The organism is Mucilaginibacter flavidus (genome assembly GCF_024055575.1).
Taxonomy (GTDB): domain Bacteria; phylum Bacteroidota; class Bacteroidia; order Sphingobacteriales; family Sphingobacteriaceae; genus Mucilaginibacter; species Mucilaginibacter flavidus.
In genome coordinates this window covers 1-57671 of sequence record NZ_JAMXOE010000001.1, presented here as the reverse complement: position 1 = coordinate 57671, position 57671 = coordinate 1, and the positions used below count along the sequence as shown (strand labels likewise).

47 protein-coding genes and 1 tRNA gene (1 of these 48 running past the window's edge) are annotated in these 57671 nt (G+C 44.5%); 24 read left to right on the top strand and 24 right to left on the bottom strand.

The annotated features are described in order from the left end of the window. Together NAF19_RS00240 and NAF19_RS00235 are read right to left on the bottom strand one after the other, a co-directional pair. Positions 1 to 252: the 5' portion of a cupin domain-containing protein gene (locus tag NAF19_RS00240; protein ID WP_252787724.1), read on the bottom strand. It extends 249 nt beyond the left edge of the window; 252 of the gene's 501 nt are visible here — the first part of the coding sequence; it begins with the start codon at positions 250 to 252; the stop codon falls past the left edge of the window. Positions 253 to 336: 84 nt separating this feature from the next. Then, the gene (locus NAF19_RS00235) at positions 337 to 1422 is read right to left on the bottom strand and encodes a hypothetical protein (RefSeq protein WP_252787723.1); all 1086 of its coding nucleotides are present in this window, start codon (positions 1420 to 1422) and stop codon (positions 337 to 339) included. Between the two features lie 361 nt (positions 1423 to 1783). Between NAF19_RS00235 and NAF19_RS00230 the strand changes: the two genes are divergently transcribed. Next, complete coding sequence (locus NAF19_RS00230; protein WP_252787722.1) at positions 1784 to 2590, top strand: helix-turn-helix domain-containing protein; 807 nt, start codon at positions 1784 to 1786, stop codon at positions 2588 to 2590. 152 nt (positions 2591 to 2742) lie between these two features. Next, complete coding sequence (locus tag NAF19_RS00225; protein WP_252787721.1) at positions 2743 to 3702, top strand: nitrilase family protein; 960 nt, start codon at positions 2743 to 2745, stop codon at positions 3700 to 3702. Positions 3703 to 3760: 58 nt separating this feature from the next. Here the strand turns inward: NAF19_RS00225 and NAF19_RS00220 are convergent, their stop codons facing one another. Together NAF19_RS00220 and NAF19_RS00215 are read right to left on the bottom strand one after the other, a co-directional pair. Continuing rightward, the gene (locus NAF19_RS00220; protein ID WP_252787720.1) at positions 3761 to 4570 is read right to left on the bottom strand and encodes a nitrilase-related carbon-nitrogen hydrolase; all 810 of its coding nucleotides are present in this window, start codon (positions 4568 to 4570) and stop codon (positions 3761 to 3763) included. Between the two features lie 36 nt (positions 4571 to 4606). Further along, positions 4607 to 5221, bottom strand: a complete 615-nt coding sequence (locus tag NAF19_RS00215) for a hypothetical protein (RefSeq protein WP_252787719.1) — start codon at positions 5219 to 5221, stop codon at positions 4607 to 4609. A gap of 649 nt (positions 5222 to 5870) precedes the next feature. Between NAF19_RS00215 and NAF19_RS00210 the strand changes: the two genes are divergently transcribed. Continuing rightward, complete coding sequence (locus tag NAF19_RS00210) at positions 5871 to 7487, top strand: AAA family ATPase (RefSeq protein ID WP_252787718.1); 1617 nt, start codon at positions 5871 to 5873, stop codon at positions 7485 to 7487. Between the two features lie 193 nt (positions 7488 to 7680). Continuing rightward, complete coding sequence (locus NAF19_RS00205) at positions 7681 to 7998, top strand: hypothetical protein (RefSeq protein WP_252787717.1); 318 nt, start codon at positions 7681 to 7683, stop codon at positions 7996 to 7998. Positions 7999 to 8000: 2 nt separating this feature from the next. Here the strand turns inward: NAF19_RS00205 and NAF19_RS00200 are convergent, their stop codons facing one another. The 3 genes from NAF19_RS00200 to NAF19_RS00190 form a co-directional block, all read right to left on the bottom strand. Further along, on the bottom strand, positions 8001 to 10613 hold the full coding sequence (locus NAF19_RS00200; RefSeq protein ID WP_252787716.1) for an AAA family ATPase: 2613 nt from the start codon (positions 10611 to 10613) through the stop codon (positions 8001 to 8003). A 191-nt stretch (positions 10614 to 10804) separates the two neighbouring features. Further along, positions 10805 to 11041, bottom strand: a complete 237-nt coding sequence (locus NAF19_RS00195; protein WP_252787715.1) for a hypothetical protein — start codon at positions 11039 to 11041, stop codon at positions 10805 to 10807. Beyond that, complete coding sequence (locus NAF19_RS00190; protein WP_252788579.1) at positions 11038 to 11181, bottom strand: hypothetical protein; 144 nt, start codon at positions 11179 to 11181, stop codon at positions 11038 to 11040. Before NAF19_RS00190 ends, NAF19_RS00195 begins: the two co-directional genes overlap by 4 nt. Positions 11182 to 11909: 728 nt before the next feature. Here NAF19_RS00190 and NAF19_RS00185 point away from each other — a divergent pair. Next, entirely contained in the window at positions 11910 to 12113 is a 204-nt protein-coding gene (locus NAF19_RS00185) for a hypothetical protein (protein ID WP_252787714.1), read from the top strand. A gap of 509 nt (positions 12114 to 12622) precedes the next feature. Continuing rightward, positions 12623 to 14785, top strand: a complete 2163-nt coding sequence (locus NAF19_RS00180) for a beta-glucosidase family protein (RefSeq protein WP_252787713.1) — start codon at positions 12623 to 12625, stop codon at positions 14783 to 14785. Positions 14786 to 15064: 279 nt separating this feature from the next. On the opposite strand, the gene NAF19_RS00175 is transcribed toward NAF19_RS00180, so the two are convergent. The 6 genes from NAF19_RS00175 to NAF19_RS00150 form a co-directional block, all read right to left on the bottom strand. Beyond that, positions 15065 to 15667 carry an outer membrane beta-barrel protein gene (locus NAF19_RS00175; protein WP_252787712.1) on the bottom strand — a complete coding sequence of 201 codons (603 nt, stop codon included), beginning with the start codon at positions 15665 to 15667 and terminating at the stop codon, positions 15065 to 15067. Positions 15668 to 15702: 35 nt separating this feature from the next. Further along, positions 15703 to 16515, bottom strand: coding sequence for a sterol desaturase family protein (locus NAF19_RS00170; protein ID WP_252787711.1), 813 nt, complete (start codon positions 16513 to 16515; stop codon positions 15703 to 15705). A gap of 354 nt (positions 16516 to 16869) precedes the next feature. Further along, entirely contained in the window at positions 16870 to 17598 is a 729-nt protein-coding gene (locus tag NAF19_RS00165; protein ID WP_252787710.1) for an SDR family oxidoreductase, read from the bottom strand. Between the two features lie 141 nt (positions 17599 to 17739). Beyond that, entirely contained in the window at positions 17740 to 18990 is a 1251-nt protein-coding gene (locus NAF19_RS00160) for a DUF2130 domain-containing protein (RefSeq protein WP_252787709.1), read from the bottom strand. Between the two features lie 207 nt (positions 18991 to 19197). After that, a complete protein-coding gene (locus NAF19_RS00155) occupies positions 19198 to 19521 on the bottom strand; it encodes an ArsR/SmtB family transcription factor (protein WP_252787708.1) in 324 nt (107 codons plus the stop codon). Next, a complete protein-coding gene (locus NAF19_RS00150; RefSeq protein WP_252787707.1) occupies positions 19518 to 19955 on the bottom strand; it encodes an SRPBCC family protein in 438 nt (145 codons plus the stop codon). The genes NAF19_RS00155 and NAF19_RS00150 overlap by 4 nt, the downstream gene beginning before the upstream one ends. A 118-nt stretch (positions 19956 to 20073) precedes the next feature. Between NAF19_RS00150 and NAF19_RS00145 the strand changes: the two genes are divergently transcribed. The 7 genes from NAF19_RS00145 to NAF19_RS00115 all read left to right on the top strand — a co-directional run bounded on the left by NAF19_RS00145 (position 20074) and on the right by NAF19_RS00115 (position 30039). Further along, on the top strand, positions 20074 to 20664 hold the full coding sequence (locus NAF19_RS00145; protein ID WP_252787706.1) for a DUF6624 domain-containing protein: 591 nt from the start codon (positions 20074 to 20076) through the stop codon (positions 20662 to 20664). Between the two features lie 296 nt (positions 20665 to 20960). Beyond that, the gene (locus NAF19_RS00140) at positions 20961 to 21245 is read left to right on the top strand and encodes a hypothetical protein (protein WP_252787705.1); all 285 of its coding nucleotides are present in this window, start codon (positions 20961 to 20963) and stop codon (positions 21243 to 21245) included. Positions 21246 to 21399: 154 nt separating this feature from the next. Next, the gene (locus NAF19_RS00135; protein WP_252787704.1) at positions 21400 to 23253 is read left to right on the top strand and encodes a glycoside hydrolase family 13 protein; all 1854 of its coding nucleotides are present in this window, start codon (positions 21400 to 21402) and stop codon (positions 23251 to 23253) included. A 271-nt stretch (positions 23254 to 23524) separates the two neighbouring features. After that, positions 23525 to 24175, top strand: a complete 651-nt coding sequence (gene pgmB, locus NAF19_RS00130) for a beta-phosphoglucomutase (RefSeq protein WP_252787703.1) — start codon at positions 23525 to 23527, stop codon at positions 24173 to 24175. Between the two features lie 200 nt (positions 24176 to 24375). After that, a complete protein-coding gene (locus tag NAF19_RS00125; RefSeq protein ID WP_252787702.1) occupies positions 24376 to 26685 on the top strand; it encodes a glycoside hydrolase family 65 protein in 2310 nt (769 codons plus the stop codon). 113 nt (positions 26686 to 26798) lie between these two features. Then, positions 26799 to 28520, top strand: coding sequence for an alpha-amylase family glycosyl hydrolase (locus tag NAF19_RS00120; RefSeq protein ID WP_252787701.1), 1722 nt, complete (start codon positions 26799 to 26801; stop codon positions 28518 to 28520). A gap of 151 nt (positions 28521 to 28671) precedes the next feature. Beyond that, the gene (locus NAF19_RS00115; RefSeq protein WP_252787700.1) at positions 28672 to 30039 is read left to right on the top strand and encodes an MFS transporter; all 1368 of its coding nucleotides are present in this window, start codon (positions 28672 to 28674) and stop codon (positions 30037 to 30039) included. Positions 30040 to 30187: 148 nt separating this feature from the next. Here the strand turns inward: NAF19_RS00115 and NAF19_RS00110 are convergent, their stop codons facing one another. Further along, positions 30188 to 31819, bottom strand: coding sequence for a hypothetical protein (locus NAF19_RS00110; RefSeq protein WP_252787699.1), 1632 nt, complete (start codon positions 31817 to 31819; stop codon positions 30188 to 30190). A gap of 695 nt (positions 31820 to 32514) precedes the next feature. On the opposite strand from NAF19_RS00110, the gene NAF19_RS00105 reads away from it, so the two are divergent. The 5 genes from NAF19_RS00105 (at position 32515) to NAF19_RS00085 (ending at position 38199) form a co-directional block, all read left to right on the top strand. Continuing rightward, positions 32515 to 34971, top strand: coding sequence for a glycoside hydrolase family 31 protein (locus tag NAF19_RS00105; RefSeq protein WP_252787698.1), 2457 nt, complete (start codon positions 32515 to 32517; stop codon positions 34969 to 34971). A gap of 208 nt (positions 34972 to 35179) precedes the next feature. Next, the gene (gene glgB / locus NAF19_RS00100; RefSeq protein WP_252787697.1) at positions 35180 to 37327 is read left to right on the top strand and encodes a 1,4-alpha-glucan branching protein GlgB; all 2148 of its coding nucleotides are present in this window, start codon (positions 35180 to 35182) and stop codon (positions 37325 to 37327) included. A 96-nt stretch (positions 37328 to 37423) separates the two neighbouring features. Continuing rightward, positions 37424 to 37639: a hypothetical protein gene (locus tag NAF19_RS00095; RefSeq protein ID WP_252787696.1), complete on the top strand. Its 216-nt coding sequence runs from the start codon at positions 37424 to 37426 to the stop codon at positions 37637 to 37639. Between the two features lie 10 nt (positions 37640 to 37649). Continuing rightward, on the top strand, positions 37650 to 37859 hold the full coding sequence (locus NAF19_RS00090) for a hypothetical protein (protein ID WP_252787695.1): 210 nt from the start codon (positions 37650 to 37652) through the stop codon (positions 37857 to 37859). 148 nt (positions 37860 to 38007) lie between these two features. Beyond that, positions 38008 to 38199 (top strand): hypothetical protein, encoded by a 192-nt coding sequence (locus tag NAF19_RS00085; RefSeq protein WP_252787694.1) that lies wholly within the window; start codon positions 38008 to 38010, stop codon positions 38197 to 38199. A gap of 44 nt (positions 38200 to 38243) precedes the next feature. On the opposite strand, the gene NAF19_RS00080 is transcribed toward NAF19_RS00085, so the two are convergent. Continuing rightward, positions 38244 to 40712 carry a glycosyl hydrolase family 95 catalytic domain-containing protein gene (locus NAF19_RS00080; protein ID WP_252787693.1) on the bottom strand — a complete coding sequence of 823 codons (2469 nt, stop codon included), beginning with the start codon at positions 40710 to 40712 and terminating at the stop codon, positions 38244 to 38246. A gap of 193 nt (positions 40713 to 40905) precedes the next feature. Here NAF19_RS00080 and NAF19_RS00075 point away from each other — a divergent pair, with 193 nt between their 5' ends. Beyond that, positions 40906 to 41919: a proline iminopeptidase-family hydrolase gene (locus NAF19_RS00075; RefSeq protein ID WP_252787692.1), complete on the top strand. Its 1014-nt coding sequence runs from the start codon at positions 40906 to 40908 to the stop codon at positions 41917 to 41919. Positions 41920 to 41930: 11 nt separating this feature from the next. Here the strand turns inward: NAF19_RS00075 and NAF19_RS00070 are convergent, their stop codons facing one another. Further along, a complete protein-coding gene (locus NAF19_RS00070) occupies positions 41931 to 42428 on the bottom strand; it encodes a gamma-glutamylcyclotransferase family protein (RefSeq protein WP_252787691.1) in 498 nt (165 codons plus the stop codon). Positions 42429 to 42648: 220 nt separating this feature from the next. On the opposite strand from NAF19_RS00070, the gene NAF19_RS00065 reads away from it, so the two are divergent. Next, positions 42649 to 44742 carry an NHL repeat-containing protein gene (locus tag NAF19_RS00065; RefSeq protein ID WP_252787690.1) on the top strand — a complete coding sequence of 698 codons (2094 nt, stop codon included), beginning with the start codon at positions 42649 to 42651 and terminating at the stop codon, positions 44740 to 44742. Between the two features lie 94 nt (positions 44743 to 44836). Here NAF19_RS00065 and gap read toward each other — a convergent pair whose 3' ends face one another. Genes gap through pfkA form a run of 3 tightly spaced genes read right to left on the bottom strand, consistent with a single transcriptional unit; the run spans position 44837 to position 47710 of the window. Continuing rightward, positions 44837 to 45832 carry a type I glyceraldehyde-3-phosphate dehydrogenase gene (gene gap, locus NAF19_RS00060; protein ID WP_252787689.1) on the bottom strand — a complete coding sequence of 332 codons (996 nt, stop codon included), beginning with the start codon at positions 45830 to 45832 and terminating at the stop codon, positions 44837 to 44839. 33 nt (positions 45833 to 45865) lie between these two features. Further along, positions 45866 to 46714, bottom strand: a complete 849-nt coding sequence (locus tag NAF19_RS00055) for a hypothetical protein (protein WP_252787688.1) — start codon at positions 46712 to 46714, stop codon at positions 45866 to 45868. A 9-nt stretch (positions 46715 to 46723) separates the two neighbouring features. Then, positions 46724 to 47710 carry a 6-phosphofructokinase gene (gene pfkA / locus NAF19_RS00050; RefSeq protein ID WP_252787687.1) on the bottom strand — a complete coding sequence of 329 codons (987 nt, stop codon included), beginning with the start codon at positions 47708 to 47710 and terminating at the stop codon, positions 46724 to 46726. A 124-nt stretch (positions 47711 to 47834) separates the two neighbouring features. On the opposite strand from pfkA, the gene NAF19_RS00045 reads away from it, so the two are divergent. Continuing rightward, a complete protein-coding gene (locus NAF19_RS00045) occupies positions 47835 to 48530 on the top strand; it encodes an NUDIX hydrolase (protein WP_252787686.1) in 696 nt (231 codons plus the stop codon). A gap of 123 nt (positions 48531 to 48653) precedes the next feature. Here NAF19_RS00045 and NAF19_RS00040 read toward each other — a convergent pair whose 3' ends face one another. Next, positions 48654 to 49511 carry an N-acetylglucosamine kinase gene (locus NAF19_RS00040; RefSeq protein WP_252787685.1) on the bottom strand — a complete coding sequence of 286 codons (858 nt, stop codon included), beginning with the start codon at positions 49509 to 49511 and terminating at the stop codon, positions 48654 to 48656. A gap of 446 nt (positions 49512 to 49957) precedes the next feature. On the opposite strand from NAF19_RS00040, the gene NAF19_RS00035 reads away from it, so the two are divergent. The 3 genes from NAF19_RS00035 to NAF19_RS00025 all read left to right on the top strand — a co-directional run bounded on the left by NAF19_RS00035 (position 49958) and on the right by NAF19_RS00025 (position 52340). Further along, positions 49958 to 50031: transfer RNA gene (locus tag NAF19_RS00035), tRNA-Arg, on the top strand. Positions 50032 to 50417: 386 nt separating this feature from the next. Beyond that, positions 50418 to 50966, top strand: coding sequence for a hypothetical protein (locus tag NAF19_RS00030; RefSeq protein WP_252787684.1), 549 nt, complete (start codon positions 50418 to 50420; stop codon positions 50964 to 50966). A gap of 123 nt (positions 50967 to 51089) precedes the next feature. Further along, positions 51090 to 52340: an ATP-binding protein gene (locus NAF19_RS00025; protein ID WP_252787683.1), complete on the top strand. Its 1251-nt coding sequence runs from the start codon at positions 51090 to 51092 to the stop codon at positions 52338 to 52340. Between the two features lie 18 nt (positions 52341 to 52358). Here the strand turns inward: NAF19_RS00025 and NAF19_RS00020 are convergent, their stop codons facing one another. The 4 genes from NAF19_RS00020 to NAF19_RS00005 all read right to left on the bottom strand — a co-directional run. Then, positions 52359 to 52925, bottom strand: a complete 567-nt coding sequence (locus tag NAF19_RS00020; RefSeq protein ID WP_252787682.1) for a hypothetical protein — start codon at positions 52923 to 52925, stop codon at positions 52359 to 52361. Positions 52926 to 52976: 51 nt separating this feature from the next. Next, positions 52977 to 54590 carry an AGE family epimerase/isomerase gene (locus tag NAF19_RS00015; protein WP_252787681.1) on the bottom strand — a complete coding sequence of 538 codons (1614 nt, stop codon included), beginning with the start codon at positions 54588 to 54590 and terminating at the stop codon, positions 52977 to 52979. A gap of 3 nt (positions 54591 to 54593) precedes the next feature. Continuing rightward, positions 54594 to 57095, bottom strand: coding sequence for a glycoside hydrolase family 9 protein (locus NAF19_RS00010; RefSeq protein WP_252787680.1), 2502 nt, complete (start codon positions 57093 to 57095; stop codon positions 54594 to 54596). Positions 57096 to 57464: 369 nt separating this feature from the next. Next, a partial coding sequence (locus NAF19_RS00005; protein WP_252787679.1) for a hypothetical protein occupies positions 57465 to 57671 on the bottom strand: 207 nt, incomplete at its 5' end.

The following is a 57671-nucleotide window of genomic DNA, read 5'->3' as shown; positions in this document are numbered from 1 at the left end:
CTTTTTCGCAATATAAGTACCCGCTTGTGATTTTACCTCAACTTCGCCGTCAATCACATAAAACGATTCATCGAAACCTGCATGGGCGTGAGGGCCGGGGCCTCCATTGGGTGGCACCAGCATATCAATAACGGCAAAGGCGCCGTTTGTTTGTTTACCGCTTATCAAAATGCGGTAATTATCGCCAACTACCGACAGTGTTTGCCCGTCGGTTGGGTTAATGGTAATGGGAGGGGCTTTTAAGGGTTCCATAATTTGTTCAGTTAGTTCAAGGCAACTGTCAATTTTCGGACCAGTAATAGCAACAGTAAGGTCGCCGATGTTTGTGGGGGTCCGTCAAACAGTGATGCCGGGTTTTAAACGCTGTTTTTTGATGGCAAATGGCGGTCGTAAGAGCCAGCTTTTATTGTTTTGCTTACGGGCTACCAGCCAATAAAAAAAGAAGGCGGCGGCCGCTCCGGCCAATAGCTCGGTGCCCCAGAGTGGCAGCGTACCCCGCAGGTTGATCAGTAAGCCTTCGCTGCCGGATTTGCCAAAGCCAAGTAAAGCTGGTATACGGAACCAATAGTAACACGATACACCCGCGGCGGCAAAAAAATTCACCAGTTTTTTTTCGAATTTCCGGTTTATAATGGCGTTTGAGATTAAAAAAACAGTGAGTGTAAACGCTAAGCCAATAAGCGGCATTTTATAGACCGCCACAAATAGAATATTTAAACCTGCTTTTTGTTCATCATGCACCTGGAACCATCCCCATATAAAGCCCGGCAGCCCACCCGTAATTAAAAACATGCTTAGTCGTTGGTAAATGGTTTTGCCTGACGACACGGGGTGAGTGGTAACCGTAGAATCGGGACAGGGAACTACGCAGTTCATGCAGTTGGTACAGTGTGCATTGGGCACCGCCATTAGCACATTACCGCCATATAACTTTTCAACGGGATGTATAGGACAGAGGCCGGAGCACCATACACTTTTCCATTCGTAAAATAGCCCGGATACAATGCCTACCAAAACCAATGTCATAATCAACGAGGCCGTGGCAACGCCGCTGGTGTTAAAAATGGCATGCCGCAATGGCACAATAGCAAATAATGCAATTACCCCCAACAGATTTAAAATCCCTGATTGTTTTGCAGTTAACTTTTTGCCTTTTGATAACCCCATATGCCGGGGTAACAGGTTTGTAGTTGCCAGTGGGCAAATGTTACGCCACAGGCCGGTAAATACCACCAGCAAAGCGGGTGCTACGGGTATAAGTATGTTCCAAAATAACAAAAGACCGATCCGCGGATAAAAAAGCAGGCAGTATAAAATGCAGGCACCAACTAACCAAACACTGATTTGGGCAACACGCCAGGCAAATAATGAGCGAACAGATAAACGGTAACCTTTTTTTGGATTAACTATAGTTTGGGACATAAAAAACAGTAACGGCGGCCAAAGTATAAGTTTAGATTAAGGTATAAAATGACGAACATCACATACCGGCAAGTGGCCTTTTGTTTTCCAAAATGTTTGCTCGTTTGCTTTATTAAATTATACCAGTATTATTTGCCGGGCGGCTGGTTCAATTGTCGGTTTCTTCCAATGCGGGTGGTTGTTTAGTTAATAGTTTTGCAGATATTTAACGCCGGGCAAATGCCGTGCAACTATGTTAACCAAAGTTTTGGGCTTTTATAAACAAGCTTACCGGGGGCTCTCGCAACTTTTTTTCTTGGCTCTTTAATCTTGGCTCTTGACTCTGAAAAATTGACTATCTTTATAAAGCAAACCGCGCCATATGCAATTGCCACCGACAGCAGCACTGTCATCCATCGTAAAGCACTATTTAATTTTAGAGAGCGACCGGAACATTCATTCAAACTACCGTTTGTTTTCGGATGGTAACCCCGGCATTGTATTTCATTATAAAAATCAGTTTAAGCAGCTTTATCATAATGATGTAGCGCAACAAACGCAGCCACGCAGTTTTGTATATGGGCAAATAACCCATTATTACGATTTGCAGGCGACTGGTAGCCTGGGTATGGTGGTAGTGGTTTTGCATCCATACAGTATCAACGCATTATTTAAGGTATCGGCAGATGAGTTGAATAACAGCACCATCAACCTTATTGATTTTTATGGTAGCGAGGTGCACGAGATTGAAGCTCAAATACAGAGCGCCAAATGCAGCCATGAAATAATCGCCGTTATTGAAAAATTCCTTTTGAAAAAAATGACTGCTGCATACCCTACCGAAGCAGCCTTTAACCAGGCCATCAGCCTGATTTATCAGCACAAGGGCATTGTAACAGTTGAGGGCTTGTTGAAAATAATCCCCGTTACCGAGCGGCAACTGCAGCGCAAATTCAAACATTATATTGGTATCAACCCCAAAAAGTTTGCGGACGTTATTAAACTGCAGCATTTTTTAAAGCTGCTTAAAAACCACCCACCCGACGACAAACTGGCAGCTATTGTTTACGACAGCGGCTATTACGACCAGGCGCATCTAAATAACTGGTTTAAAAAAAGCTCAGGCGTTACGCCATTACAATACCGCAGCAACAGCAATTTGCTCGCTATTAATTTTATGCAGATGTAGGGGAGGAGTCTTAAGTCGGGAGTCTTAAGTCAAAAGTGAATATTCGACTTAGGACTTTCGACTAAAGACTTTCGACTTTTTTCAAAACGTCGGTTTCTTCCAAGTATCCCCACGTCGCAATGGGTAGTTTTGACTAACATTAAACAAAACACATGGAAATCATCAAAATTGCTACCGCCCAGTTTGAGCATAAAAGCGGCGACAAAATCTATAACCTTTCAGTTATTAAGAGGCTGGCCCGGCAGGCAAGCGCGGCGGGGGCAAACGTTATTGCCTTTCACGAATGCTGCATAACGGGTTACACCTTCGCACGAGGACTTTCAAAAGCCCAAATGCTGGAGCTTGCGGAAGAACTGACCGACAGCCCCAGTGTTGAAGCACTGCGGCAAATTGCGGCCGAATTTGATATTACCATATTGGCGGGCCTCTTCGAAAAGGATGCTGAGGGTAACCTGTACAAACCCTACATATGCGTTGATAAAACCGGACTGGCGGCAAGCCACCGCAAGCTGCATCCGTTTATAAATACACACCTGGTTCCAGGCGACAGCTATACAGTTTTTGATTTGTACGGATGGAAATGTGGCATACTGATTTGCTACGATAACAACGTGATCGAAAACGTAAGGGCAACGGCACTGCTTGGCGCCGATATTATTTTTATGCCCCATGTTACCATGTGCACACCATCAACCCGGCCGGGTGCTGGTTTTGTTGATGCCAGATTGTGGAAAGACAAGGAAGCTAATGCCCAGATTCTGCGCGCCGAATTTGATGGCCCCAAAGGTCGCGAATGGTTAATGAAATGGTTGCCCGCGCGCGCTTACGACAATGCGATATACGCCATATTTGCCAATGCCATCGGTATGGACCACGATCAACTGAAAAACGGCTGCTCCATGATTATCGACCCATTTGGTGAAATTATGGCCGAATGCCGCACCATGGACAATAGTTTTGTTATAGCCGAAATAACCGCTGATAAATTAACCCGGGCCGGGGGCTACCGCTATAGAAAAGCCCGCAGGCCCGATTTGTATAAGGACATTATTGGTAAAGCGCATAAAAGCGAGCAGAAGGTAGTTTGGCTGGATATGGGGAAGGAAGGATAGGGCCACAGCCTGCGGCTGTATTATAGTCTCAAATATGGTTAAAGGGTATTTTATCACATCAACCCAAATAATACTCCGGCCTGCGATCGTTCAACAAATCGTTATAAGCGTTAAAAAATTTGTCCCTGGTTAGTAAAGGATCTATTTCGAGACTTGTTACACGCTGTTCAGTTTTGTCAGCCTGTTCAATGGGTTCGCCGGTGAAGTTATAAACTACCGAGCCGCCGGTAAAGGTTAATGATTGTGTGCTGCCGTCGTTCATCTGCCGGGTTTCGGTGCCGCAGCGGTTGGCAACGGCTACATAAACTTTATTTTCCAAAGCCCGCGCAGCCATACCAATTCCCCACACATTCGACACCAGGTTCGACGGACAGGCTATGATATCCGCGCCCAGCAGGGCCAGACTGCGGGCAGCTTCGGGGTACCGCCAGTCGTTGCAGACCATCACGCCCACTTTACAATCCTTTAGCGGGTGGTCGACGATAAAAAATCCCGAATTACCTTCGCTAAAACATACCTTTTCGCGGAAGAACAGGTGGGTTTTACGGTACACCTTCAGTTCCCCGCCGGGCAAAGCAATCAATGCCGAATTGTACACGTTTTCGCCATCCCGCTCGGCAAAGCCGGCTATCACCATAGCTTTATGTTCGTTAGCCAGTTGTTTAAAAAAAGCAATGCTTTCGCCATCCAGCCTTTCGGCAGCGGCCAGTGCTTCTGCCTGGTTTAAAAAGGAGTAACCCGTAGTGCAAAGCTCGGGCAGGAGGATGATATCTGTTTCAACACCCTGCAGCAAACCGGCTATGTGCTGCAGGTTTTTAGCGGGGGCGCCAAATTCGGGGGTAAATTGCACAAGGCTGATCTTTAGCATAGGGGTTAATTAAATGGAATGTAAAAGTATTATTTTCTACCCATCATTAACAACCTTGCGCCGCTTCCATATCCTAAAGTTTAGCGTAAATGTTTTCTTTTGTATAAGCGTGCGCCAGTCGATAAACAAAACCGCGCCCAAAAAAAGCAGCCAAACAATCAAACTCGCAATCGATTTCCACGAAACGGTATCGAACATTGTATTGATGTGCTCCGAGGCATACTTACCTAAATTTACGGTAATAGCGTCGCTGGTGAATTTGCCCACAAAAAATGCCGGGATAATATACAGCGGGCGGATTTTTGCAATGCCGCCCGCCAGGAACAGCGGTGTTGTGGGCAGGGGCAATAAGGAATAAGCAACAATACCCATTTGCCCTTTCCAGCCCTTTTCCTTCATTTTTTCACCAAGGAACTGGATGTCCTCATTCTTTGATTTTTTAAAGATGCCACCAGCCAGCAGCGGGATATAAAGCGTAAGTACATACCTGCCTAAAATTGAACCCGCAACGCCAATTATAATAACCGTCCAGATGTTTAACCCATACATTATTTGGAAAAAGATCATAATAGTGAAAGCGGGCGGGAACGGAATGGCCACCACATCAAATATAAACGACCCCAAAAAAACCAAAGCGTACTGCCACCACATATTTATTAATTTTCGATAACCGGGTTAATAACGGAAATTGGAACCGTTTTTTAACGAAGGTACAACCACGGGCGGATTAGTTAAGTGACGGGCATCATTTAAGCCGTTGAGGTACGTCACAAAATAAACTTTAATGATTTTAACCGTCCGCGTGGGGGTAAAATAGCCGGATAACCACCCGCCATGCGTTCCATTTTTCCGCAGAACGGGATGGAACACCATGAAACATGCTGATTATCAGTTAATTGATATTTTATCAAAATGTAAGTATCTGATAACCAATTGTTATGTAATTTTGCGTTTTGGGATGTGTTGCTGTAATTTGTTTATAATCAGGGTGTTCCGCTTTTTTGAGTTGACAGAAATTGCGCCTTTGTTGGTGTTTTCACCATTCTAACCCTGTCTTGTCGGTGACAACACAAACAAGGGCGAACATTTAACCACAAAGACACTGAGAAAAAAACGCCGAGGTCACTGAGCCGTTAAATTCATTTTCTTACCGCCTTCTTTTCCATCTCTGTGCGCTCTGTGCATCCTCCGTATCTCCTATGGTTAAATTTCACGCCTACAAATCGCCCCAAGTACTGACAAAACAGTGTCAGCACTTTAACCAAAACAACCCCTTAAATTTGTTGTAATCACTATCCCCATGCAAACCAACCCACTATCCGAACGCCCGCCCATCATTGAACAATTGCGCGCCGAAGGCCGCGGACTGCCGTACCGCCCCGCCAGGAGAAAATCACGCCCCGAACCCGCGCGACCCAGTCCCGACGACATTCGCCGCATGTTTACCATCGAAAACGGCAACCGCTGGCTGGAACTCGCCCGGCGCGAACCCGAAGCCAAAATGCTGCTGGGCGAGCTTTGGCACCAGGGCGAATTGTGTATGCTGTTCGCCGATACCAACATCGGCAAATCCATCCTGGCTGTGCAGATCGGCGAAAGCATTGCCCGTGGACAAAGCATTGCACCTTTCACCTGCCAGGCGCCGCCCGCCCGTGTGCTCTACATCGATTTCGAGCTAAGCAAAGCCCAGTTCGGCTTGCGTTACAGCCGGGGCGAAGAAGACTATAAATTTTCGGATAATTTTTTCCGTGCCCAGTATAATTTCATCCCCGACCCGCCGCCCAATGTCAACGAAAACGAGCTGCTCATTGCCGCAATCGAATATAAAGTAAACCAGGCGAAGGCCACCGTGCTGATAATCGACAATATTACCTGCCTGCGTGGCGGCACTGAAAATTCGGCGGTGGCGCTTGCGTTGATGAAAAGCCTCAAAGCGTTAAAAACCGAACACAACCTGTCCATACTCGTACTGGCGCATACCCCAAAACGCCGGAACGCCACCCAACCCATCAGCGCAGACGACCTGCACGGCAGCAAGCTGCTCATCAACTTTGCCGACAGCGCCTTCGCCATCGGCAAAAGCACCGCCGACACTGATCTTTGCTACCTCAAGCAAATCAAACAGCGCAATACCCGCCAACGCTACGGCCACGACAATGTAGCCCTGTGCAGCATCCAAAAGCCCGGCACGTTTTTGCATTTTGAGTTTGAAGGCTACAGCCCCGAACGCCACCACCTGCTCACCCGCACCGCCGCAGACCGCCAACACCTGGCCAATAAAATAGCCGCCCTCGCCGCCGACGGCCACAGCCAGCGCGAAATAAGCGACCAGTTGGGCGTAGGCCTGGCTACGGTAAACCGGCTGCTTCGATATTCCAATCCATTGTTGACCAATGACGTAGAAAAAGCGGCCACCCTGTGCGATTCCCTCCCAGGGGAGGGCAGGGAGGGGTTTTCGCAGCCAGGAATTATATATGAAGAAAGGCCTGCTGCGGAGTACACAACCACACAAGACATACAACCAGCACTAATGACCAACGACCAAAAAAAATATCCGGATGAAAAAGCGGCAGCCCCGTGCGATTCCCTCCCGGGGGAGGGTAGGGAGGGGTTTCCGGAGCCGGGGATTACGTATGAACAAGGGCCTTATGGGGAGCACACAACCGCGCAGGTTATACAGTCCCCGCCAATAATTAGTCACGTATTGACCAATGACCAAGAAAAGCCACCCCCACATTTAAAGCTCAACCCCGATTGGGACCGCAAAACATCTACAATTGATAAAATGCTCAGCCCAGAACTGGTGGCTCAAATATTAGGGACGACGGCGCGCGACAATCGCATCCGGCAAAAAGGGAGTGATAACTTTAACGAACCAAATGTGCCGGCGAATACCAAAACAAATGATGGCGGTTAATAATGCAATAAGTGTTATGCACGGTGGAAACTATTAGCAGCGGGAGGCTTAATGGAGACAAAGTCTCCAGGCATAGTCGTCCTTAGTTTGGAAACTACGGACAGCGGGAGAAAAGTTATTTACTAATTTATTTAGTAAATAATTGTAAATGCTAATTTATTTAGTATTTTTGAATTGATTAAAAATATATTGAATGAATACTTTTAATATAAAAACAGTGATAAAAGGGCTCGAAACCGATGTTGTAGTTAAAGAGCCACTTAAATGGGACATGCCAGAATTTCTAATTTCTTTTAAAAACCGATTTGTAGAAGATAGCTTTTTTATAAGGCTCGATAACGGTTTGTGGCAAAATGCAGTTTCGAAAGAGCCGCAAGCCCTTAATACTATTAACAATAATTCGAGCCACAGTTTAGAACCACTAGAGGTAGAAGCAATAGGTCTTGAAATTGCAAAATGTTGGATCGAAAGATTATATAACTGCCTTGATATTTTCGAACGATTATTTTAGAACTACTTTGAAGGTTTGGCTGTGACTTTGGCCCTTATTGCATTATACCGCTGAATTTCCTCATTTAAATTATCAAGTTCTGGCTTTTGATAAGGATAACCGTCACTATGCGAATGACCCTCCATATATTTACAACAATTATAGAAACCAGTTGAAATTTCGTCTCTGACAGTGACGTCAAAGTTTACATTTTTTAAAGTGTCAACACTTACTCTTTCATTAAATCGCTGAACAACGTTTTTAAAAAGGCCATTAATTACCAGCACCTCATAGCACGTTCTCAAACTAGTAAAACCATCCCTAATATGCGATTCTCTATCTTTCGCGGTACAATCTATCTTTTTAGCGGATTGGTAGTGATTTAAAGGAATGTTGTTGTTTCTATATTCTTTTTCATATGACGGTGCATTTTCTAGGGATATATAACCTGGCTTACCATCACGTTTTTCAATCCAGTGGCAAAGATGCTTTTTACCACCATCCTCACAACTAGTAATTAACTGAGAGACGAAAACCAGATCGTGTGTGAAAACTATCACTTGCCGCGACAACGATTCTTCAATCAATCGTTCTGATATCTTGCCTTTTCTTTTTTCATCCAGGGAGTTTACAGGATCATCAAAAATAATGCCTCTATTAACCCCTGATAAAATCGTTTCAGATAAAAAATCAGCAAGCGATATGACTTTCTGCTCACCTTCACTTAATACCTCCGAAGGTTGTTTCCCTTTTATAAATAATTGCCGATATGAAGTTCCGGCTGAAGCGGTGTGGTTGATACTTATTCCAAAATCTCCGTTTAGCTTGATACACTCTTCGTTAAATTTATCGATATAAGCTTGATTAAAATACATTCCAGATAGCTCTTTTTCTTTGTTAGTTATATCTCGTTTGGCAATTTTACTCTTTGCTTTTTGCGCTTTACTAACCCAATCCATTTCTGAAATTGTTGTTTGAATTGTCGAAATATGATCGTTTAATTTTTCTTTATGATTAAAGAATGTTATCCTTTGCTGAAGTTCTAAAATGTCTTTGGAAACATCCGACTTTTGTAAACTTAGTATTCGTTGGTCCAGATCATTAATAATGTCATCTAATATGGTCGTATCTAACTGAACTTCTTTTAAATACGATATCGTCTTTGTATTTAACGCGGCAATCAACGCACCACGCAATTTTACTTGATTTTGAAGCAATTCAACAATAGTTTTGAGTTCAGACGATTTATTTTCTAATAGCCACTTATGTAGAATATTAGAGTCGGGCAATAGATTTAACTCTAAGTTGTGCAACATAGTTTTTGATTGGTCTAACGCATTTTGCGCCTCTTTGCTATCTTGCTCCGCTTTGCTTTTGATAAATGACCAATACGCAGAAATTAATGTAATTGCTTCAGGCGACAAAGGTTGCTGGCACAACAAACAGATATCAGTTTGCTGGGGATAGGATGTATTCTCTTGTTGCAATCGCGCAAAGTTATCTGCCGCAATTATGAAGTTTTTCCACTCCAAGCCCCCTACATCTTTTATTAAATTTGATTTAAATTGATCGATATTGTTATTTGCAGCGAGTTGTTCCTTAGCTATGCAATCATTTATTTTTTCTCCGGCTTTAGTTATTTGATCATTAGTGAAATAGCGATTAACATTATTAAATGAGGCTTTTAGATTCACAAGTAACGATTTGTAGTGACCTAAATCTTGTATTTCTTTGTCTTTTTTTAAAGCAATTAATCGGGCTTTTTTTTCCTCAAGAATGATCCTTCCATCTTTGTCGTCGGTCGTGAAAGGGATGTAAGATTTAAAATGTTCAATTTTTGACTTGGAGGACAGTTGAGTGATAATATTTTTTATCTCAGAATCTCCGTCAAAGAAAACCGACACGTCCGGGAATTTAGAATGTTGGCCTATGTCCTCATGTATTAACTCCTCTAACCTTTTGTACCCTTCAATAAGTTCAGCAAAAAAAGACAAACCTGATGGACGAAATTCAAATTGATTTTTAAGGTCTAAATGAGCGTGAACCGCTTTTTCATCAAATACCGAAAATTGCTTAAATTCAGAGTTAGAACAATCGCCAGGGTAGTCTAGCACATAGTTTTGTTCATTTGACAAAAAGTTGAACTTGGCTTTTTTGTCAAGCACAGTAGATTCATGGACATTTGGTAAAATCGTTTTATCGCCTTTAGTTATAAATACATTATTCAATAAACGAATATAACCAGACTTCCCGGATCCATTAGAGCCATAAATTATTGTAAGATTGGGGCAAAATTCAAGCGTTTGATCGGAAACAAGCGCGTTAATTCCCTCTACGCCGAAAAGTTTAAGTAATTGAAGATCATTCTTATAAAGACCCGAGTTGCTCTTGCAAATTATGCTTATTTGGGGTCTTTCAGTTTTTTCAAGTAACCCTGAATCCTCTAATAGAAAGCCATAGGCTACTTGATAATCTGCCTCCGAAACTGAGTCGCCCGACAATATTTTTTCCGACAAATATTGAGCCCAATATGGTAGTTCTGAAGTGAAATCTAAAATATCAGTTTCAAGAGTTCTAATTTTAAGTTGTGTTTCGTTGGTTTTACTAGAATCTTCTTCATTATTTTCGATATCCATAATATGACAAGTAAGGTTTATAAAGCTACTTTAATTTATTGTGATTATTTGAGATATTTTTTTAGGTAACTAGGCTATGCAGCGAAAACCAAAACCCCCTGCTCCCGCTAGCGTTTTTCTTTTTTACGCTGCCGCCCCGATTTATCGGGGTGGCCCGCTGACAAGTAACAAAGCGACAGGTAGCAAACTATTTAATCAATTATCACCTTTACCAATCCCTTTATCCCGCAATAATCACGCGCGCTACTGTATAAATATTCAAAGTCGTTTTCAACAAAGCCGGCTTCTACAGGCTTATTATGCGTATAATCAACTTTTTGCTGAAAAACCGCTTCGGTCCATAATTCAATCGACTGGTTGTGTTGCTGCCAAAACTGATTTTTTGAATTGTTTGAGTTAGCTACCCCTGCTTTTTTAAAGGAATTCAACAGCCATTCGCGCCGGCTTTCCTGTTGATTTTCTTCAATAAGTTTATCAGCTTTCGTGATCTATATGATTTAAACCCGCCGATCAAATCTTCCGGTTTTTCGGTTGCCGACCGGAAAACTAAATGAATATGGCTGGGCATTATGCACCAGGCATATATTTCCATTCCCTTTTTATCTACGCATTGGTTCAGGCTTTCAACTATGCAATCAAATTATAACCTGCGCACAAACACATCAACCCAAAATACGGTGGCAAAACTTACAAAATATATCCCCTCCGGGTTAGGGAATTTATAGTTACGGCTCAGGCTTTAAAGCTACAAATTCTGTGTCATAAAAATAGTCCGCTTTGATTGTAAAGCGGGCTACCCGGATGATGTTAAGAACGCTGGCTACCTGTCAGCGGGCCACAAGCGAGGACGCTTGCGGCAGCGAAGAGGCGGCTCCCACGCTGTCGGGGCTGCATGATAGCTGCGACTGATTAAATTTATAAAGAAACAGGCCGGCGCTATGACCCTGCCCTCCCGATAGCTATAAAGGAAACGGGCGGCGCATCAGCGACCGGCTTACTATGTACAACCGCACAGGGAAACCGCTTTTACCTCGCATTTTCCGCGCAGGCCTGCGACCTGCGCTAATGAATTACGCCCCTTTGGGGCTTTTGAGATTGTTCTTCAATTTAAACGCTAGTTATTTTAAAAGTAATTTGAGTCCGATGTCGCGTAAACAACGATAATCACCCAGCCCCAAAGGGTGGCATCCGTCAGCGCAGGTCGCAGGCCTGCAGCAAAAGCGATTTCTGTGGCAGAACGCGTCGCCCTTTGCACATTTGCTGCTTTTCCGCTATCTTTAGCGAAACCCTATCCGGATGGCATTATTTATATGGCTTTTTTTTGTGCGATTTTGTGCTTACCAGGGCCGTAAAAGGGTTATTGGTGGGTTTGATGGTATGGTGGCGGGCGCCCTGCTCGGTATATTGGGCCTTTTTATCATATTATCTTCGCGCCGGCTGGATGATAAGTATGCCGATGCTGCGCTGATGGAGAAATATAAGATTATAAAAGCGGGATAGTCCGCCGTCCACCCCAAAAAAAACCGCCCCGCTTTTCTATCTTACTTATTGACTTACAGTTGTTTTGTGGTTTCCCGTCAGCAGATAAGCTTCGGGCGAAATCCCAAAACGCTGCCGGCCTGTACGTTGGGCAGGGCATAGGAAATTTTTGCATTGCAGGGTAGACGCTGGAAAGGGTAGCCCGGCAAAACGCGAAGCCTCTTGAGCGCCAATAAAAAACCAATAAAAATTGCGAAAAAAGTAACAGCCTCCGCGGCAATTGAGCGGGGGCAACGCTAAGTTCTAAGAAGAAATTAAACTTCGAAGCTACCCGTACGTCATCACATTTTTTTTGAGAATCCGTGATGGATACTCAGCATTATCGGCTACCATTCTCAAATCCGTTAAATCGTGTAAATGCCGGTACTATTTTAACAATACCCCGGTAGTTGTTAATTTAGTCGTATATTGAGTTTACTTTACACTTATCGGGGCTTGTGGCCCGCGATTCAACCAATTATCCACCACCCATGAAAATTAAAATTTTCGCCAGCTTAACCATCGTCGCATTTATGCTGACGTTTACCAAAGCCCATGCACAAACCCAAAGCAGCCAGGCGCTCGAGGCCAAAATATCCGGCATCATTAAAAAACTCACGCTCGAAGAAAAGATAAGCATGCTGCATGCCAACAGCATTTTCGGCACGGCTGGCGTACCGCGACTAGGCATACCGGGTTTAATGACGGATGATGGTCCGCTTGGTGTGCGCGAAGATTTAAAGGAAGGCTGGGCCTCGGCCAACTTAACTACTGATTCGGCGACGTTTTTCCCGAATGGGTCGGCACTTGCGGCTACCTGGAACCCGGGGCTGGCTTACCGCTACGGGCATGATATGGGCGAAGAGGCCCGCTGGCGCAAAAAATGGATTATGCTGGTACCGGCATTTAACATTGCCCGTACCCCGCTTTGCGGGCGTACGTATGAGTATTATTCGGAGGACCCATTTTTGAATTCGAGATTGGCGGTGCAGGCGGTTAACGGGATACAGGGCCAGGGTATAGCCGCTTGTGTAAAACATTTTGCCGCAAACAACCAGGAAGTGGAACGCGGGCGGGTAAGCGTTGAACTGGATGAACGCACTTTGCGCGAAATTTACCTGCCTGCTTTTAAAGCGGCAGTAACCGAGGCAAATGCATGGACGATAATGTCGGCCTATAACAAAATACGGGGCGTTTACTGTTCGGAAAACCCTTATTTGCTCAACACTATTTTAAAAGACGAGTGGAAATTTAAAGGGATAGTGATAAGCGATTGGGGCGGCACGCACAGCACAGTAAATGCCGCCAATAACGGTTTGGATTTAGAAATGGGCAGCGGCGGCAACTATAGTAAATACTTTTTTGCCCAGCCACTGCTCGATTCGGTAAAGGCCGGCAAGGTAAGCATGGCGGTTATTGATGAAAAAATACACCGCATTTTGTGGGTAATGTACCATACGGTAATGGCTACCAACCCACCCGCAGGGAAAATAAATACCCCGGAACACAGCAAAACGGCTTACGATATTGCGGCAGAGTCGATAGTGTTATTAAAAAACGAACAGCATTTGCTACCCCTGAATACCGGTAACCTGAAAAGTGTTGCTATAATTGGCGACAATGCTACGGAAATGTTTCACCTGGGTGGTTTTGGGGCAGGGGTAAAGGCAAGGTACGAGGTTACTGCCCTGGCCGGGTTGCAAAACAGGCTGGGTAAGGCAGTCGCCATTAACTACGCGCAAGGCTACTCCGGCGTTTATAAGCCGCAGCGCCGCGATACCAGCAACAAATATAACAAGCCCGATACGGCGTTAATTGCGCAGGCTGTTGCTGCAGCTAAAAAGTCGGATATGGCTATAGTGTTCGTCGGTGGCAACCGCGAATGGGAAAGCGAAGCCCGCGACCGCAAGGATTTAACCCTGCCTTTTGGCGAACAGCAACTGGTTGATGCTGTAACTGCGGTTAATGCCAATACCATTGTAGTGGTAGTCGCCGGTGCGCCTTATGACCTTGGTAAAATAAAAAAGAACAACAGCACCGTGGTATGGTCGTGGTATAACGGGTCGGAAAATGGTAATGCCCTGGCCGATGTGCTGCTGGGCAAAGTAAATCCATCGGGCAGGCTGCCGTTTACCTTTCCGAACGAACTGAAAGATTCGCCCGCGCACGCCCTAAACGCCTACCCAGGCACCGACCTGAAAGTAGAATACAAGGAAGGGATTTTAGTGGGCTACCGCTGGTTCGATACTAAAAAAATCGAGCCGATGTATTGTTTCGGGTACGGCCTGTCGTACACCAATTATAGATATGCAGCCTTGCATACCGGCAAAACAAGCTACACCAAAGCCGAAAACATTACAGCAACTATAAAAGTAACCAACACCGGCAAATACGCGGGTAAGGAAACCGTGCAGCTGTACATCAGCAAACCAAACTCAGCTGTTGAGCGTGCAGACAAAGAGTTGAAAGCATTTAAAAAGGTCAACATTCCCGCCGGCCAAACCGCCAGCGTAACCCTGAGCATCCCGGTTAAGGATCTGGCTTATTTTGATAACAAGACCAATAAATGGGTGGTTGAACCGGGTAAGTATATGTTACTTGCCGGGGCGTCGTCAAGAGATATTAAGGGTACGGCGAGTGTGGTGGTGAAGTAAGTGAGTGGTGAGTAGTAAGCAGTGAGTAGGCAGTAGCGGGTGGTGTGTTAGAAGAACTGAGTTAAATATAAGAACATGATCGATTAAGTTGCGGGTGAAACCACAATAATTGGTGGTCGCCTCACCCTGCCCTCTCCAAAGGAGAGGCTCTGAAAAGTAAATTTCGAAGAGCGAAGTTTAAGTCCTCTCCTTTGGAGAGGATTATTACATGAGGGCTGCGCCGTTTAGGTGAGGCGACGATAAAAACTGTGGTCTACCAATCCTTATATCGAACTCAACTTAGAAAAGCGTGGTGGTGAAACCAATGCTAAAGGTTAGGTTTCCTGCCGATGAGGTGTAGCGGTGCTGGATAAGGTTTGGATAATAAGCAGGTTCGGCTACCAGTGCGAAATGCGGTGCAAGGTAATATTCAAAACCACCGGCCAGTTTAAATGCTGCCTGTGTTTTGCTTACCTGTTTTATCGTGTAACCCGTGGTGCTGCCTGATACCATGTCGTAGTTGCGTTGCTCCAGGCCTGTTTGCGCCAAAAGATACAAGCCAATTCCCTTTATTTTTTTGCGGTAACCGGCGCCCACTACAAAATAATTAACATGCAGCGTGCCGCTTTGTACGTTGGTTTGCTGGTAAGGGCCGCCATCGCTTATATAACTGCTGCTTATGCCGTCGTAATTAAAGCGGAAGAATACGGGGTTATTGTCGGGCCGGTATTCCATTGCCGTGTTTAGCACAAAGCCACGCTTGTAATGCTGGTGCTGGTCCGTAAGGTGTATATTAACGCCTATCATCCCCGGAAAATAAAAGCGCGAAGAAGCGCTTTCAGTCTGCGAAAATGCAGCCGCAGCATAAAAAAACAAGAAAATAAAAAGGCTGTATCTGTACAATTGTTATTTATTAAGATTAGCCCGACGCCGTAAACCTACTTTCGCACCAGCTTTTGAAACGGGATTTTTAAAATATTTACAAAGCGGCCGGTAACAACCGGGTCAGTATGGGTATCAATTCCAAAATGGGTTTCTTCGGCGGGTAGTTCCTGGTAGGTACCAAACAGGCGGTCCCAAATGGATAGCACATCGCCATAATTACAGTCGGTATAAGGCAGCTGGTAGTGGTGGTGCACATGGTGCAGGTTGGGGGTAATAAATATGGCGCCAACTACCATGTTCAGTTTGCGGGGCAGCCTGAATTCGGTATGCGCCAATACATTAAAAAAGCTTTGAAAGGCTTGCCGTATCATCAGCAACGCTATACCCGGACCCAGCAAAAACACCCAAAGCATTAAAAAGCAGGTGCGGATGCAGGTTTCAATAGGGTGCTCGCGCAGGGTTGTCGAAACGTCAACCTTTAAATCGCTGTGATGCACCAGGTGAAACCGCCACAAAATATCAAACTTGTGCATGATAACATGGTACGTATATTCGCCAAGGTCCATCAATAAAAACAGGCTGATGTAGTATACCCATTTGTTAAGATGATAGGGTATAAAGTAAATGAGGCCCCAATGGTTGGCGTTTGTCCACTTTAAAATCAGGATGATAAAAATGGTGAGCAAAAGTTGCAGCGGCAGGGCGGTAAAAATAAAGGATGCATTTAGAAACGTATGCGGAGCCTTTGATTTCGGCTTTGTTGCACCAATAATACATTCAGCTACCCACAAAGAAGTGATTATCAAGGCGTAAAAAAGTACTTGCGATAAATCCTCGTGCTGTTGTATAAAGGTACGGACAATCATGTATTAACAGGGGTGTAAATTAGTCCTTAAAATTAAATATTAATTCTGTATTATTTTTGAAGTAGAGTAATATTAAATTTATACAAAGCTATTGAGGGACTGTCAGGATAGGGGGAGCTGCGCAGGTTTAGGGCTGTGTGGTGGTAAAGAGTAGTCAGTAAATTAACGGGTATCTTCATTGCGAGGAACGATCCGCCAGCTGGCGGACTGCACATGCAAATCAAAGGAACAAAAACGTTGTGGCGACCTAAATGCCGCATTTTGGTCACCAAAGAAATCAAGGTCCATGATTGTCCTTAGCAGTCCGCCAGCTGGCGGATCGTTCCTCGCAACGACGGAAGTGGAGGGTGTTGGTTACTGCTCCGGATTCAATCTGTTAAAAGCACTCAATACCTCTTCAGGTCCCGCGTTGGCAATGATGGCGCCGAAGCCGAAGCCTATTTCGGTTTTGCCTTCAGCCAGTTGCGCAAAAACTGAATCGATAAATTCACTTACCGGTTGCGCAAAATTGTGCAGGCCTTTGCCGCCAAGGTCGGTGTTCAGTGCGGGTGGGATTAGTTCAATTACTTCAATATTTTTGGCTTTTAGCAGGTGCCTGGCTGATAGCGTAAAAGAATGGAAAAATGCCTTGGTTGCACTGTAAACCGGCACTTTTGTAAACGGCACAAATGCCAGGCCCGATGTAACATTAATAATGGTGGTTAGCGATTTTAAGCCGGCAAAAAGCCCTGTCAAATGTACAGGTGCCGCTATGTTGGTTGTTATCTCGGTTTGCGCCCGGTCGAAAAAGGTGTCGTCGGTAATGTTCATCCAGTTTTGCATGCCGGCATTATTTACCAGTACATTCGTGTCAGGGTGATTTTCAGCTACCCAGTTGTAAAGTTCAACGCGGTCTGCCTCAACAGCTAAATCGCAAACTTTGGTAATCAATCCGGAGTGTTTAGCCGCAACTTCTTTTAAAACGTCTTCGCGCCGGCCGCACACAATTACAGTATTGCCTTCGCTGATAAACCTTTCGGTGAGCCCCAACCCGATGCCGCTTGCACCGCCTGTTATTAATATTTTATTGTTCGATAATTTCATGATTGTTTATTTTGTTGGGAACAAAGATGGGGTGAAAATGGCGCAGGAAGTTTGCGAAAGTCAATCAGATAATTGCAAAAATCAAATAAAACTATTTTTGTCATTCTTCACAACGTTCAGAATGACAAAAATAGTTTGGGTCTATTCTAACAACAACGCATCCTCATCATCTGTCAAACTCAATTGTATCACATCGCTGCCGGCGATACCCTCTATCGAGCCTTGTATATGGGCGGCATTAAGCAGTACTTTTTCCAACTGCTTTTCGCGGGCTTTCCAGAGTTTTTCCATGGCGTCGCGTTCTTTTTGAATGCTCATGCGCATGCTCAGAAAACCTTCGCGTATGGCCTTCCATTGTTCGCTGAACTCGCTGCTGATGAGGTAATCATACAGCAGGTGCATTTTGTCACCCTTGTTGTCCTGCGATTTGGCCAGGTTGCTCAGCTTCAGAATACCGTCGCGCAGGATGTAGGCTACAGCCCGCACTTCGTCGAAAGAACAAATCCAAACGCCATCGCGTTCGCCAAAGCAGTCCATGCCTTTGGGGTAGCACTGGCTCACAATAACGGCTACATCAACGCCTATGCTGCGCATGTCCTTTTTTAATTTTTCAATCCAGTCGGCCCCGAAATCCTTTGTGCGTTTGCTTTCATAAATAATCCGGCCGCACTCCTGTCCAAACTGGTTGCGCACGGTTTGCACGCAATCAGCGCCACGCACACCTTTGCCCACTTCGCTTATTACGTCGAAGGGGAAATTAACGCGTAGCAAGTCTTCAAGTATAAGCTCCTGCACCTCGCCCTGTAGCTGCATTGAGCCTTGTTCGGCTTTACGCTTCATTTCCTCGGCCAGTTTTTTCTGGTCGTCAAGCTGTTTCTCCAACTCTTTAACTTTTAGCTGGTAGTCGGTATCTTTCAGGTTAAACTTTTCGCTTTCCTGTTTGCGTATTTGTTCGGTAAGCTCGTTGCGCTGCTCCTGCAATTTGCGCTGCAGGGCCAGTTCAAGCTCGGCCTCTTTATCCGCCAGGGCTTTTTCTTTCTGCAAAAATTCCAGTTCCTTCTGGCGACCAAGCTTTAGCTTTTCGTCTTTCTCGGCAACGCTGCTTTGCAGCATCAGCATTTGGTTTTCAAAATCGGTAGCGATGGATTTGCGCAGACTTTGCTCTACCTGCTGCTGCAATAGTTTTTTCTCGTCGGCAAGGCGCTGTTCAAATTGCTGTACCTGCAGTTTTTCGCGGTTTACAAAATCATTTTCCTTTTTGCGGTACTCCTCTTCCTTCTGATGCGTGTACTCCTGCATCTTCACCCGAAGTTCCTTTTTGTACTCCTCGGCCATCACTTCCTCAATCGGGAACCCGAACCCGCAGCTGGGGCATTTAACTTCTGTCGCCATAGTTTTAAATAGGCGTTAAAGATAGGAAAAGTTCATGGTTGATGGTTCATAGCTTATGGTAGAAGGTGGGAAATTAGTAGCAGTAGCCGTGGTAAGTGGCACTAAATAGATGAGACTGCTACTGCTACTTACCACTGCAACTAATTCCCATCCGGCATGAACCATTACCCTTCAACTTAGTTACACCTTTTCCAAATGGTTGAGTTATTAATGGGCTTTTGCGTGTTCGTTTAACAGGTTCTCCAGGTTTTGGAGCTTGTTTCTCCAGAACTTATCGAAATAGCCGAGCCATTCCTTTACACTATTAAAACCATCAGGACTTAGTTCGCAATAACGTTCGCGGCCCTGGTTGTTTATGATGATCAGCCCGGCATCGTACAAAACCTTAACGTGTTTTGATACTGCTGGTCGACTCATATCAAAATTGCCGGCAAGTCCGTTTATAGTTTGCTTGTCTTTAGTAAGCAGCATCAAAATCTCGCGACGGCTGGGGTCGGCAATCGCCTGGAAGGGGTCTAACGTTGTTCTCATTTCATTTCATTTAAAACCTGGGCCATGCGGCCGGGAATATGTTTGCGCCAGCCGCTGCCCATAAATATACTCGTAATATAGTTTTTAAACCCTTTAAAGCCCTTGTGTTCCAATAACAATTCTGTGCCATCTTCCCGCGGGGTAAGGGTCCATGTTAATATGGTATCGAGGGATAAATTATCCGGCGCAGATCCGCCTTTCCAGGTGTAAACCAGTTTTTTACCGGGTACAATCTCCGTTACCTCGCAATAAACAATACCATCGAAGCCCATTTTGGGAATTGGTTTGGTGTGGAAGTTAAATTTATGGCCCACTACGGGTTTAAAATCGTTTTTCATCAGCCACTGGCTAATCAGCTCGGGCGTGGTAAGGCACTCCCAAACTTTTTCAGCAGGGTGCGGAAAATGCCATTTAATAACAAGGTCTCGCTGCATAAACGCGTAACTTATGGGTTACGCAAATATATAAGTAACGTTTGGGTTACACAAATAAATTTATAATATTCTTTTCTTCAGTTTAAAAACTATATTTTTAGTTTTCAATCAAGTCAAAATGAAAATATCAACCTTCATTATTTTATCCTGCATTTTCATCGCTGCAAAATCGTCCGCCCAAACAGCTAAGCATGATACCCTGCTCATCCAAAAAATAGATTCAATGTTTAAGAACGACCAGTTTTGGCGAAAAGAAGAGGCTAAGCTTGCGAAGCAGCAGCCATCCGCTTACAGCGAAGAAACCATTCAAAAAAAATGGGCCGAAGCCGACAGTCTCAACCAAATAAAAGCAAAGGCTATTATAAAAAAATACGGCTATCCCGGTTTTAGCCTGGTAGGAGAGTGGTCGATAGATTTTTGGGCAATAGTTGATCATTGCGACGATGATATCTCTTTCCAGGAGCAAGTTTTGGCTTTAATGAAAATTGAGGTAGCGAAGAATAATGCCGGCAAGGAAGAGTATGCCTTGCTAACCGATAGGGTTTTGGTAAACAAAAAGCAAAGGCAGATCTACGGCACGCAGGTACGCACCAATCCTAAAACCCATAAAGCAACGCCTTTTCCGCTAAAATATCCTAAACAGGTTAACGCATTGAGGAAAAAGATGGGAATGGAGCCATTGGAGGTTTATTTGAAGAGGTTTGAATGATGGGCGTGATTGACCCTTGCAGTTTCGCGCAGGCAGTTGACCTGCGCTGATATATTGAAGCCTTTCAGGCTTAGGAATCCAATTGAAAGTATTCCTCCTGACCCTGAATGGGTCAAACTTGCCAGCGCAGGGCACCGCCCTGCGTGAACAAAACGACAGTTCCGCAACCTACAGAAGTGTAGGGGCTTATAGCATAAGCCCTCGCCACCACGCTGATGATCATTTATTTATAATCCCAGTATTACCGGGGCGCATTCGATACGCCGCTACGAAATTATTGCTTAAATTTGTTTATCATGAAACGGAATCATCATCTAAAAGACCTCGTTGAAAACATCAGGAAAACTGAGGAAATGATATTGTTGCATAAAACCAATAGCAGTCTGCCGATAATTGTAAACCAGTACGAAGCAATTAAAGCAAAACAGGTGTCCGAACTCATTGATGGCCTTGCCATGCCCCCTTATCAAACTATCGAAAGTATATCAGTAATAAAACATCTGCTAAACAAATTCTATCCCGATATCCCCGAAGGCTTGGTCAAGCAAAAAGAATTGAAAGAATTAGAAGATACGATTTAACTTATACTAAAATTACATTGCTATTCACAGCAAAATCCCTCTCCCAAACTAAATTTCAATTTTCCATACAACGAATCAATTTTATTTTAAATTTGAAACGCGGCTGCCCGAAAAATTCGTCGGCCCCTCCAATTATAGTCTGGTTAATCCTGGTATGAAAAAAGTATTGTTTTTTACGGCTTGCTGCCTGTGTATGGCAATGGGCTCATTTGCGCAAGTTCCTGCGCTGGAACGCGTAGAACCCATGTTTTGGTGGGTTGGGATGCAGAATCCTAATGTTCAATTGATAGTGCATGGCAACAACATTGCCGCCCGCAAAGTGGAGCTAAACTACCCCGGTGTAAAGCTGGTTGCGGTGCATAAAGTTGAAAATCCTAATTACTTATTCCTCGATTTACGCGTTTCTTCGGGTACTACACCGGGAACGTTCCCGATAAAGTTTCTTAAAGCCGGTGAAAAGCCGTTAATTTATAGTTATGCGCTGAAGGCCCGCGACCATTCGCCCAACCGCGCGCAAGGTGTTACCACCAAAGATTTAATGTACCTGATAATGCCCGACCGCTTTGCAAACGGCGACCTGGCAAACGACTCGTTTAATAATATGCGCGAGCAGGGCATCCACCGCGATTCGATGTTCAGCCGCCATGGCGGGGACTTGCAGGGGATTATTAATCACCTTGATTATTTGAAAGACCTTGGCGTTACCTCAATATGGCTTACCCCGGCTATTGAAAATGATGAACCTCATGCGTCATACCACGGCTATGCGGTTACCGACCATTATAAAATTGACGCCCGTTATGGCACCAATGCATTGTATAAACAATTTGTAGATAAATGCCACGCCATGGGCATGAAGGTGGTGATGGATCTGGTGCACAACCACGCCGGAACCGAAGGCTACACCATTTTGGATATGCCAATGAAAAGCTGGGTGCACCAATGGCCCAAATATACAAGGTCGAACTTTAAATATGAGGCTGTGATGGACCCCCACGCATCGGCGATTGACCGTAAACTGATGCTTGACGGCTGGTTTGACCACCGTATGGCGGATATGAACCAAAACAACCCTTACGTTCAAAACTTCCTGACCCAAAACCATATCTGGTGGATTGAATACGCCGGTGTTGATGGACTGAGGCTTGATACTTACCCGTACAACGACCCAGCCTACATGGCTAAATGGGCGCTTGATGTGAAAGCTGAATTTCCGAAGATGACAATATTCGGCGAGGTACTCACGCCGCTACCTTACACGCAGGCCTACTTCACCGAGGGGAACACCATTAACCGTGGCTTTGATACCCACCTGCCTGCAATAACCGATGGCGCTGTTAAAGATGCCATTTATGAGGCGTTGAATGGCCACGACGGCTGGGATAACGGCGTTACCCACCTGTACACCACCATCGCGCAGGATTTTATGTACCAGGACGTTACCCGTAACACCATATTTTTAGATAACCACGATATGAGCCGTGCGCTATCAATGGTGGGCGAAGACATTAATAAATACAAATCGGCGATGGCTATGCTGATGACGCTGCGCGGTGTGCCGCAAATGTATTATGGTGATGAGATCCTGATGAAAAATTACTCAAACCCCGACGGCCTGGTGCGTGAGGATTTCCCCGGCGGATGGAATGGTGATAAAAACAATAAGTTTACTGCTGATGGCCGCAACGACAAGGAAAACGATGCCTTTAACTATGTGCGCAAACTGGCCAACTATCGTAAAAACACCCCTGTTTTACACAACGGTAAAATGATGCAATACCTGCCGGAGTATGGCATATACGTGTACTTCAGGTACGATGCCAAAAAAACGGTAATGGTGGTTTACAACAGCAATGATAAAGAAGTAACCACCCCAACCGCCCGTTACGACGAACGGATAAAAAATGTAAAAACTGCAAAAAACGTTATCACCGGCGAAAGTTTGGATTTGTCGAAGCTCACTGTCGGCCCAAAATCGACTTTGGTTTTGGAGCTGGGGGATAAATAAGCAGGATGGGTTCGCCTCACCTAAACGGCGCAGCCCTCATGTAATAATCCTCTCCAAAGGAGAGGACTTAGCTGCGCTCTTTTTGAACCCTCTCCTTTGGAGAGGGCAGGGTGAGGCGAGTGATACATAATAAAATGAGCCTAAGTAATTTAGGATTTAACAATTGAACGATGATTTTTGAACCGTTAATTAGGGAATTCGTAAAAATAGTTGTCGCCGCAAAATGTGTAAGTAACTATGCCCTAATTAATTAAATTTGCCAACTAAAAAAATGAGTACTATTAAAGCCTGCATATTTGACCTCGACGGTGTGATAGTTGATACGGCTGTTTATCATTATAAAGCCTGGAAACGCCTGGCCGATCAGATTGGCCTTAACTTCACCGAACATGACAATGAATTGCTGAAAGGCGTTAGCCGCGTACGTTCGCTGGAGATAATATTGGAACTTAACCACGTTACCAAAACCGCTGAAGAACAAACCGAACTGGCTACGCAGAAAAATAACTGGTATGTCGACATGATAAACCAGATGACACCCGCCGAAATATTGCCGGGCGCCAAAGAATTTTTAGAGGCTTGCCGCGCTGCCGGGATAAAAACGGCACTGGGCTCGGCCAGTAAAAATTCATCAACCATACTTGCTAAAATAAACATGGCGCATTTGTTTGATGCCATTGTTGATGGCAACCACGTAAGCAAAGCTAAACCTGATCCTGAAGTATTTTTAAAAGGCGCCGAGGCACTTGGGGTAAGCTCCGCGGAATGTGTTGTGTTTGAAGATGCCATTGCAGGCGTTGAAGCAGCTATAAACGGCGGCATGAAGGTAGTGGGTATTGGTGAACCAGCCGTACTGAATAAGGCTAATATAGTGCTGAGTGGGCTGGATAAGATGAGTTTGGAATTGTTGCACAGGTTGTAAAACATTTAAAAAACTCGAATTATAACAAACTTGAGTTATAAAAAACTTTGTCATTGCGAGGAGGTACGACGAAGCAACCTCGTCGCCGCCATACAGGGCGAAGATACATGATGAATAAGCAAGGCGACGAGATTGCTTCGTTCCTCGCAAAGACAAGCTTGAATAAAGATTTTGACTGAAATACATTATTACAATAAAGAATGAAGGACTACATTGCAGTTGATGAGTGGAAGATCATAGAAGAAGGTTTTAACCCGCATCATAATAAAATATCTGAAAGTATTTTTAGCCTGGGCAATGGCCGCATGGGCCAGCGGGCAAACTTCGAGGAAGCCTATAGCGGCGAAACGCTGCAGGGTAATTATGTTGCAGGTGTTTATTACCCCGATAAAACCCGCGTGGGCTGGTGGAAAAATGGCTATCCCGAATACTTTGCCAAAGTACTCAACGCTGCCAACTGGATAGGTATCGACATCAACATTGATGGCGAAACTTTGGATTTGGCTAAATGCGAAGTACTGCAATTCCGTCGCGAGCTGAACATGCAGGCGGGCTATCTAAAAAGAAATTTCACTGCAAAAACAACCGGTGGTAAAATTGTTGAAGTTGAGGCTATCCGTTTTTGCAGCATGGCCGACGATGAGGCCGGTGCGATAAAATATACCATCACTCCTCAAAACTTCAGCGGGCATTTAACCATTACCACTTTCATTGATGGTGATGTTATAAACAAAGATTCCAACTACGACGAGAAGTTCTGGGACGAAATAAAAAAAGAAAGCTGGAACGACGGCGGTTTTATCCAATTGCGTACCAAAAAAACAGGTTTCGAAGTAGCAACCGGTATGCTTATCAGGGTTTTCCAGGGCGATGAAGCCGTGAAATTGAATACCCAGGCAGTCACCAAAGAAAAATACATAGCTGCGAAATTTAAATTACAGGCAACCGAAGGGCAAAGCATCAGCATTATAAAATATGCTGCAAACTTGTCGTCGCAAAACTATGCGGCGGCTGATTTGCCTGCCAAATTAAAAGATACTTTATCGCGTATCACCACCAAAGGCTTTGATACTATGCTGGCCGAACAGGCCGCAGCCTGGGCCGAAAAATGGAAAATGAACGATATCATTATCGAGGGCGATGCCTCTGCACAGCAGGCCATCCGCTTTAATATTTTCCAGCTTAACCAAACCTATACTGGCGAGGATGACCGCTTGAACATCGGCCCCAAAGGTTTTACCGGCGAAAAATACGGTGGCTCAACCTATTGGGATACCGAGGCTTATTGTGTCCCTTTTTACCTGTCGACAGCCGACCAAAAGGTAACCAAAAACCTGTTGCTTTACCGCTACAAACAACTGGGTAAAGCCATTGATAATGCAAAACTGCTTGGTTTTACCAACGGGGCCGCGCTGTACCCTATGGTTACCATGGATGGCACCGAATGCCATAACGAGTGGGAAATAACATTTGAAGAAATACACCGCAATGGCGCTATCGCCTATGCCATATTCAATTATGTTAGGTACACTGCCGATGACGCTTATTTAGCCGATTATGGTTTGGAAGTGCTGATAGCAATTACAAGGTTCTGGTCGCAAAGGGTTAATTGGTCGGGCGAGCGCCAGCAATATGTGATGCTGGGCGTAACCGGGCCAAACGAGTACGAAAACAACGTAAATAACAACTGGTATACCAGCACGCTGGCTGCCTGGTGCATGAAATATACCATTGAGGTTGTTGAAAAAGTTAAGGCAACTGAACCAGAAAAATATGCGGCGCTAGTTAGCAAAATCAACTTTAACGAAGACGAGGAAACCACCCGTTTTGCGGATATCATTGCAAAAATGTACTATCCGTACGACGAAAAGCAGCAGGTGTTTTTACAGCAGGACGGATACCTTGATAAAGAACAGATATTAGTAAAAGATTTGCCTGCTGCCGACCGCCCCATCAACCAAAAATGGAGTTGGGACCGGATACTGCGCTCATGCTACATTAAGCAAGCCGATGTTTTGCAGGGTATCTACTTTTTTGAGGGCGATTATGATTTGGAAACCATCCGCCGCAATTTCGATTTTTATGAGCCGCGTACAGTTCATGAATCATCGCTATCGCCTTGTGTGCATGCTATTTTAGCTGCAAAATTGGGTGACGAAGAACGCGCCTACGAGTTTTATTTACGCACTGCGCGTTTGGATTTGGACGATTACAACAACGATACTGAAGACGGTTGCCATATCACCTCGATGGCCGGCACCTGGATGGCCGTAGTTGAAGGTTTTGGCGGTATGCGCGTGAAGGATGGCAAGCTGTCGTTCCAGCCGTTTTTGCCGGGTAAATGGAAATCGTTCTCTTTCCATATCGGTTTCCGCGGCGCGGTGCTGAATATTAAGGTGAGCAAGGACGGTGTACAGATAAAGAACCTGTCGGGTAACTCTACTTCTGTACTAATCCACGATAAAGAGCAGGTGGTAAAGGCAAATGACGAATTATTGATTGAGGCATAAATGATGAATTTATGCTGAATGCCAAACCCACGAATTTTGTAGCTGTAATTTTGGTATTATTGATGCCATTAAGCACAATTTCGCAGGTAAGGCAAAAGGCGCGAACAAAAAAAATGGAACAACCATCAGCCAATAATAAACTTATAATATACCAAATGCTGCCCCGCTTATTTGGCAACACCAAAACAGTGAACAAGCCGAACGGCTCGATTGTAGAAAATGGGGTTGGTAAGCTGAACGATATTAACGACAAGGCCCTGCAGGAAATAAAAAAGATGGGCTTTACGCATGTTTGGTTTACTGGTGTGATAGAGCATGCAACCATGACGGATTATTCCGCCTTCGGCATTAAGGCTGATGACCCGGACATTGTAAAAGGCCGTGCCGGCTCACCATATGCCATAAAGGATTACTACGATATCGATCCTGATTTGGCCGTCGACGTTAAAAACCGCGTGCGCGAATATGAGGCCCTGATTAAACGCACTCATGCAAATGGTCTGAAAGTAATTATGGATTGCGTTCCCAACCACGTGGCCCGCACCTATGGCTCAGACGTAAAGCCGGCAGGGGTGAGGGATTTTGGACAGGACGATGATACAACGCAAGCTTTTAGTGCTAAGAACGATTTTTACTATATGCCAAACCAGCACTTGGAGGTTCCCGGTGGCTACAATCCGGGAGGCGATGAGTTTAAGAGCCCGCTAAAAGATGGCAAATTTGACGAGCATCCCGCAAAAGCAACTGGCAACGATGTGTTTTCGGCCTCTCCCTCGATAAACGATTGGTTTGAAACCATGAAGTTAAACTATGGGGTTGATTACCAAAATAACCGTACCCCGCACTTCGACCCGATACCCCAGCTTTGGAACAAGATGTATGATATCCTGAATTTCTGGGCCGCTAAGGGCGTCGATGGTTTCCGTTGCGATATGGTGGAAATGGTGCCCTTCGAGTTTTGGGGCTGGGTAATTCCGAAGCTAAAGGCAGAACACCCAGGGCTTGTTTTTATCGGCGAAGCTTATAACAGCACACTTTACAGCAAATATATCAACACCGGAAAGTTCGACTACTTATATGATAAAGTTGGCCTTTACGAGGCCATCCGTCGCTTAACGTGCGACCAACCAAATGCCACTACCTGGGATATTAACCAAGTTTGGCATAACGACAGCAATGGCATCGACGAGCACATGCTACGCTTTATGGAAAACCACGACGAGCAGCGCATAGCCTCGCGCGATTTTGCCGGCAATCCATGGTATGCAGTACCTGGCATGGTGGTAACCGCAACTTTAGCTACCGGACCCGTTATGGTTTACAGCGGCCAGGAAGTTGGTGAACCCGGTGCCGGGGCAGAAGGTTTTGGCGGTGATGACGGTCGCACCACTATATTTGATTATTGGGGAGTGCCCGAACACCAGAAGTGGGTTAACAACGGCAAATTCGATGGCGGACAATTATCCGAAGAGCAAAAAAGCCTGCGTAACTTTTACAGCAATTTATTAAATGTGGTGCATAATAATGAAGCGTTAAACTCAGGTAGTTTTTATGAATTGATGGTAGCCAATGAGCACCAACCGGGCTTTAACACAAAGCTTTACATTTTTGCCCGGTATACCGCCAAACAACGTATATTAGTAATTGCCAATTTTAACCGTTCAGAACAAAATATTATTGTAAAACTCCCCGATGACTTGCGCCATAAGCTGCAGATAAACACATCGGTGGAATTTACCGATATTTTAAGCGGGGCAAAATTTTTCAGCCACGACATAAATGATGGAGTAACAATTAAGCTTCCTGCCGCAAGCGGGATGCTGCTGGAGTTTTAGTTGGTTCACTAGTTCATTTGTTCACTGGTTCATTGGTGAAAAGTTTGACAGGCCTGCATAACGGTTGTCAAAGCAGACCAATGAACTAATGAACCACTGAACCAATGAACAAAACAGACCAATGAATAATAAAATGAACCTAATATAAATTATGGCAACACGCGGCATTTTGCAAAAACCAAAAATGAGTTTTTGGCAGATATTTAACATGAGCTTCGGCTTTTTGGGTATACAGTTTGGCTTTGCCCTGCAAACCGGGAACGCCAGCCGCATACTGCAAACCTTCGGCGCCGATGTGGAGCATTTGTCGTGGTTTTGGCTGGCCGCGCCTATTACAGGCATGATAGTGCAGCCGATCATCGGTCATTACAGCGACCGCACCTGGAACCGTCTCGGTCGCCGTCGTCCATACTTTTTAACCGGTGCTATTCTATCCGGTCTTGCCTTGTTTTTTATGCCGAATTCGTCGATGTTGGCTGCCATCATTCCGCCGATTGTGGTTGGTGCAGGTATGCTGATGATAATGGATGCATCGTTTAACGTGGCGATGGAACCTTTCCGCGCATTGGTTGCGGATAACCTGCCCGATAGCCAGCATGATTCAGGCTTTTCAATGCAAACCTGTTTGATAGGTGTAGGCGCCGTTATTGGGTCATGGCTACCATATGTTTTTGCCAACTGGCTGGGTATTGCCAAAACTGCCGCGCCGGGGCATGTGCCTGACAACCTGTTGTTTTCGTTTTATGTTGGCGGGCTTGTTTTGATAGCCAGTATTGTGTGGACGGTAGTTAAAACAAAAGAGTATCCGCCCGAAGAGTACGCGAAGTTTCATGAGCCTGAACCAAAAGATACTGTGAAAAAAGGCGGTATAGCCGAGATTATATCCGATTTGGCCAATATGCCTAAAACTATGAAACAACTTGGCGTAGTTCAGTTTTTCTCCTGGTTTGCCTTGTTTTCCATGTGGGTGTTTACCACACCAGCTATTGCCGATCACGTTTACCATATCCCAGCTGGCGATACATCGTCGGTTGCGTATAACAATGCAGGTAACTGGGTAGGAGTGTTGTTTGGTATTTACAATGCTACCTCGGCCATATACGCATTGTTGCTGCCCCGGATTGTACGCAAATCGAGCCGTAAAAAAACACATGCTTTCTCGTTAACCATGGGTGGTATCGGTTTGATATCAATCTTTTTTATTCAAAACGATTACCTGCTTATTTTACCGATGATAGGTATCGGCCTGGCATGGGGAAGCATCCTGGCGATGCCTTATGCAATCCTTTCCAGTTCAATCCCCGCCAAAAAAATCGGGGTGTATATGGGGATATTCAATTTCTTTATCACCTTCCCGCAAATTGTTAACGGTATAATAGGTGGCCCCATAGTAAAGCATTTTTACAACGGGCATGCTATTTATGCATTGGTAATAGCCGGTGTATTTATGTTTTTGGCGGCATTATCTGTACTGCGGGTTGAGGATGGAAGGGATATACAGATTATTGAAACTGCGTAAATATTTGCTCTTTCGATTTTACGCCCTCGCCAAAATATAAAAAAGGGTTTCAAACCTCAACGGAATGAAACCCTTATATTCAGGATTTGAACAATTTCAACCCTTAGTATTGCGAAGGAATACTACGAACGGGCCGAATCAGATTTACTTATTTACCTTTTACCCGCAAATTATCTTTCACAACCAGTATCTGGAGGAAGCCAATAGACTTCGCAGGAACACGCCCTGTTTTTGGATAATGAGCAGTAAGCTGAACAAGGAAAGTATCACCAGCCTTGGCATTTGCAGGTACTACACCCGAAACTTTAAAGCCGGTTGCAGTTTTGTCAGCAAACCTCAATAAATAGCCTTCACCCTTCCTGTCTTCTATTTCGCCCTTCGAAACCAGCTTAACCACAGGTTTAAGGTCGACTGAAGGTAGCTTTTTCCTGAGCACCGGGATGAGATAAGGCGGCGTTTTGGAATAAATGCGCCGGTGTTCCTTAATTACTTCAAAGGCTTTTTCATTGCGTGCAAAATCAGCAGCTGCATGTTGCACGTTGAATTGGATCCCAATCTGCGCTTCTCCGTAATGTTGGATATCGCCCAAAGCAATTTCGAAATTCCATTCAGCGCCGGGGCTTACACTAATTGTGTTGGTGTTTCTCCATGCCGAACAGTTGTGACCAACAGGCAGCGGGTTCGGTATGTTAACCGAATCTGCTGACGAGGTCGGATCGAACTGGCAGGGAGAATCGTCAGTATCAATACTAACCACCGCACAGGTATGGCCGCCTGTATTAATAAACGGCAATGACGATATAACAGTTGCAGAACTGGTAGCAGGAATAATAACTGTTTGCGTATCAAGCATTGCACCTGATGTGCCAACGCCGCCGGGGATGTTCCAGAACGTTACTTTGGTGCTTACCTCGTAAGCTGAATCATTATGTACTACCGCAGCAAACCCATAGTGTACACCGGATACTACCGAAGAACTTCCGATTGGCAAAAGTGTACCCAACGAAGTGGGGCTGAATGGTGTAAACAGCAGGATATCAGGGCTCTCATAGCCGCCGGTGATATATACTGATGCACGGTCTTTATAAAATGCAAACGCAGCTATATCCGAAGGGGTTGAAGCGTTTACGCCTAAGTTGAGGCTACTGCCGCTTATTACCGGGTTGCCCGCCGGGCCTTCCAGCTTTACCCATTTATCAAACACCGCCGTGCTGTTTACAACTGTTGGCGTGTTAATGGGATGGGCAGCTGCCACAAGCGTTTCCGCGTGCGGTTCAACAGGTAAGGAGCCGTAAACGTTAACGTTTGAAGTTAAAGAATTATCAGGCGCTATGCTGGTAATAAAGAAATTGTCAAGGAAAGCACCTGTTGTTTCATTGAAGGCGTCAAGGTAAATGCCCGGACCGCCGCCGCCAGGGCCGCCGCCGCCATGAACAATGTATACCACTAATATATTGATAACCGCGTTGCCTACAACCAGCGGGGCAAGCGGGGCCGAGCCTGGCAGGTGAGCAATGTCGGTTGATGTCTCGCCTGCGCCAACGCAGCCTGAAACATTCATAAAACCAAAATTATAGGTATGCCCGGCGAAGCTATGACTGGCCGGAGGAACATCAGGAGTGAATGTGCTGCCGGTAGCAAGCACATTGGTTGATGGTACCAAAATCCCGGGTACGGGCAGGTATTTTGATGATGTGGCAGGGTTTCTGTTCTGCCTGGTTTCGGGGCCGCCAACATTTAGCGGCTCGTAATACACATACTGGTAAATTGCGCTTGGCATGGTGATGTTTTTTAATGTTTTTCGCCTACTCTATTTTCCATTTTCGGCCAACTGGAAGCTTACTCTTTTATTTGTATTGCTGCAGACAATTGCAAAAAGGATTTTTAGCTCTTCCTCCGTTATTAATTTTTTTGAAATCGGTTTATTTTCAGGTAGATGACCCTAAGTTGAATTTTGATTTACTTAAAATAGAGCTTAAAGTTTATGACTTTGGTTAGGTGTCAATTTATAATCAATACTCAAAGGTATCGCAGGATATCAAAAAATGATGGCGTATAAACACTGAATTTTGCCCGTGTTTTTACGCGATGTTTGATGCGTTGGGCTACCCTACGCCATTTCTGAACCGGGATTTTTCACAACTGGAATTTATTTTTAATCGGCGTTCAAGAATGCTTCGCAGTTAAACAGATTAGGGATTTTCGGGATGTTGCATACATAGCATAGAAAGGATTTCTCATCCTCTAAAGTCAAATCCGCTAATCCCAAAATCCGCTTGCTCCCGGTTCAGTCTCTTCAACGGAAAAAATCCACAATTTAACCAACTTAAAAATTATCAAATTCGTAAAAATATACTCAAATCTTAAAAAACTGATATTGGCACGGTTAATGGTTTTATAAAAAAACGTATAATTGTATATTGCGTACAACTAACACATTGTACATATTTGAGGGATAGAGACTAAAAATTTTTAATGGAAGAAAATATACTGAACCAGGAGCTGTTAGCTACCAGATTAATTGAAGAAGAGGAAGAGGAGTTTCATCACCTTAATAATCCTGCCGATGGCATTAAACCCATCATCAAAAAATATCTTGGTGTGCCCACCCATGCCGATCAGCAGGGTAATAAGTTTTATTTTAGCGACAGTGATGCAAAAGTTGAAGTTACTGTTGTAAGCGACGAAATTATAAGGGTAAGGCTGGCGCCTCACGGCGTTTTTTTAGAAGAATTTTCATACGCGGTACCAAAACTGGAGCAAAAAGCCATCGTTTTTGCCTTACATGAAGACGCCAGCGAATTCCGGGTTTCAACAAGCCTTGTAACCTGCCATATACGTAAAGAAGACTTTTTTATATCATTTTCAGACAACCAGGGCCACATAACCAGTTCTGATGCTGTGCCGATGCACTGGGAAGAGAATGTGCAATTTGGCGGGTACTATGTTTATTGTACTAAAACCTGCGCCGAGCAGGAAAGTTTCTTCGGACTGGGTGATAAGCCTACCGAACTTAACCTGCGCGGAAAGCGTCTTAAAAACTGGAATACTGACGCTTATTCGTTTGCATGGAACCAGGATCCGCTTTACCGCAGCATCCCCTTTTACATCAGCGTAAACGAAGGTATTGCTCACGGTATTTTCTTTGACAATACATTTAAAGCTCATTTTGACTTCGGAGCGGAAGATGCTACCAAAACAAGTTTTTGGGCTGATGGTGGCGAGCTCCAATATTATTATATCCACGGTCCGCACATGATGGACGTAGTGAAAAGCTACCATTATTTGACCGGTACGCACCCTATGCCGCCGCTTTGGGCTCTGGGCTACCACCAATGCCGCTGGAGTTATTATCCCGAGGCAAAGGTTAAAAAGATTGCCAATGGTTTCCGCGAAAATAAAATCCCATGCGATGGTATTTACCTCGACATTGATTATATGGACGGGTACCGATGCTTTACCTGGAACCGCAAGTATTTTCCCGATCCTAAAAAAATGATTAAGGAACTTGCCGCCGATGGCTTTAAAACGGTGGTGATTATTGATCCGGGTATCCGCGTAGATGACAATTATTCGGTATTTAAAGAAGGCAAAGAGAACAAGTATTTCTGCCGCCGTTGCGACGATTACTTTATGGAAGGCCATGTTTGGCCGGGCCGTTGCCAATTTCCTGACTATACCAACCCCGAGGTGCGCGAATGGTGGGGAGGTTTGTTCGATGAGCTGGTTCAACTGGGCGTAGCAGGTGTTTGGAATGATATGAACGAGCCGGCCGTGTTTGGTGCTGGTACTTTTCCTGATGATGTTCGTCACCAATATGATGGTTTCCGCGGTTCGCACCGCAAGGCGCACAATGTTTACGGCATGCAAATGGTGCGCGCAACCTACGAAGGTTTGCGCAAACTGATGAAGAATAAGCGTCCGTTTACCATAACAAGGGCCGGTTACTCCGGTGTACAGCGTTACTCGTCGGTTTGGACGGGTGATAACGTGGCATCGTGGGAGCACTTAAAATTGGGTAACATCCAGATGCAGCGTTTGTCTACCTCGGGTATCTCATTCTGCGGTACCGATATCGGCGGCTTTAGCGGCGAGCCTGATGGCGAACTGTTTACCCGCTGGATACAGATGGGCACGTTTTCGCCATTTATGCGGGCGCACTCGGCCGGCGATACCAAGGAGCGTGAACCATGGAGCTTTGGTGCCCCATACACTGCCATCAACCGAAAGTTTATTGAGCTGCGTTACCGCCTGCTGCCATATTTATACTCCACATTTTGGGAGCACCACCGTTACGGCTTCCCGATCTTAAGGTCGATAGTTATGCAGGAGCAGGAGGAGATAAGCAACCACTTCCGCCAGGACGAATTTACTTATGGCGACAAAATTTTGGTTTGTCCGGTATTGGAGCCAGGTCAGCAGGCCCGCAAGGTTTACCTGCCTAAAGGCAAATGGTACAACTTCTGGACGTATGAACTGGTTGACGGAGGCAAAGAAGTTGTTGTGCCAACCCCGCTGGAAACTATCCCTATTTTTGTAAAGGCCGGTTCGGTTATCCCCGAATATCCTGTAATGCAATACGTTGGCGAAAAAGAGATTGAGGAAGTAAAGCTGAATATCTATTTCAGCAATTACGAGGTTAACTCGTTTTTATTTGAAGATTACGGCGAAACCTTTGCCTACGAGCAGGATATCTACTTAGAGAAAAAATTCGTGGTGACGGGTAAAAGTTCCCTGTTTACCATCCAACAATCAATGGAAGGACTTTATACACCGCGTTACGAAAGCTATCACTTCAACATCATTGGTTTGCCATTTGCGCCTTCAAAAATATTAGCCGATGGAAAAGATGTGCCTTACAGCATTGACGATAACAAATGCGTTGAGTTTAAATTCACCAAAAACTTTAAGCAGATAGAGATTGTGAAGTAGGGGAAGTCGGTAAAGTCCGAAAAGTCAGTAAAGTAGTCCGAAAGATGAAGTTTGATAAATTTAAAACCACATGCTTTTGGACTTTTTGCTTTTTTTCTTTCGGACTTCCGGACTTTCGGTCTTTCGGACTAAAATTCACTATATTTGAATTAACCAATTAACTACCTCAATAATATAAACCCGACGGCTATCATGGCCTCCCTATACTATGGCAAAAAAACACGACATAACAGAACCTGTAACACCTGCTGCTAAACCCGCATCAACAAAAAAAGCTGCTGCACCTAAAGCTAAACCTGCGGTTAAAGAAACTGCAAAGCCGGCGCCGAATGCTAAAGCAGCAGCAAAACCTGCCGTAGCCAAACCAAAAGCAACGGCAAAAAAAGCTGTAGTTACCGAAACTGCAGCGCCTGTGTTAAAAGCTGTTGAAGTATATAGCCGTTTTACCGATTTTGATATTGGCTTATTTAAATCGGGTAAGCATTATAAGCTGTATGAAAAGTTTGGTTCGCACGTTGTGGAGTTTAATGGGGTTGTGGGTACTTACTTTGCTGTTTGGGCGCCAAATGCGCAGTACGTGTCTCTTATTGCCAATTTCAATGGCTGGGACCGAGGTTCACATCCTTTGTATGTGCGTTGGGATGGCTCAGGGATTTGGGAAGGTTTTATCCCCAACGTTGGTGTTGGAGAAACTTACAAATATTACATCACCTCATCAACCGGCGAGGACCTGGAAAAAAGCGATCCCTTTGCACTGCGTTGGGAAGTTGCCCCAAAAACAGCTTCAATAGTGGCAGATACTTTTTACGAGTGGAACGACCTGGGCTGGATGGCTACCCGTAAAGACCATAATGCGCTAAACAGGCCGTATTCTGTTTACGAAATGCACATTGGCTCGTGGGCGCGCAGCATGGAAAGCGGCGACGAATTTTTAACCTACGACCAACTCGCCGATAAACTTGTACCCTACATAAAGGAAATGGGCTTTACGCATGTGGAGTTTATGCCGATTATGGAGCACCCATACTACCCAAGCTGGGGCTACCAGATAACCGGATTTTTTGCCGCATCGTCGCGCTATGGCACACCGCAGCAGCTGATGTATTTGATTGAACAGCTGCATATTGCCGGTATCGGGGTCATACTTGATTGGGTGCCGTCACATTTCCCTGGCGACATACACGCGCTATACAAGTTTGACGGTACGCACCTGTACGAGCATGCCGACCCGCGTAAAGGCTTTCACCCGGATTGGAAGTCGTACATATTTAACTATGGCCGGAATGAAGTGCGTGCGTTTTTAATAAGCAACGCCATTTTTTGGTTAGAGAGATATCATGCCGATGGTCTTCGGGTTGATGCGGTGGCATCAATGCTTTACCTTGACTATTCACGTAATCATGGCGAATGGGAAACCAATATCTACGGTGGCAACGAAAACCTTGAGGCAATTTCGTTTTTAAAAGAATTTAACGAAGCTGTTTACAGCATGTTCCCCGATACGCAAACTATTGCGGAGGAGTCGACTTCGTTTACAGGGGTAAGTCGCCCGGTTTATACGGGTGGCCTTGGTTTTGGAATGAAATGGATGATGGGATGGATGCACGATTCCATTAAATATTTTCAAACCGACCCGCTGTACCGCAAGTATCATCATAACCAGATTACGTTTAGCCTGATATATGCCTTTACTGAGAATTTTATGCTCCCTTTCTCGCACGACGAGGTGGTATACGGCAAAGGCTCCATGTTGCGCAAAATGCCGGGCGACGAATGGCAGCAATTTGCGAACCTGCGCCTGCTTTACGCTTACATGTTCACCCATCCCGGCACCAAGCTGCTGTTTATGGGAGGCGAGTTTGGGCAGGGAACTGAATGGAACTTCCAAAATTCGTTAGATTGGTACCTGCTGGAATATCCAAATCACCAGGGCATAAAAGAAACTGTTAAAGCCTTAAACCACTTATACCGGGATGAGCCTGCACTATACGAAAAAGGCTTTGAGTGGAGTAGCTTTGAATGGGTTGACGGCGGTAATTCGCACGACTCGATACTGATTTACAACCGCAAGGGACACGATGTTGAAAACGATTTGGTTGTTGTGTTGAACATGACGCCAATTACGCACCATAGCTTCCGCATAGGCATGCCATCAAAAGGTAAATGGACAGAAATATTTAACTCGGATGCCAAAGCTTACTGGGGTAGTGGCGTTGAAAACGGTGCACCGATGACTACAGAGGTTATTGGCTGGCATGGCCGCGAGCATTCAATTACCATAACTGTACCGCCACTGGCCGCCGTAATATTTAAAAAAGCCGCTGTAGTGCCTCCAAAGTACGAATTGAAAAAATAGCAGCAAAAATTGGCGATATAATTGGTTTAAACAGAACCTTTTATAAAGGTGCAACGTAATAATGACATTGAATCTCTTAAACGTTCAATCCATATTATGAACCCAAAATATCGCTCGTTGTTCCTTTTGATAGGCTTTGCTGGATTTTTGTTTCTTGGTTACGATGCTTTTACGACTTACCCGGACATTAACCCTCTGCGCGTACTGTTAATAGCATTCCCTGATTTGGTTTTCTTTTTCCTTGCTTACCGCACTTATCCTGCCGATGAGCCGGTGCAAATGAAAACAAGTAAAGTAAAATCGTACCAATAAACCGTGCGCCATGAACCCGAAATTTAGTTACCTGTACTTAATGATAGCCTTCGCCGGATTATTTTTCCTGGCGTGCGATTCATTTATAGGCTATCGCGATATTGATCCGGGTCGTGTATTGCTGATAGCAATCCCTGATTTGATTTTCTTTTATCTGGCTTATAAAACCTACCCCGATACTGAAAAAGCGGGAAAGGGCGCCAGTGTGAAATCTTATTAATAGAAACTCCCTAATTAGTTTATAGCTGCAGGCTTTCAGTTAACACCAAACAGGTGTTGATTGGAAGCCGCGGCATTTTTAACGGCTTTTGTGCCGGGACGACGAAACATAATAGCAGGATACAGGTTTTAATGTGTAACTTTAAATTATGAATCCCAAATTCCTTGTGCTTTATATAATTGCGGGAACGCTCGCGCTGGGCCTTGTAATATACCAGGCAGTTACCACGTACCCGGCCCTGACTTATAGTCGCTTAGGGCTGAATGCTATTATGTCAATTTTCTTCTATTACCTGGCGTACAAAACGTATCACGAAAAGAAGGATAGTGAATTAATGTGATTTGAACGGAGACACAAAGTACTGTGTCTCTACAATCCAAAATCTCAATTTACACCTGTCAATTCATAAACATCACCAGCAACCGTAGGGAATTGTATCGAACCATCCTTTAATACCTCGGCTTTTATTTTTTTACCGTTCGATTTGATATTGAATTTAACTGCCGAATTGAGATGGCATACGTTGCCTTGCTTAGATAGGATGGTTATAGATATGGGGTTGTTGCGTTGCCATTTAATGTCAAGTTCAAAGGCGCCGGTTGTGCAAACGCCTTTAAACTCACCAACGCTCCATTCGCTTGGCAGGGCGGGTAGAATATCGATAACGCCATTGTTTGATTGTACCAGCATTTCGCTGATGGCGGCAGTCATTCCCATAGAGCCGTCAACCTGCATGGCGCCGCTGCATTTGGCAAAAAGCTGGGGGAAAGCTTCCTCTTTAAAATAACCTTTCAATATATCATTTGCCCGGTCGCCGTCGCCCAGCCTGGCCCAAAGGGCCGTTTTCCATGCACGCGACCATCCGCTGGTGCCATCACCCCGTTTATCAAGTACTGATTTAAAAGCATCAATAAAATCTGGTGTGTTTTTTACCGAAAATACATTGCCCGGATACAGACCATATAAGGGCGAAACATGCCGGTGCTGTTGTTCCAACTGCGGCCAATCTTCTGTCCACTCCTGTAAAGTGCCATCTTTACCAATAACCTGCGGTCGCAGCCGGTTTTTAGCAGCGGTAACTTTGGTAACATAATCGGCATCTTTGCCTAATGCCGCTGCCGCTTTCGCATAATTGGTAAACAAATCTGTAATAATTTGCATATCTATTGATGAACCCGCACAAATGGTAGTGCCGGGCACCATGCTGCCGGTTGTTTCATCAAAATAAGGCCCGTTGCCTGGGCTGCCCGTAAAGTTCTCGGGCGATGATGATGGATTGGTAACCAGCCACTTTTTTTCGGGGTCGGCCACTAAATAATCCATAAAGAAATCTACTGAGCCTTTTATAACCGGGTAAATATCCTGTAGATATTGTTTGTCGCCGGTGTATTGGTAATGGTCCCACAGGGCATCGCAGAGCCATGCGCCACCAGTTGTAAACGTACCCCAGGTTGGGCCATCCATCGGGGCCGCCACCATCCATAAATCGGTATTTTGATGTAGTACCCAGCCACGGGCGTTATAGTTCTCTTTAGCCACTTGTGCACCCTGGTCGGTAATGTTTTTCATAAAACTGATCAGCGGCTCCGCACATTCCGACAGGTTGGCCGATTCAACCGGCCAGTAATTCATTTGCAGGTTAATATTGGTGGTGTATTTCGAATCCCACATGGGGTTCATATCATTATTCCAGATGCCCTGCAGGTTGGCAGCCTGCGTGCCCGGTCGCGACGATGACAATAATACGTACCGCCCAAACTGGTAAGCCAGCGCTGCCAGTTGCGGGTCAAACGCAGTTACCCGGCTCTCCTGCAAACGCTCGTCTGTTGGCAGCCACGAATTTGGGGTCGACGGCAGTTGCAGGCTTACCCGGTTAAATAGCTTATAATAATCGGCAAGGTGATTGGCCTTTATATCGTTATAGGTTTTGCTTTCAATAGCCTTAAAATAATTGTTAACCCGTTTGTGCTCGTCGGCGCTTACATCTTTGTAGTTTACAAAATTAGTGGCAGCAACAATATACAAGGTTATGGCATCGGCATTTTCAACAATCAAATCTGCTCCGTTGGTTTTAATTGTTCCGCCTTCGGGTACTGCTTTTAGCTTGGCTTCGTACCTTAATTTGCCGGGTACCCCCAAATAATCTGCTGATTTTCCCGTCAGTTCCAGTGCATTGTCGCCAAAGCCATCCATCTTAAAATAATCGGTCGCGTAATCAGAGTGTTGCTGGTTACGTACGCCCCGTAAATTAGCTGTAAACGAGATGCTCCCCGGTTTGCTTGCAGTTAACCTAACGGCTATAACCTGCCCCGGTGCCGATGAAAATACCTCCCGGTGATAGGTTATATTGTTACTTTCATACTCAACGCCTGTCATACCGGTTTCCAAATCGAGCCAGCGTTTATAATTACTAATAGCGCCAGTCTCCTTAAATGATAACACAAGGTTACCCAAGCTCTGGTATTTCTGCTGCTCAACGGGGTATCCCATCAATTTGCGGCCGAACAAGGTTTGTGCCTCGCGAAGTTTTCCTTTAAAAACAAGGTCGCGAACTTCGGGTAAATACTTAGAGCCACCTTTTACCACCGAAGAGTAGGGGCCACCTGTCCAGTAAGTATCCTCGTTTAGCTGAATGGTTTCTGCGTTGGCGCCACCGTAAACCATAGCGCCAAGGCGGCCATTGCCTACGGGCAGCGCATCGCTCCATTTGGCAGCGGGTTTGGTCATCCATATTAAGGTTGCCGGGTTGTAATTGTGCAGGTATATTTTTGCCGGGATATCAAATTTTTGAGCCGAAAGCGAATTCGTAATAAAAAATAAAATTATTAGCTGGCCAAAGGCTTTAAATTTCATACATCGGGGTTTTTAATGCGCCAAAATCAATGTACTAAATTTAACAAAAAAGTAACACAAAACCAGTATAAGCAAATAGATTTGACAACTTTTTAGAAGTCGTCAAATCTTAGAAGGAAGATACATTCATGATTTTTGTCATATCCAATTATCACGCTAAAACTCTTTATATTAGAACTTTAATTTATCGCAAATGAATAAGTTTTTATACCTGTTTATTGCCGGTGTTGCGCTGGCTTTTACATCCTGCACGGAAACCGGCAATTATACCGTTAAGTCATATTTTGCCACGGTTGATACCGGCGTACAGATTGCCGGGATTAAAATGGTTAGTGTACAAACGCCTGTTGGCAAATTCAAAGTGTGGACCAAACGCTTTGGCAATAACCCGCGCATAAAAATATTACTGTTGCACGGTGGTCCGGCATTGACGCATGAATATATGGAATGCTTTGAAAGCTTCTTCCCAAAAGAGGGCTTTGAAATGGTTGAATATGATCAGCTTGGTTCGTATTACAGCGATCAGCCCCGCGACAGCAGCCTGTGGACAACACCACGATTTGTTGAAGAAGTGGAGCAGGTGCGCAAAGCGTTAAATATGGATAGCACCAATTTTTACCTGCTCGGCAATTCGTGGGGTGGGATTTTGGCTATGCAGTATGCCCTTAAATATCAAAAGAATTTAAAGGGATTGATAATTTGTAACATGATGGCCAGCATGCCGGCCTACGAAAAATATAATGGCACGCTGCGCAACCAGATGCGGAAATCGCTGGTTGACTCGCTCGCTGGTTTTGAGAACAAGGGAATGTATAAAGATTCAGTTTACCAGGCGCTGGTATTTTCCGAATATTATAACAAACACCTGTGCCGCCTGCCCGAATGGCCCGATCCCGTATTGCGCGCCTTTAAACATGTAAATGAGCAGATTTATGTGATGATGCAGGGCCCCAGTGAATTTAAAACCGGCGGCAGGCTGATAAAATGGGATGCAAGCAAGGAACTAAAGAATATTACCGTACCTACCCTCACCGTAGGCGCCAAATACGACACTATGGATCCCGAATATATGAAATGGATGAGTACCCAGCTACCCAAAGGCAACTATCTGTATTGCCCCAACGGCAGTCACCTGGCCATGTGGGATGATCAAAAAGTGTTTATGGACGGCGTGATCAAATTTATTAAGCGGGTGGATGATGAATAGGGTAACTGCTGTTACTTTAATTTCTCCAATTCTTCCTGCCTGCGTTCTTCGTCCGGGTCAATTTTAAAAGGCATCAACTTTAATTTGGCAATATAATAATCGGGCAGTCCGGCTTTTTTCGCCATTTGCATTACTTTTTTGTGATACCAGTCATAAGGCAATAAATGGGTATTTACGGCGTGGGGCAGCGCGACGAAGGCTTCGGCGGCATATATCTTTTCAGCTTCGGTTACACAGGTAACGTGAGTAAGCATATAATCACCGGCCCAGGCCATGGCATTTAAAAAGTTTGATTTTTCGTTGTCGGCAAGCTCAATCAGAACCCCCCAAACGGCGTCGTTCGGATCTGACGATTGCAGGATGTTTGCCTTTGACGACAGATCATCAGCCGTTTTATTGAATATGAAATTATACCCGGGCAGCCTGGCTACACCGATTTTTTTGGCAGACGGAACAATTTTGGTAAAATTGCCAACATCCATATTGCCTGCAAATGCAAATAATATCATATTGTATAAATTAAGATAGACGTGTTTTGTTTTAACGACAGCGCCTACGCCTATATTATAATAAAACTTCGGTCACCCTCAGTCGGTTATTTGCCGTAGATGTATTTGTTACCCACTTATTACTTTTAAATATCGCTATATCTTTTTAATTTAGCTAACAATTAAATACGGGCAGTTTGCCGGGATCGCCTGTTAATTGCTGAAACTTTAAACCTTATTCATGAGCACTTCAAAAACTTTTAAGTTTAACCTTTTTTGTAACGGGAATTTAGAAATTCTTAGTTGTAATGCTATAATTAAATCTATCACCGAAAGCGATTCGAAAACCGTTTATAACGGATCGTTCGACCTTGTAAACCAGGAAATCGAATTGACATTCGACGTAAATGATGGCGAATACTTTTATGCCGTTTTTAGTGTGTGGAAATACGAACATGATGGCGCAATTACTGATATCTCACCAAATAACAACGACCCCGCTAACCAGCGGAATGTTGATTTTTTAGGGGCGTTTAATGCCAGTGATAATACCGTAGCGCTAAACCCATTGTCGACCGTTGCTTCAGCTTATACATTTGCCCGGGCGACAAAGCTGATGGATGGTGAAGTTATATCCATAACCGCCGGCAAAAACTTCTGCGAAGTTGCCTATGGCATGAAGAATAATTTCTATTACACTGCAGGGCAAATTTCAAAGGTTATTTCATCATCGCCAAATGCTACCGAAACTAACAGCTTTGCTGCATTTAATTTCCTGGCCAACCTGGTAAACTATACACTTACCAATCAAACGGTGTATACCAATTTTTTAAGCACCGTAAATCAGATTGATGGGGTAAATGCAGAATCATCGCTGGATGCGCTCGTTGCAGTCGCTCAGCATCCGTTCGACCAGGTCCAGGATATCTATGACCTGGTTGATACTATGCCGGTGATATATTATCCTTCACTGCAGCAACTTAAACTTCCTGAAGGCGTATCGAATGTTCCTGATCAATGGACGCTTGCCATTAAGATAAATAACTCGGGTTCAGAAAACTTCCTTATCAGCGGCACAGCGTTTACGGTATTTGACAAGGATAACAAAGCCTGGGTTACCAATAATTTCAGGCAGGGTACACCAAACTCGGGTACACATTGCATGGTGTTTAACCCGGATGGCTCGCCGGCCGACATATCGCCAATTATGGGCGGCGGTATACTAGGGCCCGGCTTCGGGGTAGCGGTAAGCCCCGACGGCGGAACTATAGCAATTGGTAATTATGGATGGGGAAATAAAGTTTACAATCCGGTAAAGGGCAGTATATCTGTGTTTTCTTCAGACGGTGAGGTACTTTGCCCGCCGGGCGGGTTTACAAGTAAAATATGCCGGATACAGGGAATGTGTTACGACCCCAGCGGTAATTTATGGATGGCATCCTGGGGTACGCAGGCGCCTATGGAAGACCCTACCGCACCCAGTACTTATGATGTGCCCAGTGAGTTTAGTGCGGTTGTTTGCTATTTAAACGGCGACCCAAACCAGGCGCTGGTGTATAATGATTTCGGAAGCGGACCAAGCGAATACCACGGCACATTTGGCGTGGTGATTGACAGGGGAGGAAACTGTATAGTTTCAAACGCAGGTACGGCAGGGAAAATACCATCGACCGTATATAAGGTGAGAATCTCGGGAAATAAGGATAAACTTGAATACGTGGCGCATTGGGAAAGCAACTGGGTGGGCAAAAATCCTACGCAGATACCTAATTTTGAAGAATTCAGGCAGCCGCAGGTTGATAACGAGGGGCATATTTACGTAGGCGGAATAACCAGCGGGCGTGTGGTAAAACTTAATGGTGAAACGTTGCTGCTGGAGGATGAGTTTTCCTATAACATTTATGGCCCGTGGGGCATTACCATAGATTCGAAAGGAAAGAAATTTATAACCGGCTTTGGCGAAAAGAAGACGGTGGATGTGCCGGACAAAACAATTGAATGGACGGGCCCCTTTGCCATTACCGTAGTGGAAAGCGACGATGAAACCTGGAGCGACGCCAAACTGATGACATTGCCGACCGCGGGTGAGGAGGTACGCCTGGCAAACGGGCAGCCGCTTTACGGCCATCAACTCGACAAAGACGGAAATCAAATACCGCCATCGTACCAGCCTTTGATGCGGGTTACTTCAACCTCAATCGACCGCGCGGGTAATCTCTGGTGCGCAAATAACTGGAAACCATCTTTGTATGTAGACGTTTTTACCGACGGTGTGGCAAACCCTGGTGGCGACGGCGTGGTGATATTTGTTGGCGTGGCGGAGCCGATTGTTTAACTACAGGCTATGCCCAACTAACATATCCGCCATATAAACAGAAAAGCCCCGGATTTTGATGTCCGGGGCTTCCTTTTTATGGAGTTATTTCTAATTATAATTTACCTAATTCCTGTACAAGGTCGATCAGTTTGTTTGAGTAACCCCATTCGTTATCATACCATGATACTACTTTAACAAAGTTATCATTCAAGGCAATACCTGCTTTTGCATCAAATATCGATGTGCGTGCGTCTCCTTTAAAATCTTCTGATACAACTTCGTCATCAGTATAACCTAATATGCCTTTCATAGCGCCTTCAGATGCTTCTTTCATGGCTGCTTTAACTTGCTCATAGGTTGCAGGGTTCTTTAAGCGGACAGTTAAGTCAACTACCGAAACATCGGCAACAGGAACACGGAATGACATACCGGTAAGTTTACCTTTCAGCTCAGGAAGAACTAGACCAACAGCTTTGGCTGCGCCGGTTGAAGATGGGATAATGTTCTGGTAAGCTCCGCGGCCGCCTCTCCAGTCTTTAGCCGACGGGCCGTCAACTGTTTTCTGGGTTGCAGTTACTGCGTGGATGGTGCTCATTAAGCCTTCTTCGATACCGAATTTATCATTCAATACTTTAGCGATAGGGGCTAAACAGTTAGTAGTACATGAAGCGTTAGAAACGATGGTTTGATCAGCTTTCAGTTCCCAGTGGTTAACACCCATTACAAATGTAGGGGTATCGTCCTTTGCGGGTGCGCTCATTACCACTTTTTTAGCGCCGGCATCAATATGTTTTTGGGCAGTTTCCTGTGTAAGGAAAAGGCCGGTTGATTCAATAACAACTTCTGCACCAACCTCGTTCCATTTAAGGTTTGCAGGATCTTTTTCGGCAGTTACACGGATAGTTTTACCGTTTACCACCAAATGACCGCCTTCAACAGTAATAGTGCCTTTGAACTGACCGTGTGTTGAGTCGTATTTTAACATGTAAGCCATGTAATCAGGCTCAACAAGGTCATTAATACCAACAATTTCAATGTCGGGTCTTTCAATTGCAGCTCTGAATGCCAGGCGGCCAATACGGCCGAAACCGTTAATTCCTATTTTCATGATTTTCTTAATTTTTAATTTTGAGTAGTACGTTTAATTTCTGTTTGAATAATAAGTTAGTAAGTTGTTTATAGGTTCTTTAATTATGGTTGCAATTTCAAGATTTGCATCGGCAGCTGCCTCCCTTAACTGGGTTTGAAAGCTTGCTGCTACAGTGCCCGCAAAATACAAAAAAGCTTCGGGATGTTCATCATGCAATGGTAATAAATAGGTGTGCATCAACTTATCAAAGCCTGTCTTTATCACATTTTTAATGTAGCTATCTTCCTGATTCTCAAGAAAGAAGTCAGTAAAGGAACTCAGGTAAACAGCGGGTTGTTTTTGCCGGTATATCTTCTCCAGCAGCGTCTTGCGTTCAGGGTCGTACCTTTGCACAAATTTCTTCCTTATGTTTTCAGGCAGCGTCTCATTCATGTAGCCTTTTACCAGCTGCCGACCCAGCCAATTGCCAGAGCCTTCGTCGGCCAGGATATAACCAAGGCCGTAATTGTTGGGTTTTACTCTTTTACCATCGTACCAGGCCGCGTTTGAACCGCTTCCGATAATGCTGATAATGCCCGGTGAATTTTTACAGCAGGCTATGGCGGCAGCAGTAATATCGTGCTCAACCGTTACCTTTCCGTGTATAAAAAATGTAGAAAAGGCGTCGTGTACTGTGTTTTTAAGTTCGGGTGAAAAAGAGCCCGCGCCAAAAAAATAAATGCGTTTTATTTCTTCGGCGTGATGTATAAGATTGATGTTTTTTCTGAGCAGTGCAATTATCTGTTCACCGTTGTTAAAATACGGGTTTATGCCGCCTGTTTTAAACGAGGCAATGGTCCTTTCCTTATCGAAAAGGCGCCATTCAGCATAATTTGATCCGCTATAAACAACTGCGTTCATTTGATTTTTTTAGATAGATAATATTTCAGCCATCTGCATCAAATCTTCTTCCAGTTTAAACTCATGTTGGGTAAGCGCTTCTTCGAGGCTTGTTATTTTGATGTGATTAGCTTCCAGCCCAACCATCGATTGTGTTTTGCCGGCAATAAGTGCATTCACGGCCGCATATCCCAAACGGCTGCCCAGTACCCTGTCGAAGGCCGAAGGGCTGCCGCCGCGTTGCAAGTGGCCGAGTATGGTTACTTTTACGTCGTAGTTTTTAACTTCTTTCTGCACTTTTTTGGCAATATCATAAGCACCGCCGTTTTTGTCGCCCTCGGCAACAATAACAATGCTCGACGATTTTTTATTGCTTTGCCCGTTTTTAAGGTTTTCAATTAAATCATCAATTGCGGTAGCTTTTTCGGGCAGTAATATAGCCTCAGCACCGCACGATATGCCGGCACGCAGGGCAATGGCACCCGAATCGCGGCCCATTACTTCCACAAAAAACAGGCGATCGTGCGCGTCGGCAGTATCGCGTATTTTATCAATAGCTTCAATAACTGTATTGGTAGCGGTATCAAATCCAAGGGTGTAGGTTGAGCCGTAAAGGTCGTTATCAATCGTTCCGGGAACACCCATAACGGCAATATCCGGGAATTTTTTCGAGAAACGCAGCGCTCCGGTGAAGGTTCCGTCGCCACCAATTACCACCAAAGCGTCAATTTCGCGCTTTTTTAAGTTCTGGTAGGCAAGTTCCATACCTTCGTCTGAACGAAAGGGTAAACAACGTGCGGTTTTTAAAATGGTACCCCCTAAATTCAGTATGTTACTAACCGACCGGGGTTGCATATCGTACATGTCATCCTCTATAAGTCCCTGGTAACCACGCCTTATGCCTGTAACCTGCAGTTTATTGTAAATTGCCGTTCTTACTACCGAGCGGATGCAGGGGTTCATTCCCGGCGCATCGCCACCCGAGGTTAAAACAGCGAGTTTTGAAATTTTGTGCATTTTTTAGCGATAATTTGAAGCTACGAAGATACTGTGTAAAATTTACACCATTAAATTTAATTTTTTTTTTTACATTAGCGCTTAACCAATTAACTTTAATTTTTTTACCTAATTTTTATCAGGTTTGGAAGTTGCACTGCCTACATTTAACTCAGTCTTTTCAATTGATTGCGTAATATTCGGTTTCGAAGCCGGCGAGCTCAAGATACTACTTATTGAACGAAACCAGGAACCGTTTAAGGACTGGCTGGCCCTGCCCGGCTACATAGTTGAGCAGGATGAAAGTATTGACGATGCCGCGGAGCGTATTTTATACGAGCTAACCGGTCTGCGCGATTTGCACATGCAGCAGTTTCATACATTTGGCGAGGTAAACCGACACCCTCAAGGCCGTGTAATAACAGTTGCTTATTATGCACTGATACGTATAAACGGGCAGAAGGAGCTACGCCCGGTTACCCAGTATGCCCGAAAAGCATTTTGGCACCCGGTAAATGAACTGCCCAAGCTTGCGTTTGACCACTCGGAAATATTTGAAACCGGCTTTAACAAAATACGCCGCCGCTTAAACTATCAGCCAATAGCCTTCGAGCTCCTGCCCGAAAAGTTTACGCTTACCCAGCTGCAATCGCTTTACGAAGCAGTGCTGAACAAAAAGCTGGACAAACGCAATTTCCGCAAAAAAATGCTGAGCTACGGCTTTTTAAAGGAACTGGACGAAAAACAAAAAGGCGTTTCCTATCGCGCGGCCAAACTCTACAAATTCGACAGGCGGAAATATGCGAAGATTTTTAATAATGAGTTGAACCTTGATAAGTGAGATTTAGAGCCACGAATCAAGAATCAAGAGCCAGGAAAGAAAAAACCATAAGAAACGAAAAAGCCGGAAGTTAATTTTCCGGCTTTTTTTATCTTGATTCTTGACTCTTGGTTCTTCTTTCAACTACAGTTGGTGCGCCATGTCCAAATGGTATTTCACCAGGTTATCTATAGGCGAACGGATGATGTTGCCTACAACCATGCCGTTTTCAACTACTAACTCTTCCAGCACGTTGCGGAAGTTGTAGCCTACTGAACCGATGCAGTTGAACGAATATTTTTGATAGTCAGGGTAGTGGGTTACCAGGTTGCGGAAGAAATCTTCGAACGAGGTGCGCACCAAATTCCGTGAGTATTCTATGTGTACGTTATTGTCATAAACAAATTTGCTGAAGCTTGCGCAAAAACGGTTGGCGCGGGGCTGGGTGTAAACCTGCTCGTTTACGTCATCAGGGGTAAGCTTGTAGGTTTCCCAAAACAGGTTGCGAACAACCTCGGGCATATAGCCGCGCAGGTAATCAACAAGTAGTTTTTTGCCGATGTAGCAGCCGCTGCCTTCATCACCCAGGATGTAAGCGCCCGAATCGATATTCATGGTAACTTCTTTACCGTTATAAAGGCAGGTATTAGTACCTGTGCCCAAAATAGCGGCAAAGCCTTCGTTGTTGCCTAACAACGCGCGTGCGGCAGCCAGTAAATCGTGCCCTATATAAACTTTTGATTTGGTAAATACGGCCTGCATGGCCTCTTTTACAATATTGCGCATCTCTTCGGTTGAGCAGCCTGCGCCGTAATAATTAACTTCGGTAATCTCATCTTTCTCCAAATCGGTTGGCAGGCTTTCCTGCAGCGATTGGATGATATACTCAGTACTTGAAAAATAGGGATTGTAGCCTTCTGTATTAAAGTATACTTTTTTTCCTTCTTCGGTAACCAGGCACCAATTGGTTTTAGTAGAGCCACCGTCAGCAATTATGATCATAAAATAAGTTTATTTGAAAAAATCGGTTAAAAGTATGATTTACTTATTGTAAAAAAAACACTTTACATTTTTAAAAAGTAAAATTCTTCATTTTAAATTAATGTTGTGTTCTTTTTCAGCTTTAAGAGCAGGGGCACTGCACCGTAAATCAATACAAAGTTTATAAAATGGCTGTTAATTTAAAATATAAATGTATTGCTTTATGAGGGCAATTGGTTTATAATTGTTTACAATTATATATATAATTTAACAAATATTAGTAACCAATAGATTGAATAATGTTTTGGCAATGAATTTAGCCTGATACATTAAGAAACACCGCAATTTAAAATACTTTAAAAAGTTTTGAAAAAAAGCAGGTACATCGGGGCATGTAATTAACAAAACTAAGTGTTTGAATTTTTATGCAGATTTTTGCATCTTTGCACAGCGAAAATATCGCGACGGGTCTCATAGCTCAGCTGGATAGAGCAACAGATTTCTAATCTGTCGGTCTCAGGTTCGAATCCTGATGAGATCACTGGAATGGAAAGCAAGTCAATCGTGGCTTGCTTTTTTTGTTAAGATCACTTCGCCTTCGATATCTCCTGATTGTAGGTTATACGCCCACAAAGCGTTCCGTTTTTCCACACGGAACACCCGGAACGCTGTGAAACATGCTCATTATCAGTGTATTTAATTTATCAAGATGTAAGTTGCGGGTAATCAATTGTTTTCGAATTGATGTTTTCGATTTTTAAGTCAACAGATTTTCGATAAAAATGGCATAAAACACTACCTGATTTTGAACGACGATTTTATACAATTTTCCAAATTGTTTTAAAAATACCTTGCACCCGAAAATTAAAACAAAAACGAAAATCAAGTAAAATGAAAAAAATCACGGGAATATTTACTCTTCTTATATTGGCGTTACTCATCACCATATCAAATAAGAGCACTGCCCAACAGAACGCTGCAACACCACGCGATGGGCGACATGATTTTGATTTCAACTTTGGCACCTGGAAAACACATGTGTCGCGACTCTTGCACCCGCTGACGGGTTCAACCATCTGGGCCGAATATGACGGAATATCGTTCGTGCGCAAAGTGTGGAATGGCCGCGCCAGCACTTTAGAGCTCCAGGTCGACGGCCCGGCGGGACATCTCGAAGGGGTCGGATTGCGTTTATACAACCCTGAATCCCATCAATGGAGCCTCAACTGGGCGAACGGCAGCCAGGGGGTAATGACCCAACCAATGATCGGCGAGTTTAAGGATGGCAGCGGTGTGTTCTTCGACCAGGAGAATTTCAATGGCCGCGCCATTTTCACTCGGAACGGCTTTTACAATATCACGCCAACATCGTCCCGTTTTGAGCAGGCTTATTCTGCCGATGGTGGCAATACCTGGGAAGTAAACTGGATCATGACCTTTACACGGGTACCTGATGAATCCGGCAGCTCGCATTGATGCGCCAGAATACATTATGTGCGTTCAGGGAAGCCATATTTCTTATTTTTCGATATTTTTAAGTTACTATTTTAAAAATATCGGATAATATTAAATTGGTATTTTAAAAATATCGATATTTGTATGAAATCGATATTGAGAATGAAAAGAGTTGATGCATTGGAAACGCTGCGGGCACATTTAGTCAAACCGCAGCATAGCATATTGATCGGGCCAAGGCAGGTTGGGAAAACTACACTCGTGAAGCAGCTCGCCAAAATATTGGAGGAGCAGGGCGAGCAATTTTGCTTTTTAACTTTTGAAGATCCAGCCATACTGGATGCCATTAATCAACACCCGGAAAATATCTTTAATTACACGCAGCTACCGTCCGCCATGTCTGATGGCAATAGATTGTATATTATTATAGACGAAGTACAATATGCTGCTAACCCCAGCAACTTTTTAAAACTGCTTTACGATAAGTATAAAGACCAGGTTAAGGTAATTGCTACCGGGAGCAGCGCGTTTTATATCGATAAAAGTTTTAAAGACAGCCTGGCAGGGCGCAAAAGGGTATTCGAACTCTTCCCTCTTTCATTCGAAGAATTTTTACATTTTAAACAAGAGGATGGGCTTGCCGGAGAGTTACAGGAAATGCGTGACCGCGAAAAGTATCAAAGTGCAAGCCGGTTAAAAATTAATTTGCTGTTTGATGAATATTTAATTTATGGAGGATACCCGGAAGTTGTATTGGCCGAAACAGAACAGGAGAAACAGGAAATATTAAAAGAACTGGTTAACAGTTACATGAAAAAGGATGCGCTGGAGGCGGGCGTACGGGAAGAGCAAAAGTTTTTCCGACTGGCGCGATTACTGGCAGACCAGGCTGGCAATTTGGTAAACAATAATGAATTAGGCAACACCCTGCAACTTGTTGGGCCTACCGTGGATAATTATATCTATATCATGCAGAAAAGCTTTATCGTTAATTTGTTAACGCCATTCTACGGTAACCTGCGCAAAGAGCTGACAAAAATGCCCAAGGTTTATTTTAGTGACAATGGCTTGCGTAATGTGCTGGTTAATAATTTTAATAAGCTTAGCGATAGAGAAGATAAAGGTCAACTACTTGAAAACTATGTACATAACCGGCTTAGGAAATTGTATGATGCCGACAACCTGCATTACTGGCGTACAGCCGATGGCAATGAAGTGGATTTTATTGTTGAGCAAGGTATAAAACAAGGTTTAGCTTATGAAGTTAAATATAATGACGCCCAGTTTAAACCTAATAAGTATCAAAAATTTACCGATGGTTATCCAGGTTTTGAATTGCGTTGTGTTAGCAAGGAAGTTTCGGGTGGGGATACTGTTGAGGTAGTGAGGCTGTAATGTAATAATACGTGCTGTTTAACTGGCTACGTTGAGCAGTTCGGTGATAGTTTGTTTGATTAATACAAATCTTGTATTGAGGAAATAATGAATCATTTCGTCCTCCTTCGGAACCTTCCCAAACGCTGCTTCGATATTATCAAGTGTGGTTTTTATTTTTTCAAGTAATATCCTGTCCTGTATAAATCCTCCTAAAAGTAATTCATCTTTTGGGTCAAATAAATTTCTTACTATGTATTTTTCTTTGTGCAGGTATTGATTTGCCAACGTCATAATAAACCCACGTAAATACGCCCTTTGGGGAAGTAAAACATCGTGACTGGCGCTGTAATCAACTTCCAAAGCTTCTATAAATATCTCTACTTCGTTGAGCGACCAATTTTGTAAGTCATTTCCCATCTCCACCAGGTCCGAATCGTCAAAATCGTATAGCCGGTCAAGTAAATCGTCATTGCCGCCTAAATACCAATAATCGCTATCGCTATATGCATGCTCTAAAATCTTATTGTATATGGATAATACTTTATTGTTTGCAGATTTCGAGCTAACAAAAGTTTCGCTTCTTCCCTTGTAATGGCCTGTCATTTTGTTATTCGTTACTGTTGTATCAAATATCTAAAATAGTAAGCGTATAAACTATTTTCGATTAACTCTCTTTGTTCCCGACTCATTCCCCGCCAAATCAACAGCTCTGACCGTTAACTTTCCTTTTTTTACTCCATTAATTTTCCAAACGCAAAAATGCCTCAACGGTGTAAACCCAATCTTTTTACCGCCGCCGTAAATCTCATAACCCAACACCCTTTTATTATCAGTTGAAGCAGCCCACCTTAAAGTTGTAACGCCATTCTTAACAGTTTGCCTAACCTGCCGCGGCGCAGATGGCGGCGTTTCATCAGGCATCAACTGCGCTATACAATTGATGAATGCCCTCAGCACATGGTAAGTGCCTTTCCAGATCTGCCCTTTCAGCGCCAATTTATATTGCGGCTGTTTGTCAATGCCGCCCTGGTACCAGTCGCCGTGTTCCTGGTCAATCAGGTAGGTTTGCACGTATTGCCATTGGGTTTTAAATTTTTCAAAATATTGATGTTTGTCGTTCGGGAATTTGCCGGCCATTAGCAGCAGCGAGTTTAACCCTTCTGCCTGTGCCCACCAGTTTTTGGTATCTTCGGTTATGGTTACGCCGGGCTTATCCTTAAAATAATAGCCTTCATCATAAAAACCGCCTACTAAGTTGTCCCAACCGTTGTCAAGCGCATCATCAACCATTTTTTTACCGATGCGCAGGGTAGTGGTATCGTTTTTTAAACCCAAAATGTGTGATGCTTCCAGCATAAGGTAAGCCGTTTCAACATTGTGACCGTAAGAAATATGATCGAGTCCGTGATTTTTTTTGATGACAGCTTCGGACGAGTCCCGGAATGATACAGGTGTCCAGTCGGGTTTAAAAAACAGGACGAGGTTGCCGTTTTTATTGGTGATGGTATCACGTACTAATAAAAGCAATTCTTTTAACCGGATTTTTACCAGCGCATCAGGCCAAACCTCGTAGAGTTGAGTAAGTGCTTCCAGCAAGTGGATGGATGAATTTTGATCTTTATAACCCAGTTCGGATGTTGAGTTGATATCGGCCGGCCTTATTATGGGCGTGCCATCGCGTTCCATGTGCTGGTAGTAGCCTTTGTAAACCGTGTCGTGGCTGTGTTTCTCCAGCCACAAAAAGCCTTGTTTGGCCAGGTTAAGGGCGCTGGTATCGCCCGATGCCTCATAATAAACTGCCAGTGCATAAATGGCGAAAGAATTTCCATAGGCTTCTTTTGGGGCAAAGCTGCCTTTTTTTACGTTGCCCTGCCGGTCGGTATAGGTGTAAAAGCCGCCGTATTGCTTATCCCACAAAACGTCGCGCAAAAATTCAAAACCGTGATGTGCGCCTTTTAAGTAATAGCCGCCTTCCGGGAACAGTTCTGCCGCTTTACTGTTGCTCCACACGTGCCTTGCCTGGGTAACAATCATTTTGTCCTGACTGCCAACCGGCTTGAAATCGTAACTAAACGAACTTAGGAAGCCGCCATAGAGCGTATCCACAGATCGCGGGTACCAGGGTTTAAGCAATCTATCAACCATGGAAGACTGCATTTCGGCAGCAATTTTTTGTTTGATGTCGTGTTTGTTTTGCGCCAGACAATGAAGGTTAAGCCCCGCAAATAATACCAGGAAGAGAATTTTGCTAATACCAATGTTTTTCATTGTTTACTTCTTTTTATTCAAAACATGGTCGGCGGCCAAAATCAAAAACAGGTAGTCGGATGTTCCGCCACCTAGCACGTATTCGCCTTGTTGCCACAGGTATGGCCAATTTAGCAGTTCCGGAAAGTCGGGCCTGATAAGTGCGGTGCCCGAAGTAATACCACCGGGAATATAGGAACGGTCGGCCCGGTTAAATCCATAAGCCGTAGTCATCGACCTGGATCCAACGCCCGATACAAAAGAAGCAGTATTAGATCCCGGATGACATCCCAAAATAAAATCGATAGCATGCAGCATATAAGTATTACTAAATAACGCAGGGAAACTGGCATACAAAAAATACTGGCGGTAACCAAAGTTTTGAATACCCCAACCCGCACCCCAAATGTTTGGCTCGTAGGGTACACCGTAAGGCGTTTTTGCGCCCTGGTCCTGTATGTGTTTGTACAGTTTTTTAACGGCTTCGGTAATGGCATCGGTATATGTTTTATTGTTAACCAGGCTAACGGTGCGGCCAACCAGCCAGCCTGTGTTATCAATGTTCCGGGTTATGGCGTCGGTATTTTTAACCAGGTAATCGGCGTAGGCTTTGTCTTTTGTGGTAATCAGCAATTCAACCGCCAATACTATCCGGTGCGACGGGATTTGGTCCGCCGATGTTTTCCAAACTTCCTCAGCAATTTGCAGGCATTGCGTAGCCAGCGTGTCGTTATACCCTTTCATTACCCTGCTGGCTGCAGCCAGCGCCGAGGCTGTTTCCAGTGAACGCCTTGGGTTATCCTCAGTAAAAACCCAGCGGTCGTCGGCAGGGGCGGGCTGGTTTAAAATAGGGTTGGTGTTAACAGCATTGGTTATAAATGGCTTGTTATCGGTTATGTTTGCTGCGTCGCCCAATATGGTGTATTCCCGTATGGTAGGTTCAATTATTCCCCGGTAAAACTGGCCCATGGCCTGGTAGCCGCCCGTAATTGAAAGCAGGCCATGCTCAATCTGTTGTAAAATATCGGGCTTGCCATCCGGTTGGTGAATTTCTACTGTATGTGTGTTTTGATCTATGGTAGTATTGTCATACTTCACATCAAATTCCTCGTAAGCCAGTGTTAAACCATGCACAGTTTCCGCCTGCGATTCTACACGCAAATCAAAATCACCCGCATCGTGCCATGCGCCGCGGTTTAAAAAGGGTACGTTATCGCCTGATTTATATTTATTGAGGGTGCTATGCCCTTGTATATAACCGTCGAAATGGTTAGAGTCCGTCGGCGCCATGCGGGCATCGTCCATGTGGCACAGACCATGCCATACCCGGTATTTTTCGTTTACGCGCATGTGGCACATTTGCGCAGGCAAAAAATAGGAGAGGGTAGGCTGCCATACATCGTTTTTAAAAACATCTGCGCTTACCTGGAAAGGCTCAGTTTGGTAAGTGCCATAACGCACCACGTACATACCCGGCCAGGTTATTTTTGTAAAATCGAACTGTAAATAATGATACCTCAGGAAATCGCCCCAAACAGTGGGAATTGTTTTTAAGGCAGTAATCAGTCCGCCTTTTTCGTCAATACGCATCAGCGAAACCGGCAGCACTTTTTTATCGTTTTTATCCAGCTCGATAACCGCAATTTTTTGCTGGGCAGGATGGTATCCCACCTGCGATAACTGCACCACAGGCGCCGATTGCCAGCCATCAACAGCGTTTGGCGTTACCAACCACTCAATAGCGTTTTTTGAGGCTCCTTTTGCTACTAACGAGCGCACCACAAACCAGCCATTATTATGTTTTGCCCGGCCATCGAGAAGTTTCAGGTCACTTCCGGATAAATTATCAATGGTCATGCGTTGCAAATCACCTTCGGGAACAATGGTGAGCCTTTTCCCTTCCGCCATTGGCATTACCTGGGTTTCGCCATCGGCATCTTTATAAGTTTGCCCGTTGGCTTGCTGCGGAAAAATACCGAAGCTGTTATCCATATAATACGATTTGCCGAACAATGCGCCCGGGTAAAGCTCGAAATTGAAGCCCACTTTTCCTATCCATTCATCGGGCAGTGGTTTATCCAAATCGACAATTATTTTAAATGATTTCCCTGCCGGCAGTATCCTGATGTTGTAGGCGAAGTTAAGATCGGGATATATAATTGGATTAAAGCCCTTGCGGTTAATATCCGGGTTCGGAAATTCCATTCGTACGCTTACCTCGCCCGTAGTCCGGTTAACCACCCGTTTACCAACTTTTGGTATGGGCGACCATTGGCCAGGTGTAGGCTCCAGCCTGATGTCGCCATTGGTGGCAACACGCTGGCCGTTTTGAATAATGCCCACACCACCCTGGTGTCCTTCAGGGTAAAAGTCGTGTGCCAGCATAACGTTTATGCCCTTATATTCGAGGTATTCCTGCGCATTAAGCGTCATAGATTTTTGAGCGGTTTTTACCTGGGCCTTAGCGGAGTTTATTATTAAACAGCAGCAAATGGTAAGAACGGTAAACGGAGATTTGAATATCATTATGAAGTTTTATATTGGTTTGATTTGACGATAATAAGTCAATATAAAATTAGCGATATAATAAGGGGGGGAGTAATAACAATTCATCAATGTATGATGGATTTTTGCATTGGGGATAGATAAACTGAGGTAGGCCGATGTGTCAAATTTGACTATCTTTTCAGCCTCTTTGCCCAAGCGCGGCAGCCGGTGAGTTGGGTTTTTTTCTTAGATTTAACGTGAGGTCGATATAAGAACACGAGCCAACGGGGCAAGGATTGAAACCACAATATTTGGTTGTCGCCTCACCCTGCCCTCTCGTGACCGTTGCGCAACTATTTGTAATATTATACAGTCGTGAGCCTGTTCAGCTGTTCTTTGAACTATTGATTAAAACGATGTCGGCAAGTTTGCCGGGTATTGTTGTTTAGGTGATATTAACTGCATCAATAACTGGTTAAACGCGTCCTTCAAGCCAGTGATGGCTGTCGTTGGCGCTGCTATCAGTGGTCCGAATTTACATTTGAGCAGTTTTTTGATATTATAAGCGGCGGCAGCCATAAGCATACATTTATTTGCTTGTTTAAGTCCTTTGCT

Excerpts from the sequence above, each read along its gene's own strand:
- NAF19_RS00070 (WP_252787691.1), bottom strand. The coding sequence starts at position 42,428 with ATGATATTATTTGCATTTGCAGGCAATATGGATGTTGGCAATTTTACC.
- NAF19_RS00055 (WP_252787688.1), bottom strand. The coding sequence starts at position 46,714 with ATGAACGCAGTTGTTTATAGCGGATCAAATTATGCTGAATGGCGCCTT.
- NAF19_RS00205 (WP_252787717.1), top strand. The coding sequence starts at position 7,681 with ATGAATACTTTTAATATAAAAACAGTGATAAAAGGGCTCGAAACCGAT.
- NAF19_RS00230 (WP_252787722.1), top strand. The coding sequence starts at position 1,784 with ATGCAATTGCCACCGACAGCAGCACTGTCATCCATCGTAAAGCACTAT.
- NAF19_RS00040 (WP_252787685.1), bottom strand. The coding sequence starts at position 49,511 with ATGATCATAATTGCTGACGGTGGCTCTACTAAAACCAATTGGTGCCTG.
- NAF19_RS00110 (WP_252787699.1), bottom strand. The coding sequence starts at position 31,819 with ATGCCAAGCGCAATTTACCAGTATGTGTATTACGAGCCGCTAAATGTT.
- NAF19_RS00120 (WP_252787701.1), top strand. The coding sequence starts at position 26,799 with ATGGAACAACCATCAGCCAATAATAAACTTATAATATACCAAATGCTG.
- NAF19_RS00115 (WP_252787700.1), top strand. The coding sequence starts at position 28,672 with ATGGCAACACGCGGCATTTTGCAAAAACCAAAAATGAGTTTTTGGCAG.
- NAF19_RS00020 (WP_252787682.1), bottom strand. The coding sequence starts at position 52,925 with ATGACAGGCCATTACAAGGGAAGAAGCGAAACTTTTGTTAGCTCGAAA.
- NAF19_RS00160 (WP_252787709.1), bottom strand. The coding sequence starts at position 18,990 with ATGGCGACAGAAGTTAAATGCCCCAGCTGCGGGTTCGGGTTCCCGATT.
- NAF19_RS00025 (WP_252787683.1), top strand. The coding sequence starts at position 51,090 with ATGAAATCGATATTGAGAATGAAAAGAGTTGATGCATTGGAAACGCTG.
- NAF19_RS00165 (WP_252787710.1), bottom strand. The coding sequence starts at position 17,598 with ATGAAATTATCGAACAATAAAATATTAATAACAGGCGGTGCAAGCGGC.
- glgB (WP_252787697.1), top strand. The coding sequence starts at position 35,180 with ATGGCAAAAAAACACGACATAACAGAACCTGTAACACCTGCTGCTAAA.
- NAF19_RS00225 (WP_252787721.1), top strand. The coding sequence starts at position 2,743 with ATGGAAATCATCAAAATTGCTACCGCCCAGTTTGAGCATAAAAGCGGC.
- NAF19_RS00185 (WP_252787714.1), top strand. The coding sequence starts at position 11,910 with ATGGCATTATTTATATGGCTTTTTTTTGTGCGATTTTGTGCTTACCAG.
- NAF19_RS00105 (WP_252787698.1), top strand. The coding sequence starts at position 32,515 with ATGGAAGAAAATATACTGAACCAGGAGCTGTTAGCTACCAGATTAATT.
- NAF19_RS00140 (WP_252787705.1), top strand. The coding sequence starts at position 20,961 with ATGAAACGGAATCATCATCTAAAAGACCTCGTTGAAAACATCAGGAAA.
- pgmB (WP_252787703.1), top strand. The coding sequence starts at position 23,525 with ATGAGTACTATTAAAGCCTGCATATTTGACCTCGACGGTGTGATAGTT.
- NAF19_RS00090 (WP_252787695.1), top strand. The coding sequence starts at position 37,650 with ATGAACCCGAAATTTAGTTACCTGTACTTAATGATAGCCTTCGCCGGA.
- NAF19_RS00235 (WP_252787723.1), bottom strand. The coding sequence starts at position 1,422 with ATGTCCCAAACTATAGTTAATCCAAAAAAAGGTTACCGTTTATCTGTT.
- NAF19_RS00210 (WP_252787718.1), top strand. The coding sequence starts at position 5,871 with ATGCAAACCAACCCACTATCCGAACGCCCGCCCATCATTGAACAATTG.
- NAF19_RS00125 (WP_252787702.1), top strand. The coding sequence starts at position 24,376 with ATGAAGGACTACATTGCAGTTGATGAGTGGAAGATCATAGAAGAAGGT.
- NAF19_RS00075 (WP_252787692.1), top strand. The coding sequence starts at position 40,906 with ATGAATAAGTTTTTATACCTGTTTATTGCCGGTGTTGCGCTGGCTTTT.
- NAF19_RS00015 (WP_252787681.1), bottom strand. The coding sequence starts at position 54,590 with ATGAAAAACATTGGTATTAGCAAAATTCTCTTCCTGGTATTATTTGCG.
- pfkA (WP_252787687.1), bottom strand. The coding sequence starts at position 47,710 with ATGCACAAAATTTCAAAACTCGCTGTTTTAACCTCGGGTGGCGATGCG.
- NAF19_RS00220 (WP_252787720.1), bottom strand. The coding sequence starts at position 4,570 with ATGCTAAAGATCAGCCTTGTGCAATTTACCCCCGAATTTGGCGCCCCC.
- NAF19_RS00065 (WP_252787690.1), top strand. The coding sequence starts at position 42,649 with ATGAGCACTTCAAAAACTTTTAAGTTTAACCTTTTTTGTAACGGGAAT.
- gap (WP_252787689.1), bottom strand. The coding sequence starts at position 45,832 with ATGAAAATAGGAATTAACGGTTTCGGCCGTATTGGCCGCCTGGCATTC.
- NAF19_RS00095 (WP_252787696.1), top strand. The coding sequence starts at position 37,424 with ATGAACCCAAAATATCGCTCGTTGTTCCTTTTGATAGGCTTTGCTGGA.
- NAF19_RS00180 (WP_252787713.1), top strand. The coding sequence starts at position 12,623 with ATGAAAATTAAAATTTTCGCCAGCTTAACCATCGTCGCATTTATGCTG.
- NAF19_RS00010 (WP_252787680.1), bottom strand. The coding sequence starts at position 57,095 with ATGATATTCAAATCTCCGTTTACCGTTCTTACCATTTGCTGCTGTTTA.
- NAF19_RS00080 (WP_252787693.1), bottom strand. The coding sequence starts at position 40,712 with ATGAAATTTAAAGCCTTTGGCCAGCTAATAATTTTATTTTTTATTACG.
- NAF19_RS00215 (WP_252787719.1), bottom strand. The coding sequence starts at position 5,221 with ATGTGGTGGCAGTACGCTTTGGTTTTTTTGGGGTCGTTTATATTTGAT.
- NAF19_RS00085 (WP_252787694.1), top strand. The coding sequence starts at position 38,008 with ATGAATCCCAAATTCCTTGTGCTTTATATAATTGCGGGAACGCTCGCG.
- NAF19_RS00135 (WP_252787704.1), top strand. The coding sequence starts at position 21,400 with ATGAAAAAAGTATTGTTTTTTACGGCTTGCTGCCTGTGTATGGCAATG.
- NAF19_RS00150 (WP_252787707.1), bottom strand. The coding sequence starts at position 19,955 with ATGCAGCGAGACCTTGTTATTAAATGGCATTTTCCGCACCCTGCTGAA.
- NAF19_RS00155 (WP_252787708.1), bottom strand. The coding sequence starts at position 19,521 with ATGAGAACAACGTTAGACCCCTTCCAGGCGATTGCCGACCCCAGCCGT.
- NAF19_RS00145 (WP_252787706.1), top strand. The coding sequence starts at position 20,074 with ATGAAAATATCAACCTTCATTATTTTATCCTGCATTTTCATCGCTGCA.
- NAF19_RS00200 (WP_252787716.1), bottom strand. The coding sequence starts at position 10,613 with ATGGATATCGAAAATAATGAAGAAGATTCTAGTAAAACCAACGAAACA.
- NAF19_RS00190 (WP_252788579.1), bottom strand. The coding sequence starts at position 11,181 with ATGCCCAGCCATATTCATTTAGTTTTCCGGTCGGCAACCGAAAAACCG.
- NAF19_RS00170 (WP_252787711.1), bottom strand. The coding sequence starts at position 16,515 with ATGATTGTCCGTACCTTTATACAACAGCACGAGGATTTATCGCAAGTA.